This window comes from Arthrobacter sp. Soil782 (genome assembly GCF_001428435.1).
Lineage (GTDB): Bacteria > Actinomycetota > Actinomycetes > Actinomycetales > Micrococcaceae > Arthrobacter_D > Arthrobacter_D parietis.
The window spans coordinates 170,302-227,972 of the sequence record NZ_LMSO01000001.1; the positions used below are offsets into that span (position 1 = coordinate 170,302).

Genomic DNA, 57,671 nt, shown 5'->3' on the forward strand with positions numbered 1-57,671 from the left:
TCGGCTACTGTGACGGACTCTTCCGGGTGGGCCTCGAGGGCAGCGAACGCGGCCGGGTGGACCAGTTCCTCGCGGTTCCGCGCGACGGCGAGACCTGCGGACCGATCATCCACGACGATGAGCGCAACGTCTTCGTTGCCGTTCAGCACCCGGGAGAGGACGGTGCCTGGGGCGCCCAGAACTCCCTGTTCCCCGACTACGTCGAGGGAGGCACTGCTCCGAAGCGCGGCGAAGGCGCCCTGCCGCGCCCGTCGGTCATTCAGGTCTTCCCGGCTGAGCGCGCAGGCAAGGGCGATGACAAGCCTGGCCGCGGACACGGCAAGGGGAAGCCGCGGACGGACGACAACCGCGGGGGCCGCGACGCCAAGTAGCGCCACAACTCTTCGGAACTTTTGTGCAGGTCCGGTGGGTCGACCGGTCGTCGACCCACCGGATCTGCGCAAAAGTTCCCTGAGGTGGTGCGTAGGGATGTGAGGATGGGGGAGTGGACTCCATCGAATCAGCCCGCCGCGTGACTGCAGCCCTCGCTGCCGCCGGAATCACCGACGTCGTTCTCGCTCCCGGATCGCGCAGCGCACCTCTGGCCTACGCGCTCGCCGAGGCAGAGGAGCGCGGGGAGCTCCGCATCCACGTGCGCATTGATGAACGGGTGGGTGCCTTCACCGCGCTGGGCCTCGCGCTCGGTGCGCAGCGGCCGGCTGCCGTCGTCACCACCTCCGGAACCGCTGTGGGGGAACTGCTTCCGGCGGTCATGGAAGCCAATCATGCCGCTGTACCCCTTGTGGTTCTCTCCGCTGACCGGCCGGAGGAGTTGCGCGGAACCGGCGCCAACCAGACCACCCGGCAGCCGGGACTGTTCGGTGTCCACGTGCGCGCCGCCGTGGACGTCCCCGCCGGAACCGATCCTGCCCCCTACCTCGCCCGGGCGCTCGCCGAAGCGCGCGGAGCCAGCGGTCCGGCCGGTCCGGTGCACGTGAACCTGGCCTTCCGGGACCCGCTGGTGCCGAGGATTGACGGCGCCGCGGGCTCGGCCGGCGCGGCGCCCAACGAGGCGGGAACGGAGCCCGGATCGGCCACAACAACAAGCACAGTCACAGCAGCAGAAATAACAACTGCATCAACAAGGACGACGACGACGCCTGCACCTTCCGGTGACCACAACGGCGCGCGCACCGTTGTGGTCGCCGGGCACAGTGCGGGGGAGCTGGCGGCGGTGTTCGCGCAGCATCTGGGCCTGCCGCTGCTGGCGGAGCCCTCGTCGAACGCCCGGTTCGGTTCGTCGGTGATCGGCGCGTACCGGCTGCTTCTTGAGCGGTTCGGCCCACGGATCGAGCGGGCTGTTGTCTTTGGCCGGCCCACCCTGTCCCGGCCGGTCGCGGCGCTGCTGGCCAGGACAGACGTGGAACGTGCACTGTATCTGCCGGAGCCGCAGGCGTGGTTCGAGGAGGGCAGGCGCCCCGAACGGCTGATCAGCACAATCGATGAGCTGCTGTCCTTCGCCGGTCGCGGCGCAGACGGCTGGCTCAGCGAATGGCGGAAAGCCGGGGCCCGCGCCGAGGCCGCTCTGCAACTGCATCTCGCGGACGAGCCGGTCCTGTCGGGACTGCACGTGGCGGATGCAGTGTGGGAGAACACGACGGACAACCTCGTGCTCGGGTCCTCCAACCCCATTCGCGATGTGGACCTGATGGCCACGGGTGACTGGCACCCGCTTGAGGTGTACGCCAACCGGGGTCTCGCCGGGATCGACGGCAGCATCTCTACTGCAGCCGGAATCGCGCTCGCAGCCGGAATCCCGACCCGACTGCTTGTCGGTGACCTGACCTTCCTCCATGACGCCGGCGGCCTTCTGCTGGGGACGGGCGAAGAGGAACCGGACCTGCAGGTGGTAGTGCTCAATGATTCAGGCGGCGGCATCTTCGGGCTGCTTGAGCATGGGAACCCGGCAACGCTGGAGCGCTATGGATCCGCCGTCGAACGCTTGTTCGGCACGCCGCACTCCGCGAACCTCGCCGCTCTGGCGGAGGGGTACGGCGTGCCGCATCGTCTGATCAGCACAGTCGACGAGCTGGACGCAGCGCTGGAGGAACCGATCAGCGGCCGGTCGGTCCTGGAGGTGCGGACCGACCGCGCCGCGCTGCGTGCCATGCACGCGCGGGTGAAGCAGGCGGTGCTGGACGCCGTCGGGCGCTGACTCCAGATCAGCCCCATCCAGCGGAGCAGGGCGCCGAACCTGCCCCGCTCAACGGAACAGTCGGTAGCTTTGCCAGCCGTGGCCGATGGTCGCGGCAGCTCCCCACCGGTTGCCCGGCATCGGGTAGTACCTCAGCTCGCCGGTCGTCGTAGAGCGCGCACGAAGCCCATACGAACCGGGGCCCTGGAAACCGGAGATGGCTTTCAGGCTGTCCATCGTTGACCAGCCGTTCCCGATCACGCGCCGGGTTTCTGCGACGAACGCACCGGCTCCTGTGGAACGGTACAGCGCGAGCTGTCCGTCGGCCCGGATGGCGAGGATGTCCTGGTTGCCGTCGCGGTCCCAGTCGGCCTGAGTCAGGCGCAGGTCCTGCCAGCCGTGGCCTATCCTGGCGGGCGCTGACAAACCGGCGCCGGCGGTGTTCGCGTAGTGCCACAGCACGCCTGCACCGTCCTTCGCCACCACGGAGGGGAACCGGCTGCCGCGGAGCCAGACTCCCACGGTGATGTCGTAACTTCCCCAACCTTGACCTATGCTGATTGGCGCCTGGAATCCGCCGCCGAACTGACCGCGGTACAGGGTCAACCGGCCGTCATTCCATTGCGCGAGGATGTCCTGAAGCCCGTCTGCATTCCAGTCGGTGCTGAAGCCCGCCTTGAGCGTGGACCACCCGGCGCCGAGCCGCGCACGCGGACGAAACCCGTTGAGGAAGTTTGACGGATATGTCCACGACGTTCCTGTCGAGTCGACTGCCACCACGTCGGAGGAGTGCTTGATGGGCGGGTTGGAGCCGTTGTAGTAGTGCTCCATGGTGGGGATGCCTCGGGTCCGCATCTCGGTGGCCACGGACCGGCCGACATAGCGCAGGTGCCACGGCTCGAAGGTGTAGCCGGTGGTGGGCTGGTACCCGTCCGGGTAGCGGATGATGAACCCGTAGCGGTGGGCGTTCGCTGCCACCCAGCGGCCGCCGGCTGTGGTGGCGAAGCAGGCGTTGAGGCCGCATGAGCCGCTGAGGTTTCCGACGTCGACAGCCAGCCCGGTCTGGTGCTCGCTGTGGCCGGGACGGGCGGAAATGGTGTCCGCGACCGCCTGTCCGTACTGGGCCACGTACGAGTTGTACAGCGCAGCCTGCTGGTCGTAGGAGCGGTACGCGCTGACCACGGCAAGCGGGGCGCCGGCGCTCCTGGCACCCGCGAAGAGGTTCTGCAGATTCGCCGACACTTCACGCCGGAGCACATAGTTGGTCCCGGGGAAGAACACGAGATCCGGCGCAATGTACCGGAGGGGATTGAGCGGCCGGGACTTGGTCACCAGCACCTGGATGTTGCCGGGGTCATTCACCGGGAGTGCGGCAACGGCCGGCGGTGCGGTAAGCAGCCCGGTGAGCAGCGCGAAACAAACAACGACGACGGCGGCGAACCGCGCTCTCAGGCGCGGCCGTCCGACCGTGGGAAGCTCGGACATGGGATTCCTGGGGTAGGGGAGACCAGGCGGGTCGGTGCGTATATTTTTGCACGCACCAACCCGTTTGGAAACGGCACTCAAATCACAATTAGAGAACCTTCGAGAGGAAGCTCTGCGTGCGCTCGTGCTGCGGGTTGCCGAGGACATCGTCCGGCTTGCCCTGCTCCACCACAATCCCGCCGTCCATGAAGACAACGCGGTCGCCGACCTCGCGAGCGAACCCCATTTCATGGGTCACTACCATCATGGTCATGCCGTCACGCGCAAGCTGCTTCATGACATCGAGAACGTCCCCGACCAGCTCCGGGTCGAGTGCGCTGGTCGGTTCATCGAAGAGCATCATGTCCGGGTCCATCGAAAGCGCCCGGGCGATGGCGACGCGCTGCTGCTGGCCGCCGGAAAGCTGGGCCGGGAACGCATCAACCTTGTCCGCCAGGCCCACCTTGTCCAGGTTGCGGCGGGCGATTTCCTCAGCTTCCGCCTTGCCCCGCTTCTTCGCGCGGATCTGGGCGAGCGTCAGGTTCCGCAGGACCGTGAGGTGGGGAAACAGGTTGAACTGCTGGAACACCATGCCAATGCGGGTACGCACCTTGTCCAGGTCAGTGTCCTCATCGGTGATGTCGACGCCCTCAACGATGATGGTTCCCGAGGTGGGCTCTTCCAACCGGTTGACGCAGCGCAGCAATGTGGATTTGCCCGATCCGGACGGGCCGATGACGCAGACCACCTCGCCCTGATCAACGTGAAAGTCGATGCCCTTGAGCACCTCGTTGTCCCCGAAGGACTTGCACAGCTTGCGTACTTCAATGGCGGGTACGCCCGTCGTTTGCAGTTCGGCCATGACCTACCGCCCTCTCTTGTTATGGCGTTCCAGTTTGGCAACCAGCTGGGTCAGCGGGAGGGTGATGATCAGGTACAACAGCGCGGCAAGAACGAGAGGCGTCGAGTTTGCCTGCGAAGACACTGTGTCGCGGGCGAAAGTGGTCAGTTCCCTGTCACCGAGCGCCATGCCGGCGATGAACAGCAGCGAGGTGTCCTTGATCAGAATGACCAACTCGTTGGTCAGCGGGGGAGTGATAATGCGGAATGCCTGCGGCAGCACCACGGACACCAGTGTCCACGAGGGCCGCATACCGAGTGAACGGGCCGCTTCAACCTGACCTTTGGGCACAGCCTCGATGCCCGCGCGGATTGTTTCAGCGATGTAGGCCGAGGAGACAACGATCAACGCAATCAAACCGGCGCCGGTCGAACCTCCCGGCGGACGCCACTCGAAGGCGATCGGCACGGCGAACGCGAAACCGAAGATGACGAGGAGCGCCGGGAGGCCCCGGAAAAGTTCGATGTAGGCAGTGGCAACCCAGCGGTAGGGACCCACCGGAGAAAGCTTCATCAGCGCCAGGATCAGGCCGCCGATCATTCCACCGATGAAGGCAATGACCGTGTAGACGACGGTGTTTTTCGCGGCCTCGGTGACGACCGTGGGAAAGGCTTCAGCCGCAACATCGAGGTTGAAGAAGTTGGTGCGGATTGCTTCCCAGTCGGCAACGAAGATGACGGCAGCGACGGCAAGGATGAAAATTGCGTACAGGACTCCGCGGAACAAGCGTTTGCGGGTAGATGGTCTCACGTGTTTTACCTATCTTTCAGGAGGTGAACACGGCTGCGGCAGTCCCAGAATCTGGAACTGCCGCAAATCCGTGGAAGCTTACTGCTCCTCGAAGTAGGTGTTGTAGATTTCGTCGTAGGTGCCGTTGTCACGCAGCTCCGCGAGCTCGGTGTTCACAGCCTCGACGAGCGCTTCGCTGCCCTCCTTGGGGAATGCGAAACCGTACTGCTCATCAGTCTCGAACTCCGCAGCGATGGTGTACTCGCCTTCCTGCGTGTGGTTCAGGTTCACCGGCAGGTCCTGGAGGATCGCGGCAACGTTGCCGGCCTGCAGCGCCGCGTAAAGCTCGGCGTCGCTCGGGAAGGCCACTACCTCGGTGTCCGCAGGAACATTGTCGCGGGCGTACTGCTCGCCCGTGGTGCCCTGCTGGACGCCCACGGATTTGCCGGCGAGGTCTTCAAGAGTGGCGACGTCAGAGTCAGCAGGAACCAGCAGCGACTGCAGGGAGTCGTAGTACGGGTCGGCGAAGGTCAGATTCTCTTCCCGATCAGGAGTGATGGTCATGGCGCTGGCACCGACGTCGCACTGCCCTGCGGCAAGCACGGCACCGGACTGCAGGCCGTCAAAGCCGACATCCTGCACAGAGAGCTCAAGGTCAAGGCCCGTGGCGATCTCACGCATCAGGTCCATATCGAACCCGACATACTCACCGTTTTCCTCGTACTCGAACGGCTCGTAGGGGATGTCGGAGCAGACGGTCAGGGTACCGGGAGAGACGAGGTTCAGTTCGGAACCACCTGCTGCCTCGCCGCCCTCTTCGGACTCGGAACCGCCGCCACACGCGGTTAGTGCCAGGGTGCCGATTGCCATAACGGCGAGCGACTTGGAAATCTTGGAAAACATGCAGTACCTCAGCTCGGGACGGAGTAAAGAACGGAGTAAAGAAACGTCATGGACGATTCTAGCTGTATAGAGATGTGCATCACAGGCTACAGGTATTGCCTATTGGTAACCAACAGGCAGAATCGATCTGATTCAGGACCGTAATGGTGCCCGCAGGCCCAGCGCCTCGATCATCGGCCGGAACTTGCTCCACGTTTCCGCCAGCTCAGCGACCGGCTGGGAAGCCTCGACAATGCCGCACCCGGCGTACATCCGGACCCGCGTCGGGGTCTCGACGACGGCGCCCCGCAGGGCGATGCCCCACTCACCGTTTCCTGTCGCATCCATCCAGCCCACCGGCCCGGCATACGGTCCGCGTTCCAAATGTTCCAGCTCGCGAATCAGTTCGCCCGCCACCGTAGTGGGCGTCCCGCACACGGCGGCGGTGGGGTGGAGCGCCTCCACCAGAGCCAACGACGACGGCACGTTGCCCTCGCTGTCCACCGCGAGCTCCGCACTTACATCGGACGCCAGGTGCCACACGTTGGGAAGTTCAAGGACAAACGGTTCGCTGTGCGAGGTCATGGTCCGGGTGAAGGGCTCCAACTGCCGTGTAAGGGAGTCGATCGCAATCTCATGCTCGTGCTGCTGCTTCTCGGAACCGGCCAGAACCCGGTTCGCGTATCCGCTGTCACCGGCGGGGGCGGTTGAGCGGTCGAGGGTTCCTGCCAGCACCCGGGCGCGGGCTGTCTGGTCCTCGACCTTGATGAGCATCTCCGGCGTAGAGCCGATCAGCCCGTCCACCGAATACGTCCAGCAATCGGAGTACCGGACAGCGAGCTCGCGGAGCACCTGCGACGTCGAGATGGGCGATCCGAGTTCCGCGACGACATCGCGTGCCAGCACGAGCTTACTCAGCTCACCTTCCCTGATGTGCGCGACCCCGCGGCTGACGGCCGTCATCCATTGCTCTTCGGTCAGGATTCCCGGGGCAATCCGGTCTCCCGAACAGGGTTCGCGTTCGGGCTCCACCTCGTCGAGGTAGGCGGCGAGTTCCGCTTCGGCGGCTGAGGCACTCAGCTCTGCGCCGCCGTCGTCCGTGATGTAGGTGATCCAGCTCTTGCCTTCCCGGCTGCCGACAAGAACGCGCGGCACTATCAGGCGCGACAGGTGACGGGACGTCTTTGAAAAGGCGAACGAGCCGAACGCCACCAGCCCGCTGCCCGGCTGGGCGAGGGGGTCAACGACGTCAGCCGCCGCAACAACCTCGCGCCACCAGGCCTGAGCCTCAGCGAAGCGGCCGGGTCCGGAGGTGGTGAAGCGCGCCGTCTCCCCGAAGGCAACGATGCCTCCGCCGCGCCGGATCCAGGTGTGGACATCACTGCGGACCACGAAGTCCAGGAGGCCGGTGTCGAGCTGGAGGTCGCCCCGCTCAAAGGTGATGCTGCGGAGGGCCGGCGCCTGATTCAGCGGCGTCGCCACTGCGGCAGGGGACGGATTGCTCATGATGCTCTAGCGTACTCCCGAGCGGCAGCCCGCCCGTTCCGCGCGGATCGGGGCCGCATTTTTCGGCACTGACAATGTTTGAGACAATGACGGGGTGAATCGAGCATCGCTGGATAAGCGTCCTGACGAAGTTGCTGCCATGTTTGACGACGTGGCGCCCAAGTATGACGTCGTCAATGACGTGCTGTCGCTGGGGCAAACCCACCGGTGGCGGCGGATCGTTGTTGATGCCGTAGACGCCAACGCCGGCGACCGGGTGCTTGATCTTGCAGCCGGTACGGGCACGTCGAGTGAGCCTTACGCGGACGCCGGCGTGCACGTGGTCGCGTGTGATTTCTCACTTGGAATGCTGCGGGTGGGCAAGCGCCGCCGGCCGGATATCGACTTCATCGCCGGAGATGCCACGGATCTTCCGTTCGCGGACAACTCCTTTGACGCCTGCACGATCTCCTTCGGCCTGCGCAATGTGGACCGGCCCACCAGGGCGCTCCAGGAAATGCTCCGCGTCACCAAACCTGGGGGCCGCCTCGTCATCGCCGAGTTCTCCCAGCCGGTCGTTCCGCTGTGGCGCACCCTGTACACCGAATACCTGATGCGGGCCCTCCCGGCAATTGCCACCAAGGTCAGTTCCAACCCCGCCGCCTACGTCTACCTCGCCGAGTCCATCCGCGCCTGGCCCAACCAGGACGAGCTCGCAGGCTGGATCACGCAGAGCGGCTGGGAATCGGTCGCGTACCGCAACCTCAACGGCGGCATCGTCGCGGTGCACCGCGCCACCAAACCGGAGGGCACCATCACGACGACGGCGGCCGCCTCACAGACGCGCGGTCGGCGCCGCAGCAGCAGGGCTGCCAACTAGGTGTCAGTCCTCATCATCGGAGCGGGGCCTGCCGGGTCTACTGCCGCCTACTACCTGGCCGCCGCAGGGATCGAAACCACGGTTGTCGAGAAGACCTTCTTTCCCCGGGAGAAGGTATGCGGCGACGGCTTCACGCCGCGCGCCGTCCGGGAGATCCAGCTGCTTGGGTTGCCGCATGGCGAGGAGCTCGGCTGGCGACGGAACAAGGGCCTGCGGCTACTGGCCGGCGGCCGCACGGTGGAGCTCCCGTGGCCCGAACTGTCCGATTTCCCTTCCTACGGGCTCGTCCGCACGCGCCTCGGCTTCGATGAGCAGCTCGCCTCGCACGCCCTGTCCGCCGGAGCGCAGATTCTCGAGGGCCACTCCGTCACCGAAGCAGTACGGGATGAATCCGGGCGGGTGACCGGCGTCGTCGTCAATGTTCTGGGTCCCAACGGGCGCCGGACCGGCGAGCAAAAGACACTCAGCGCGGACGTCGTGCTGGCTGCGGACGGCAACTCGACGCGGACCGCCGTGAGTCTCGGCATGGCCAAGCGGGATGACCGGCCGCTCGGCGTCGCTGTACGGACGTACTTCACCAGCCCCCGGCATCAGGATCCGTGGATGGAGGGCTGGCTCGAGCTGCCTGACGCCTCCGGAAAGCCGCTGCCCGGATACGGCTGGGTGTTCGGTGTGGGCGACGGCACGTCGAATGTGGGTCTGGGGATTCTGAACTCCTCGGCGTCGTTCGGGAAGCTCGACTACAAGCAGGTGTTGCGTGACTGGACCGCCGGGATGCCCGCCGGGTGGGGGTTCACCGAGGAGAACCAGGTCGGCGAAATCCGCGGTGCGGCGTTGCCGATGGGGTTCAACCGCACTCCGCACTATTCACCGGGACTGTTGCTGCTGGGGGATGCCGGTGGCATGGTGTCGCCGTTCAACGGTGAGGGCATCTCCTATGCGATGGAGTCGGCCCGGTATGCGGCCGAGTTCATCGAGCGGTCGTTCACCGCTCCGCCGGGGCCTGGACGGGACACCGTGCTTGCCGGCTACGCGCCGTACATCCGGGACCAGTGGGGGAGCCACTTCACCCTGGGGCGGATCTTCGCGGGGCTCATCGGTAAACCGGCCATCCTTCGCCTCGCGTTGCGCACCGGCATGCCGATCCCGGTGCTGATGCGGTTCGTTGTGCGGATGCTGGCCAATCTGACTGACTCCTCACCGAAGGGCTTCGAGGATCGGCTGATCCATGTGCTCGAGAAGCTGGTCCCGTCAACCAGCAACCAGTAGTTTGCCCGAATCCGGGAAATTTTGCGCACGTCCGGTGGGTTCGACGGCCGTGGAACCCACCGAAACTGCACAAAACTTCCCGGGTTGTGCGCCTCATCCTCGCTGCGCTCGCATCGGGTCCCTCGCCCGATAGGCTTAGACCCATGACGGATTCCCCCCACACCAGCTGGACCCGCGCTGGCCATCCGCGTCCGCTCATCGACGAGCTGGACCCGAGTACCGGTGTGATTGCTACCGGGATGCGCCTGCCGGCGGGTTTCGCCCTGATCGCTGAGGACCCGGAGCTTGGTCCGGCGGTCTCGACGTGCCTGGCGAAGGTTGAGAAGCAGCTGCGGGAGGCGATCTCCAGTTCCGACCCGCTGGCCGATGCCACCTCCCGGCACCTGGTGGAAGCCGGCGGCAAGCGGATCCGTCCACTGTTGACGATCCTTGCCTCCCACCTCGGGGACGCAAGCAAGGCGGAGGTGGTGGTTGCCGCCGTCGTCGTCGAACTGACTCATCTGGCAACGCTCTATCACGACGACGTCATGGACTCCGCGCCCTACCGCCGCGGTGCGCCTACGGCCCACGAGGTGTGGGGCAATTCCGTAGCCATCCTGACGGGGGACCTGATCTTCGCCCGTGCGTCGATCCTTGTTTCGGAATTGGGATCGCGTGCGCTTGGCATCCAGGCGCGCACCTTTGAGCGGCTGTGCCTGGGCCAGTTGCATGAGACCGTCGGTCCGCGGGACGGCGAGGATCCGGTGGAGCACTACCTGTCGGTGATTGCGGACAAGACCGGTTCGCTGGTTGCTGCGTCCGGGCAGCTCGGCGCGATTTTCGCGGATGCACCGGCGTCCGCCGTGGATGTCATGGTGTCCTATGGAGAGAAGGTCGGAGTGGCGTTCCAGCTTGCTGACGACGTCATCGATGTCACCGGGCTGAAGGACAAATCGGGTAAATCCCCGGGTACCGATCTGCGCGAGGGCGTGCCCACGCTGCCGGTGCTGCTCCTGCGGCAGGCGGCGGCGTCCGGTGATGACTCCGCGCAGCGGGTGCTCGAGCTGGTCGACGGCGATCTGACGTCCGATGAAGCCCTGGCTGAAGCCGTGTCAGCTCTTCGCGGGCACTCCGCCACCCGGCAGGCGTGGGCTGTTGCGCAGCAGTGGGCGGAAGACGCGGTGACGGCGCTCGACCCGCTGCCTGACAGCATGGTCAAGACGGCCCTGGCGAGTTTTGCGCAGGCGGTCGTCAGCCGAGACGTCTGATTCCCGGACCGGATTCCCCACCTCCCGGCAGTGATGGGCTCACATAAGGGCGTGTCGGGACGCGACACGCCCTTATGGCTCGAGAACCTGGGGAAAGCGGACCGCCGAAGAGGAGCTAGAGGCTCAGCGCAGCGCGGAGCTCGCCAGCCTTGCGGGCCCGGATGGCGGGGTCCACGATAGGGCGCTTCGGCGTGAAGTAGAAGCCGTCGTCGTGCCAGCGGGGAAGCACGTGCTGGTGGTAGTGCCACACGTGCTGGCTTCCGGCCGGCTCGTTGTGCTGGCGGGTTGAAACGCCGTCAGGGTTCCACGCGCGCTTGATGGCGATGGACATGTCCCGGGTGACGGTCATGATGCGGCCGGCGACGTCGTCGGGCAGTTCATATAGCAGCTCATAGTGGGCGCGAGGTGTCACCAGGACGTGCCCGGGGTTCGGCTCGAAGCCGTGGGAGGCGATGAACGCCAGCACCAGATCATCCGAGTAGATCAGGTCCCCGGGCCTGCAGAGATTGGTCGGGAACCGAAACTCGCCGGACGCCAGATCGCAGAAGGGGCACTCATACCCCGCAGGAGCGTGCGTGGTCCAGGTCATTCTGCCTCGTCGTCGAACACCCAGTCGAACATGTCAAGCATAAACTCGCTAAACGTTCCTTCCTCGTTTTTCCAGGAAGCACGGGCGTTGTTACGCCGCCAGACAATCGGATCCGGAACGTTCAGCTGGTCTGCCTTGATGCCCCAGACAAACTTCTCATCCACGTCTTCCATGAAGAGCAGGAACCCGTCTTCGATCTCCAGCTCGTCCGGATCCCACACATAGTGGAACGCCTCCATGAGATCTTCGGAAGCACCGACCGCAAGGTAGAACTCGTGCACGGCCATCGGAAGCGGGAAATCCTGGCCTTCGCGCAGCTCCGCCAGCTCGTCTTCCGAAAGGCCGTCTTCCGGCACCCAGGGTTCCTCGAAATAGGCAGGTACGAGGGCGCGGAATTTATCCAGGAACAGCTCGGTCACAGTGGCTCCAGGTGGTGTCAGGGGGATGCCCTCATCCTATCCCGTGGACGGGGGGTCGGCGCGACGCGCGTCCTGGGCTGCGAGGGGTGCATGCCAGCCCGATCGCCACGCCATCACCCGCAGCGTGAACACCAACACAGCGACGACGATCCCCGTCACCACGTTGAACAGGCCCAGCTCTGCCAGCGCAACAGTGAGCGTTGCACCGAGGAAGGCCGGTAGGGCATACAGGTCACCGGTGAACAGCTGCGGCACCTCATTTGCGACGACGTCGCGCAGCAGCCCTCCGCCGACTGCGGTTGTCACTCCCAGCAGCACTGCCGCTACGGGATTGGTGCCCTCGTTGATGGCTTTGAGCGCACCGACGATGCAGAACAGGGCAAGGCCTCCTGCATCGAAGAGCACCAGCGGCCGGCTTGCCTTCTCAATCCCGGAATACAGGAAGTAGACGAGGCCAGTGGCAAGCAGCGGCGGCACCAGATAGAGGGGGTTGTAGAACGCTACGGGCTCGACGTCGATGATCAGGTCCCGTGCCACTCCTCCTCCCAACGAGGCGAGGGAAGCCAGCAGCAGCGAGCCGATCAGATCGAACCCCTTGCGCGCCGCCAGCAGAGCTCCGGACATGGCGAAGAAGAAGACGCCGAACAGGTCCAGGACCAGTGGCGCGTTCATGAGGTCTCTGCGTTACGGGACACAACTGTCAATAGTCGCAGGCGGGTGCTTCAATGGCCAACATGCAGACGCCCAAACACCCCGTCCTGATTGCTTGTTCGCACGGCACCAGCAGCGCCGAGGGGCAGGCCGCCGTCAATCAGCTGCGGCATGAGATGCGTGCCCTGCGCCCCGAGCTGGACATCCGGGAAGCCTATGTCGACGTCCAGGAGCCCGATCTTCCCGGGGTGGTGGCCTCGCTTCCGGATGGCCCGGCCGTCATCGTGCCGCTGCTGCTGTCCGTGGGCTATCACGTGAAGGTGGACATTGCCGAAGCGGTGCAAAGCCGCCCGAACACCTTCGCCGCCGCTCCGCTGGGCCCCGACCCGAGGCTGGCGGAGCTGCTGCAGCAGCGGCTGGAGGATGCGGGCGTGCAGGTGAGTGACGCCGTCGTGCTTGCTGCAGCGGGTTCCTCGGACGCATGCGCGGCTGTGGACGTCGAGGAGCTGGCAGGGCAGCTCAACGGACTGCGGACCGGGCGGATTGTCGTCGGGTACGGAGCAAGCGCAAGCCCATCCGTTCCCGAGGCGGTCGCGGAGGCGCACCAGGACGGCGCCGCTCCGGCAATCGCCTCCTATCTGTTGGCTCCCGGCTACTTCCATGACCAGCTCGCCAAAGCCGGCGGAGCCGTGGTGAGTGCGCCGCTGCTTCCGTCGACGGCGCTCGCGGAGATTGCGCTTGCCCGGTACGACGACGCCGCCAGCCGTCTTCAGGCGCCTGACCCCACCAGGGACTGCGGCAGGGCCTGCCGGCCCCTCGTCCAGGCATGCGCCAGGCCCTGAGTAACACTGGTTCCGCGAGCGCGCCAGTCCTGTCAAGACCCTGCTGGCATTGTGACGCGCTGTGTCCCCACGTGAACGGGTGTTTCCGGACCTTTGAAGGGCTTCCGAGGCCGGTCCTACTGTCTTTACATGACGAGTTCACTCGCGACCGAAGCAGCCCCTGAAGCCGGGCGAAAGCCGCGCGCGGCCAGGCCCGCGGCCAAGCCTCACGGCCAGTGGAAGGTTGACGGCACCACGCCCCTGAACCCCAATGAAACCTGGAAGCAGGAGGACAACGGGCTCAACGTCCGCGAGCGGATCGAGCAGATCTACGCGAAGGACGGCTTCGACTCCATCGACGGGACGGACCTTCACGGACGCTTCCGCTGGTGGGGCCTCTACACGCAACGCCGACAGGGTATCGACGGCGGCAAGACGGCCACGCTCGAACCGCACGAACTCGAAGACAAGTACTTCATGCTGCGTGTGCGCATTGACGGCGGCGCGCTCAGCACCCACCAGCTGCGGGTCATCGGAGGTATTTCCACCGAGTTCGCCCGCGACTCCGCTGACATCACGGACCGGCAGAACATCCAGCTGCACTGGATCCGGGTCGAAGACGTCCCGGAAATCTGGAACCGCCTTGAGTCCGTCGGTCTCTCCACGACCGAGGCCTGCGGCGACGTTCCCCGCGTGATCCTCGGTTCTCCCGTGGCGGGCATCGCGAAGGACGAAATCCTCGACCCGACGCCGCTGATCCGCGAACTGAGCGACCGGTTCATCGGCGACCCTGAACTGGCGAACCTCCCGCGCAAGTACAAAACCGCGATCACCGGCCACCCCAGCCAGGATGTGGTGCATGAGATCAACGACTTCGCCCTGGTGGGCGTGGTCCACCCAGAGCTCGGCGCCGGATACGACCTCTGGGTGGGCGGCGGGCTCTCCACCAACGCGCGGCTTGCCGAGCGGCTGGGCGTGTTCGTCACGCCCGAGGTCGCCGCCGAGGTCTGGCTTGGCGTGACCAGCATCTTCCGCGACTACGGCTACCGCCGCATGCGCACCAAGGCCCGCCTCAAGTTCCTCCTTAATGACTGGGGCACCGAGAAATTCCGGCAGGTCCTTCAGGACGAGTACCTCGGCTTCGAGCTGCCGGACGGCCCCGCGGCTCCCAAGCCCGATACTCCGGGGGATCACGTCGGCGTCCACGAGCAGAAGGACGGCAAGTTCTTCATCGGCGTGACGCCGACGGTCGGCCGGGTCTCCGGAACCACCCTGACCTCACTCGCCGACACCCTCGAAGCACACGGCTCCACCCGGCTGCGCACCACCCCGCACCAGAAACTCGTGGTCCTTGACGTCGCGAAAGACCAGGTGGAACCGCTCATCTCGAAGCTGGACGCGCTGGGCCTCTCCGCCCGGCCGTCACTGTTCCGCCGCTCCACTATCGCTTGCACCGGCATCGAGTTCTGCAAGCTCGCCATCGTGGAAACCAAGGTCACCGCGGCTACCGCCATCGCGGAACTTGAACGCCGGCTTTCCGACCTCGTTGACAGCGGCACGCTCATCCAACCGATCGCGCTGAACATCAACGGCTGCCCTAACTCCTGCGCCCGCATCCAGACCGCGGACATCGGGCTCAAGGGCATGATGCTCCCAACGCCCGACGGCGACCCTACGCCCGGTTTCCAGGTGCACCTCGGAGGCGGGCTGGCTGATTCCAACCGCGCTGAAGCCGGGCTGGGCCGAACCATCCGTGGCTTGAAGGTCACCGTCGAAAACCTGCCCGACTACGTCGAACGCGTGGTCCGCCGCTATGTCGAGGGACGCCAGGAGAACGAGACCTTCGCCCAGTGGGCGCACCGTGTCGAGGAAGGAGAGCTGCAGTGAACCTGTCATCCGAAAGCGTTTCTCTAGCTGCCACTACGCAGGCCCGCCGCCCCGAAGCCGAGTTGAAGGCGCTCGCTGCCATGGGCGCCGAGGAGCTTGGCTGGGACTCGTCCGCTGAGCAGGTCATCGCCTGGGTAGCCCGGAACTTCGACCTGTCCCAGGCCTCCGTCGCCTGCTCCATGGCCGACGCCGTCCTCCCGCACCTGGTCTCGCAGCAGTTCCCCGGCATCGACGTGCTCTTCCTCGACACCGGCTACCACTTCACCGAAACGCGCATCACCCGGGACGAAGTCGCCGATCAGCTCAAGGTCACGATCGTCGATGTCCTGCCCGAGCAGACCGTCGCCGAACAGGACGCCGCCTACGGGCAAGACCTGTTCAGCCGGGATCCCGCCCAGTGCTGCGCCCTGCGCAAAATGGACCCCCTCAAGAAGGCACTCGCCAACTATGAGGTCTGGTTCACCGGCGTCCGTCGCGACGAGGCACCCACTCGGACCAACACGCCGCTCGTTACCTGGGACCACGTCCACAACCTGGTCAAGATCAACCCGCTCGCGGCCTGGACGTTCGACGAGCTCCTCGACTACGCCGGCGAACACCAGGTGCCCGTGAACATGCTCCTATCCAATGGCTACCCATCGATCGGCTGCAAGCCCTGTACCCGACCGGTGGCCCCAGGAGAAGACCCGAGAGCCGGTCGTTGGGCCGGCCTAGCGAAGACAGAGTGCGGAATCCACCAATGAGCATTTCAATCAGCGAAGACGCGATCGTGAAGACGGCGAAGCGGCTCAGCTCCCTCGACGCCCTCGAATCCGAAGCTATTCACATTATTCGGGAGGTTGTCGCCGAGTTTGAACGGCCTGCTCTGCTGTTCTCCGGCGGCAAGGACTCCGTGGTCATGCTGCACCTTGCCACCAAGGCGTTCTGGCCCGGCAGGGTTCCGTTTCCGGTGCTGCACGTCGATACCGGCCACAACTTTCCCGAGGTTCTCGAGTTCCGGGACCGCACGGTTGAGCGGCTCGGGATCCGCCTCGTGGTTGGGTCCGTCCAGGAGTACATCGACCGCGGCGAGCTGAACGAACGAGCTGACGGAACCCGGAATCCGCTGCAGACCGTCCCGCTGCTCGACACCATCAATGCCAAGAAGTTTGACGCAGTCTTCGGCGGCGGCCGCCGCGATGAGGACAAGGCCCGCGCCAAAGAGCGGATCCTGAGCCTCCGCGACGAGTTTGGGCAGTGGGATCCGCGTAACCAGCGGCCGGAGCTGTGGAACCTGTACAACGGCCGGCACACCGTCGGCCAGCACGTCCGGGCATTCCCCATCAGCAACTGGACTGAACTGGACGTCTGGCGCTACATCGAGCGCGAGAACATCGAACTCCCAGGCCTTTACTATGCCCACCAGCGCGAGGTCTTCCGCCGTGACGGCATGTGGCGCGCCGTCGGCGAGGTCTCACAGCCAACCGAAAAGGAGACCGTTGAGACGCGCACGGTCCGCTACCGCACGGTCGGTGACATGTCCTGCACCGGGGCCGTCGAATCAGATGCGGCGGACGTGTCGGCAGTCGTCAGGGAAGTCGCCCTCAGCACACTCACCGAACGCGGTGCCACCCGCGCGGACGACCGGATCTCGGAAGCCGCCATGGAAGACCGCAAGAAAGACGGGTACTTCTAATGAGCACAGCAGTCGAGACAGCACTTGAGCACTCCACCCTGTTCCGTTTTGCCACCGCCGGTTCCGTCGACGACGGCAAATCAACCCTCGTGGGCCGGCTCCTGCATGACAGCAAGTCGGTCCTGGCGGACCAGCTCGACGCCGTTGCCCGCACCTCCGCCGAGCGCGGTTTCGGTGGGGAGCGCGGGGGACTGGACCTCGCCCTCCTGACCGACGGCCTGCGTGCCGAACGGGAGCAGGGCATCACGATCGACGTCGCCTATCGTTACTTCGCCACCGCCAACCGCACCTTCATCCTCGCGGACACCCCGGGGCATGTGCAGTACACGAAGAACACGGTGACGGGCGCTTCCACGGCCGACGCCGTCGTCGTACTCATTGACGCACGCAAGGGTGTGCTGGAGCAGACCCGCCGCCACCTCGCGGTGGCGCGGCTGCTGCGTGTGGCGCACATCATCGTCGCGGTGAACAAGATTGACCTCGTGGACTACAGCGAGGCCGTGTTCCGCGACGTCGAGTTCCAGCTCAAGCAGGCCGCCCGCGAACTGAAGGTCGATGAACCGGCGATCATCCCGGTCTCCGCCCTTGAGGGCGACAACGTGGTGGACCGCTCGGAGAAGACCCCCTGGTACGGCGGCCCGTCCTTGCTGGAGACCCTTGAGCAGCTGCCGGCGCTCGCCGACCTCGAAACGGACCTCGAAGCCTTCCGCTTCCCGGTCCAGACGGTCATCCGGCCCCAGGGTGCAGTGGCTCCGGACCTCGACGCCGACGCGTACCGCGATTACCGCGGCTACGCCGGCCAGGTCGCGGCCGGGTCCATCCGGGTGGGGGAGGCTGTTACGGTGCAGCCGTCAGGGCGTACGACGACGGTCACCGGCATCGACTTCGCCGGGCAAGAGCTCGAGGAAGCGTTCGCGCCGCAGTCAGTGGTGCTGCGGCTCGCCGATGACATCGACATCGCCCGCGGCGACCTCATCGCGGAAGCCGGTGCAGCCGGATCAAACGCTCAGCTCCCACAACCCACTCAGGACCTCTACGCCGCCCTGTGTTGGCTCTCGCCGAAGCCGCTGAAGGAGGGCTCACGGCTCCTCATCAAGCACGGCAGCAAGACGGTCCAGGGACTGGTTCGCCAGGTCATCAGCAAGTTGGATCTGTCTACGTTCGCCGATCAACCGGCGTCGGGCCTTGAGCTCAACGACATCGGGACCGTCCACATCCGGCTCGCGGCAGCGCTGCCGGTGGACAACTACGTGAACTTCCGCCGCACCGGAGCCTTCCTGGTCATCGACCCCTCCGACGGCAACACCCTGGCCGCAGGCCTGGTGGAATCCGACCACCTCGAACTGTCGGCCCGCGAGGACGAACGTTATGACATATGACCCCAACACCCCAGTCAACGAAAACCTGACCCGCCCAGCACAGCGCGGAATCCTGCTGAAGAGCCGCACCGCCGAGATCGCGATCGCCGGCACCGCGATCGTTGCCGTGGCATCCGGCGCCGCGATCGCCGCCTACGCGTCGTCACAATCCGCACCGCAAACAACGACGACGGCGGCGGCACCCGTTTCCGACGCGCCTGAACTCCGCCTGGGCTACTTCGGCAACCTCACCCACGCCCCCGCCCTGGCCGGGCTCGAGAACGGCTACTTCGCCGAGGAACTGGGCGACACCGAACTCAGCACTCAGGTCTTCAACGCCGGCCCGTCGGCGATCGAGGCCCTGAATGCGGGCGCTATCGACGCCGCGTTCATCGGTCCCAACCCGGCCATCAACTCCTATGTCCAGAGCAAGGGTGAGTCGCTGCGCATGGTGGCCGGTGCCACCGCGGGTGGTGCGCAACTGGTGGTGAAGCCGGGGATCGACTCGGTGGAAGACCTCGAAGGGGCCACCCTTGCCACTCCGCAGCTCGGCAATACGCAGGATGTTGCGCTGCGTGTCTGGCTTGGCGAACAAGGCTACGAAACGACGACCGAGGGTGGCGGAGACGTGGCTATCGTGCCCACAGAGAACGCCACGACACTCCAGTTGTTCCAGAACGGCGACATCGACGGCGCCTGGCTGCCTGAACCCTGGGCTTCCCGGCTCGTGATCGACGCCGGCGCCGAGGTCCTGGTGGACGAGGCGGAGCTGTGGCCGGAGGGCAAGTTCGCTACGACCGTGCTGGTGGTGAGCAAGCAGTTCCTCGCCGCTCACCCCGACCAGGTCGAAGCGCTCCTGCGCGGCGAACAGCGTGCCATCGATTGGTTGAACGACAACCCGGAGGAAACGCCGGCGCTCATCAACGACGGTCTTGAGGCGGCGAACGCCAAGCCGCTCGCCGAGCCGGTTCTTGAGCGGGCGCTGGAGAACGTCACCTTCTCACAGGAGCCGCTGGCTGACGCGCTGGCGCAGCTTCTTGCAGATGGCGTCTCTGCAGGCACCACGGAGGACGCCGACATTGCGGGCATTCTGGACCTCACCCTGCTCAACTCGCTTCAGGAAGAAGCCGGCGGCACAGCGTACGACGACGCCGGGCTGGGCGCCGGGGCAGCCTCGCCATGAGCACGGCGCAGATAGAGATCACGGGCCTGTCGAAGCGGTTTTCCGCCGATGCGCCGCTGGTGCTCGAGGACGTGAACCTCCGGGTCAGGCCGGGCGAGTTTGTTGCCCTGCTGGGAGCGTCGGGCTGCGGCAAGTCCACCCTCCTGAATTTGATCGCAGGACTGGAAGAGCCGTCGTCGGGCACTATTGCGTCGCCGAAAGCGGCGTTCATGTTCCAGGACGCCTCGCTGTTTCCCTGGCTTTCCGCGCAGGCCAACGTGGAGCTCGCGCTGCAGTTGCGCGGTGCCTCCAAGACTGATCGCCGCTCCGAAGCCGCCCGGCTCCTGGAACTGGTCCACCTGTCCGACGCCGCGCACAAGCGGCCGCACGAACTGTCCGGCGGCATGCGGCAACGTGTGGCTCTGGCGCGGTCGCTCGCACAGAACCGGGATGTCCTGCTGATGGACGAGCCGTTTGCGGCACTCGATGCAATCACCCGCGACCTGCTGCACGATGAGCTGCAGCGGGTCTGGCGGGAAACCGGGCGGACCATCGTGTTCATCACGCACAACGTCCGCGAGGCGGTCCGGTTGGGTCAGCGTGTGCTGCTCATGTCATCGCGTCCCGGCCGCGTGGTTGCCGAATGGGCAGCGGAAAAGCAGGATCCCGTGGCGCTGACCGCGGAGATCACCACGGAGTTGCGCAAGGAGATCCGCCGCCATGCAGCATGAATCAACCCTCACGAAGGCGGAGTCGCCCTCGAGACCGCCTGCGCAGCTTCGGCCTGAGGACGACCGCGCCCTTGAAAAAGGGCTCGACAACCTCCAGCAGGAAACCCGCGTCCAGTCCTCCTGGAAATCGAGCATCACCAAGGCGCTGCTGCCCGTCGCGGCACTGGTTGCAGTGATCTACGTCTGGCAGATGTACGTGTGGATTGTCCGTCCACGGCCCGACCAGCTGCCGGGTCCGCTCGACGTTTTCGGCACCCTCGGTACGCTGTGGCAGAGCGGTGAAGCGGTGGAAACGGTGCTGACCAGCCTCCAGCGCGGCGTCGTCGGGTTCATCATCGCCGTCGTCATTGCCACGCCGCTCGGACTGGTGCTCGCACAGAGCCGGATCCTGCGCGGCGCCTTCGGTCCCCTGATTTCCGGCCTGCAGGTGCTGCCCTCCGTTGCATGGGTTCCTGCCGCCGTGATCTGGTTTGGCCTCAGCGATGCCACCATCTATTTTGTGGTGCTGATGGGGGCTATCCCATCGATCACCAACGGACTCATCGCCGGCGTCGATCATGTTCCTGACCAGCACCGCCGTGTGGGGCACGTTCTGGGCGCAAGCCGGTGGGAACTCGCTACCCGCATCGTCCTCCCCGCCGCCCTCCCGAGCTATGTGTCGGGCCTGAAGCAGGGCTGGGCGTTCTCCTGGCGCTCCCTCATGGCAGCGGAGATCATCGCCACCGGGGGAACCCTCGGGTTTGGCCTTGGCGCGCTGCTGGACCAGGGCCGCCAGTTCTCCTCGATGTCCACCGTGATCGCCGCGATCCTGCTCATCCTGTTCATCGGGATCGTGGTGGAACTGCTGATCTTCGGTCCGTTGGAGCGGCGACTCCTGCGCCGCCGCGGCCTGTTGACCGGAGGTTCCCGATGACCTACCCTCTTGGACTGCAGTTGCGCGGTCGCCGCGTGCTCGTGGTGGGCGGCGGCCCGGTGGCCGCACGCCGGCTGCAGGCACTGCTCGACGACGGCGCACGAGTCACGGTCGTTGCCCCCTTTGCCTGTGAAGACATCACCGACGCGGCTGCCGCCGGCCGGGTGGACTGGCAGCAGCGCGAATACCGCACCGCCGACCTCGACGGCGCGTGGCTGGTCCTGGCCCACTCCGGTTCCGCCGAGGCGCAGGACCGGATAGCCGCTGAGGCCGAAGCGCTGCGCATCTGGTGCGTCAAGGGCGGCGACTCAGCGGCGTCCGCAGCGTGGGTTCCCGCCGTGGCGCGTATCGATGACGTAACCGTTGCCGTCAACACCAACGGCGACCCAAAACGCGCGGCGGCCCTGCGCGACGGCGTTGCTGCAGCCCTCGAATCCGGTGAGCTGCCGCTGCGGCGGCATCGCACGGCCGAGGGGATGGGAACAGTCGCGCTGGTGGGCGGGGGACCGGCCGACGCCGGCCTCATCACCACCCGCGGCCGGCGCCTCCTGGCGGAGGCCGACGTCGTCGTGGCCGACCGGCTGGGACCGCGCTCGCTGATTGCAGGGCTCTCCGCGGACGTTCAGGTGATCGAGGTGGGCAAACTTCCCGGCCACCACCCCGTGCCGCAAAATGAGATCAACCGGATTTTGGTGGAGCAGGCGCTGCTGGGCAACCGCGTTGTGCGGCTGAAGGGCGGCGACCCCTACGTCCTGGGCCGCGGCGGTGAAGAGGAAGCCTACTGCCGCGATCACGGCGTGCCCGTCGAGGTGGTGCCCGGCGTCACATCCGCCATCTCCGTGCCGGCCGCCGCCGGCATTCCCGTGACGCACAGGGGAGTGGCGAAGGGCTTCAGCGTCATCACCGGTCACGAGGACATCCGGCAGCAGACAGGGCTCATCCCGCCGGGCAGCGACCACACACTGATCCTCCTGATGGGAGTGTCGCTGCTGCGTTCCTCCGCGGCGTCGCTCATCACCGGCGGCCGGAAGGCGTCCACGCCCGTCGCCATCATCGAGAACGGGTGGATGGAGTCGCAGCGCGTGAGCACCGGCACTCTTGAAACCATCGCGGACCTCGCCGAGCTGCGCGACGTGAAGTCTCCCGCCGTGATTGTGGTGGGGAACGTCGTCGCGCTTTCACCCCACTGGCAACCCGCCTAGCCGCTCCCGCACTACACCCGCACACCTCATCACAGCAAAGGAACACAGCCGTGTCGCAACCGTCCACCTTCGCCCACCAGCGTCCACTGCGCGTCGCCGTCATCGGATCCGGCCCGGCAGGCGTCTACGCTGCCGACATCCTGACCAAGTCAGCGCCCGTTGCCTCGGGTGAGCTGAAGGTCAGTATCGACCTCTACGACCGCTACCCGGCGCCGTACGGCCTCATCCGCTACGGCGTTGCACCTGACCACCCGCGCATCAAGGGAATCGTCAATGCCCTGCACAAGGTCCTGGACCGCGGTGACATCCGCTTCTTCGGCAACGTTGAATACGGTACGGACCTCACGCTGGAGGACCTGCAAACCCATTACGACGCCGTCATTTTCGCCACCGGCGCGATCAAGGACGCAGACCTCAACATTCCCGGCATTGAACTTGAGGGCTCCTTCGGCGGAGCGGACTTCGTTTCCTGGTACGACGGGCACCCGGACGTGCCGCGCCAGTGGCCGCTTGAAGCCACGGAGATTGCTGTTCTGGGCAACGGCAACGTGGCCCTCGACGTAGCGCGTGTGCTCTCCAAGCACGCCGATGACCTCCTTGTCACTGAAATCCCGGACAACGTCTACGCCGGTCTGAAGAACTCACCGGTGACGGACGTGCACGTCTTCGGCCGCCGCGGCCCGGCCCAGGTGAAGTTCACTCCGCTGGAGCTACGGGAACTCTCGCACTCCCGGGACGTGGACATTGTGCTCTACCCCGAGGACTTCGAGTTCGACGCCGAATCCGATCGCCAGATCCAGACCAACAACCAGATCAAGACCATGGTCGGCACACTGACCAACTGGATTGCAGAACAACCTGAGGACCCGGCCGGGTTCACCGCCTCACGACGCCTCCACCTGCACTTCCTCCACAACCCGGTGGAGGTCCTGGGTGAGGACGGCAGGGTCACCGGCATCAGGTTTGAGCGCACCGCCCTCGATGGAACCGGCACTGCCGTGGGCACCGGCGAGTTCATCAACTACCCCGTTCAGGCTGTCTACCGCGCGGTGGGTTACTTCGGCTCAGCGCTGCCGGAAGTGGAATTCGATCACCGCCGCGGTGTCATTCCGAACGACGGCGGCCGCGTGCTGGATGGCTCCGGCATCTTTGTGCCGGGCGTGTACGCCACGGGCTGGATCAAGCGCGGACCTGTCGGACTCATCGGGCACACCAAGGGTGATGCCCTCGAGACCGTCACCTATCTGCTGGAAGATCTTGAGAACCTCCCGGCGGCCGCAGCACCGGCCGATGACGCCGTCGTCGAGCTTTTGAACGGGCGCGGCGTGCAGTTCACGACGTGGGAGGGCTGGCTCGCGCTCGATGCGCACGAGCGTGCTCTCGGCGATGCCGCAACCGAAATCGACGGCGTGGTCCGTGAGCGGATCAAGGTTGTGCCCCGCGAAGACATGGTCTCCGTTTCCCGAACGGCGCTGGTCGACGCACCGGCCGACGCATAGCATTAGCGGCGCGCAGGCGATCCGCGCCCCGAGGTCCTACCGCCGGGGCGCGGACTCTTTGGAGAGCACCCAGACGTTGGTGTTCCCCTGGCGTTCAACCGTGACGGTCGTGACCAGGGCGTTGATCAGGAACAGGCCGCGCCCGGATTCCAGCTCCTCGGGATCACCTGTTGCCGGCGTCAAGGGATCCGGATGCGCTGCCGCGTTGATTTCCAGGACGCGAGCCTGTAGCCGGGTGGCGCTGGCACTCAACTCGACACCGAGGCGCACGCCGCCGCGGTCGAGCGGGACGCCGTGCTCAACGACGTTGGAGGCGGCCTCGATGACGGCGGTGGTGAAGGCCATCTGGTCCTCGAATGGGACATCATCAAGGTCACTCCAGAACCGGTCAAGCTCATCGTGGAGATCGTTGATGGCCGCCGGAACTGCCTCGGCCTCGAACCGTCGCTGTGAGTCGCGGTCAGTCACGGGCGAATGCCTCTTCGACTGTCGCGTACGGAGCGAGCACCCGGTTCATATTGGTGAGCTCCAGGACCATCTGCACCTGCTTCTGCGCGCAGGCAATCCGGAGGTCCCCGCCCGCCTGCCGAGCTACCTTGAGGCAGCCGATCAGGGCTCCGAGTCCGGATGAGTCCATGAAATCGGTGGACGCCAGGTTCACCACGATGTGCCGGCTGCCTGCCCCGACGGCCTCGTCAACGGTGCTGCGCAGCGTAGGCGCTGAGACCATATTGAGCCGGCCGTTGGCCACCACCTCGGTGTACGTGCCCCTGTCCTCAATCGTGAACTGCATCAGCTTTCCTTTCCTCGATGACGTATCCCTCGTATTTCACTGCCTTGATGAGCACACTCAACACAATCAGGTCGAACACGACCCAGAAGACGTTGACGAACGTACCGAGTGGTTCGTTGAGTCCGGTGGCCAGCCGGACTATGCCAACCACCGCGGCAAGGACAAGCAGCACCATGACAATCAGCTGCGGCCGGATCAGGCTCCAACTGGGTCCGCCGTCCTGCCGTGCCTTCGGCGTGACCGCAAAGCCCAGCGGACGGCCAAACCAGACGTTACGCGCCGCCGTCGTGCAGGCTTTGATCCAGGTCGGGAACAACGCCAGGCTGTACTGTTGGCCGCGCCAGGTGCTGACCCCTCGGCCCACCACCGCGAAGAGCAACTGGTTGACAATCATGAACGGCAGGAAGCGGATGAAGAAATCGAAGCTGATGCTGTTCACCGGAAGGATACCGAGCGTCAGGTAAATGATCGGTGCTGCGAAGTAGACGACGGCGGCGAAACCGCTCAGGTAGCTCCACATCGTTGCGAAGTACATCAGCCGTTGAACCAGGCTCATACCCTTCTTCAGCAACGGATTCTCGCGCAGGAGTACCTGGATGGTTCCCTGCGCCCAGCGGAGCCGTTGCGTCAGCATGGTCTTCAGGTCCTCGGGCGCCAGTCCGTGGGCAAGGATCTCGTGGTGGTAGACGCTCTGCCAGCCCATCGCGTGCATGCGCATGGACGTAGCCATGTCCTCTGTCACGGAGATGGTGGCCAGCGGCATGACCGGTTGAGCCTCATCATCGCGGTCCACCGAGATGGCATCGAGGACGGCCTGCACCGATTCGAGCGCACCCAGGGGTGACCACGCTCGGTCCGACAGCTGCTCGACCGCCTGATCCAGGTTGTCCGGAACGGCAACCCCCGGCTCGCTACCGAAATCCATGGCCGCAATCTCGGCAAGGTCCGCTTCCATCGCCGACATGTCAGCGGCGACCATCTGCTGTACGGCGTTGTCCACCGAGCGGCGGACACGGTAGGTCACCTCAGCGAGGGGTGCGCCGGCCGCTTTCTCCGCCCGCGCCGCAGTGACCGCCTTCTCGACATCGTCCAACAGACGGGTGACCAGAGGATTCGAAGCCTCCGGAGACTTGCGTGCGCGGCGCACAGCGGCTCCCGCTGACTTGAGGGCGGCTGTGACAGCGCGCTCCACTTCCTTGACGTAGCCGGCCAGTCCGAGCTGCATGAGTGCCTCGCGGCGCAGGATGGCGTTGGAGCCGCAGAAGAATGCGGCGTTCCAGCCGTCCTTGCCCTGCTGGATCGGACCGTAGAAAAGAGGGGCCTGGCTTCCGAGGGGATCATCGTCGGGAACGTTCACGAAATACTGCGGCGTCTGCACGAGGCTCACGCGCCGATTGTTGAAATAACCCAGGGTTCGGTCCAGAATGCGCGGGTCCGGTACCTGGTCAGTATCGAGAATAAGCAGGAACTCGCCGGAGGTGCTCATCAGGGCATTGTTGAGGTTTCCGGCCTTGGCGTGCCGGGGCCGGTTCGCCCATTCCGGCCCGCGCGTGATGTATCCGACCCCGATTTTTTCGGCAGCCTCCTGCAATTCGGGACGGGAGCCGTCGTCCAGGATCCAGGTGTTGTGCGGATAGGTGATCCGCTTCGCCGCCTCCGCGGTCTCAAGCACCATCTCGACGGGCTCGTTGTAGGTGGTGATGAAGACGTCCACCGTGGCGCCGACCGGCGGCTCGGGAGCGGTGCGGCGCTTCACCCGCCATACCGTGAGCCCAAAAAGAGCAACATCGATGAGGCTGTAGGTTTCCGCCGCGACCAGCGGCACGGCAATCCACCACGCCTCCCAGTTCAGCGACTCCAGCCAACGCCACGCGATGTAATTGATCCCCAGGATGACAGTGAGCACAACCAGCAGCCGCACCCAGAACGCGTTCACGCGCCGGCCCCAGTGCTCCGGCGAACCACAACAGCCGTGACGTCGTCTTCCACGCGTGGATCTTCCGCGAGGATCAACAGTTTCCCGCAGGCGTCCGCAGAAGAGGCTGACGCGGCAACAACTCCCGCGGCGGCGGCAGCAAACTCGTCCAGTGTGTCGTAGATGTCCAGTAAGCCGTCACTGATGATGGCGAGGGCATCACCGGGAGCCAGTGTCACGGACATGACCTCCCAGTCCCAGCCGGGGACGGTGCCCAGCGGCACCCCGCCGGAGGCGAGGCGTCTCCATGAGCCGTCGGGGCTGACATGCAGCGCAAGGCCGTGGCCGGCGTCGATGAGGTCCACGGCGCCGTCGGAAGCGGTAAGCCGGCCGTGGAGAAGCGTGACGAAGGACGACGCGCGCTCAAGGTCGGCGTCGAGGGATGCCGCCGCCGAGGTGAAGGCCCGCGCGAGGTCCGGTTCCTCGGCAGTTGAGCGCAGCACTGCGCGGACCGTGGCGGCAACCAGGGCGGCCCCCATACCCTTGCCCATCGCATCGGCGACGGTGAAATGCATGCCCTCAGGTGTCGGGTACCAGTCGAAGAAGTCTCCGCCAACGGCCCGCGAGGGGCGGAATTCTCCCGCAATGTCGTAATCGGGCAGTTCAACGCCGTGCCGTGGGAGCAGGCTCTGCTGTACCTGCGCGGCGCGTTGCCGCTCATTGGTGTCCGCTTCAGTGGCCGCGGTGCTGGCAGCGAGCTGGCGATTCTGGCGACGGAAAAGAGAGTTGATGCGCGCTACGAGTTCGCGGGGGCTGAAGGGTTTGACGATGTAGTCGTCCGCACCGGTATCCAGTCCCTGTAAGCGGTCTATCTCACTGCCGCGGGCAGTGATCATGAGGATGTAGGCGTCTGAGATGGGCCGGATCTGCGAGCAGGCGTCCAGGCCGTCGCCGTCGGGCAGGTTGAGGTCAAGGGTGATGATGTCCACGCCACGGCGGGCGGCTTCGACCCCCTCACGGACCGTCCCGGCCTCCGTCACGAGGAAACCCTCGCGTTTCAGCAGGGACGTCAGGAGCATCCGGATGTCGGGGTCGTCCTCGATGACAAGGGCGCGGCGTTCCGGAGGTGAGACTGTCATGCTCCATTTAACCCACAATTCCCGGCCAAGGGCACACGCTGCGTCACATCCCTGCGAAGCTGCGGTTCGCCGGTTGCGCCGATCTATAGAGTTGGCAGTGTCGGAACAGCACCGAGCGTTAGGAGCACCAGTCACCATGGACAACGTTCTGTCCTATCTGACGTTCAATACCCGGCAGTTCCACGAGATGTCGATGCGCTCACGAGTGGTGCTCAGCCAGGCGCCGCTCTCAATTACGACGGCGCTGCTGGCAGCCGGGAGCGTCGTTTTCCATCCAATTGTCTGGACGAGTTCCGCGTTCCAGTGGGGGATGGTCCTCAGCGTCGTCATCCTCGTACTGTGTGCGCTCATTCCCTGGGACAGGCTGCCGTACGGGTTGTTCCTCATCATTCCGTTGCTCGATTTCATTCCAATCGCGCTCCTGCGCTTCGGTTCAGGCGTCGAAGTGCTCGGAATCGGGCTGATGGCTGTCTTCCCGGTCCTGTGGCTGGTGGCCTCCGGGCTGTACCCGCGGCTGTGTCTAGCGCTGAGCCTCATCGGCCCGTTCGCGATGATCTGGGTTCCACTGTTCATGACAAGTGACGGCGTCAGCGTATCTGACCTGACGCAGTCGGCCCTGACTCCAACCATCATCTTCGGAATCGCCGTGACCATCCGGGTTATGACCGCCAGCATGATGGACCAGCAAAAAGCCATGGAGGAGAAAGATCACGCCCTGCAGCAGGTGCTCCAGCGCAGCGCCCAGCGGGAGCGGTTGCTCAATGCCACGGTCAACACGGTCGACGTCGGTCTGCTCGCCATCGACGCGGACGGCCATGACATCCTGTTCAACCGGCGCCAGCACGAGATACACCGGATAGGGCTGCCCGAGGGCGTGGATGACGCAGCTGAGAAGGACCTCCTGCTGTTCCGACCCGACGGCGTCACACCGATTCCGGCAGAGCAGCGTCCCGCGCACCGGGCGGTTGCGGGTGAAACATTCTCCGACTACCTCATCCGGATCGGCGAGGGCGGGAACCAGCGCGTTCTGTCCGCCTCTGCCCGCATGATGCTGGACGAGGGCGGAAACCGTGAGGGCGCCGTCGTCGCCTTCAACGATGTCACTGAGCTGGTCAATGCGCTGAACGCGAAGGAGGAGTTCGTCGCAATGGTCTCCCACGAATTGCGCACGCCGCTGACGGTGATCGTCGGGTATCTGGAGATGATGCTCGACGACGAGCCGCCGCCGGAGACGTTGGCCGGCCTGAACGTCATTGGCCGCAACGTGACGCGACTTCGCCGGCTCGTGGATGATCTGCTCACCGCAGCCTCCGGACCGCCGGAAGTCTCCCCGATACGTGCGGACCTGGCAGAAATATCGCGTGAATCGGTGGATGCCATCACGGCGCGCGGCAAGGAAGCCGGCGTCGACATTGTTGACGAGGTTCCCGTGGGCACCATCGCCCGGTGTGATCCCGCGCGGATCGGTCAGGTTCTGGATAACCTGCTCTCCAATGCGGTCAAATATTCGCCGGCGGGCGGAACCGTTACGGTGCGTGCGCAGAAAATGCCGGGCTCCGTGGTCTGCGAGGTGGAGGATCAGGGAATGGGCATGAGCCCGGAGGACAGCGCCGAGGTGTTCTCGAAGTTCTTCCGGACTTCCAGCGTGCGGCAGGCGGCGATCCCCGGCGTGGGGCTGGGCCTGGCCATCGTCCGTTCGATCGTCGAGGAACACGGCGGCCGCATCCATTGCCGCAGCGAGCTGGGCCGCGGGACCACGTTCACGTTCGAGCTGCCGGATAGTCCTCGCGAAGCTGAAGCCGGCGCCGCGGCGTCAACAAGCGAAGCCACCCACTAATCTGCGGGGTTGCCTGCGCGGTGTCCAGACGATGACGCTCCCACAGCCTGAGGCTGCGGGAGCGTCGTCGTCGTATCAGGGAAGTTGCTGCTTACCGTGCAGCGGCTTCCTCAGCCGTGCCGAGGTCTTCCTCCTGACGCTCCGGCTCAGGAGCCGGTGCAGACGGAGTCCGACGGCGTTTGGCGCCGACAATAGCCGGATCCTTTGAAAGGTCCATCATGAGAGCCACGCAGAGGCCCACCATGATGAGGACAAAGGGCGCTGCGGCGATGATCGTCAGCGTCTGCAGCGCACCGAGACTGCCGATGAACAGCAGGACTGCTGCTACCGCGCCGGTCATGGTTCCCCACAGAATGGTGAGCCACTTCTTCGGGTTCTCGGAACCGAAGGAGGAGAGCGAGCCCAGCACGATCGAGGCGGCGTCCGCGCCGGAGATGAAGAACACCGCAACGAGCAGGACGACGAGGATCGCCGTCACTGAGGCCAGCGGGTACTCAGCCAGCAGCGCGAACATCGCTGACTCCTGACTCTCCGCGTTGGCTGCGGCGATGTCCACGCCGTTATTCTGCGCGGTGATCGCGGTGCCTCCCCAGACACCGAACCACACGAGGCTGACAAGGCTCGGCACAGCGACAACGCCGAGAATGAACTCACGGATGGTGCGTCCGCGCGAGATTTTGGCGAGGAAGGAACCGACGAACGGCGTCCATGAAACCCACCAGGCCCAGTAGAAGATGGTCCAGGCCGAGAGCCAGTCCTGGCCGCCGAAGGCTCCGGTGCGAGTTGCCATCTGGGGGAGGGCAAACAGGTAGTTGCCTGCGGCGGAAGGGATCAGCTCGAGGATGAAGACCGTCGGGCCCACGATGAACAGGAAGGCGAGGAGCACCAGCGCGGCAATCATGTTGCCGTTGGAGAGCCATTTGATGCCGCGGGAAATACCGCTGACGGCGGAGACGACGAAGCACACGGTCAAGAGCCCGATGAGGCCTACCTGGACCCAGATGTTGCTTTCGATCCCGAAGACTTCGGTGAGCCCGCCGTTGATCTGGACAACTCCGAGACCCAGGGAGGTAGCGGAGCCGAACAGGGTTGCGAAGATAGCGAACACGTCGATTGCGCGCAGGGCCTTGATATTGGTGCGCCCGCGGAACAGCGGAGCGAATGCGGCGCTGAATCCGATGCCGCGTCCCTTGCGGAACGCGGAGTAGGCCAGGGCCAGTCCGACGACGGCGTAGATCGCCCACGGATGCAGAGACCAGTGGAAGAGCGTGTAGTTCATAGCCTGCCGGGCGGCGGCGTCGGTACCGGGCTCCACACCTGCAAGCGGCGGCGTCAGGTAGTGGGAGATGGGTTCGGTGACGCCATAGAACATCAGGCCGATCCCCATGCCCGCGCTGAACATCATTGCAATCCAGGAGGCGCGGGAGAAGGCTGGCTTCTCATCGTCGGCTCCGAGGCGGATGCGGCCGTACTTGCTGAAGGCGAGGAATGCCGCGAAGACAACAAAGCCGGTTGCGGTGAGGACAAAGGCCCAGGAGAAATTGGTTACCAATCCATCGAGGACGCTGCTGGTGACATCGGCGAAACCGGTGGGGAAAGCGACACCGAGGATGACCAGCGCCAGCACGACCACCAGGGACGTGTAGAAGACGGGACGATCAAGAACACCCTTGCTGGGTGCTTGTGCGGAGGCCGTTCCTGGCGGCCCTGACTGTATTTGGGCAGGATTATGTGCGGAATCAGACATGATTCCACCGTACGCTCTGTACACAAGCGCATCCGGTGTGTTAGGTGCAATGGCCCATCAGGGGTTGGATCGTGAGAAAAGTTACCGAAACTTAGCGGATTCGGGTTGCCAGCCCGGGATATTCGATAACCACGCCCTCCCGGTCGATCTGCAACTCCGCCGTGAACCCATGGTTGTCGGAGCTGTAGAGAACTACGCCGTTCCGCTCGTTGTTCGCTGAACGCAGTTGGCTGTACATCTGGCTGCTGCGCATCACCCGAAGGCTCGGAACCTCCACCCATGCCATGACCATTGAGGTCTCATCCGCCGGCGCCAACTCCTCGGAGTGCAGGTTCAACCGCAGGATGGGCATCGTGTTGGTCAGCGGGCACAGCCCCAGATCACAGTCGAGGGCACCGATCAGCAGGGAGGGGTCTTCGATGCCTGGTGCGGGGAGGTCGCATTCGCCGGAACTTGAGCCGGTGCCGGTCCACACGCCGTCGCTGTCGCGCTCCAGCTCGAGGTGCCGGCTCCAGCCGTGGCCATGCACCGTCGCGGTCAGGCGGCGGGTTACCCAGCCCTCCGCCGTCGTGAGCGCCCAGCTCATGGCATACGAGTCTGTCCTGGATGTGCCGTGTGCACTCAGCCGACCCGGCTCCAGATTGATCGTGGCGGAATCCAGGCGACCCGGATCGTCGATGCCCTGCCAGGTGTGGAGCAGACTCGTATGCAGTTGGTTAGCCATTCGATTACCTTAGGGAGCGTTGGGGGCGGCGCGCCAGAGAGATCGCTCGTCGGGCACCGGATTCCCCTGTTTCCGTACCAAATTCAGAAGCAGGGGCGCGGCTCACCGGAGGCCGCGCACATTCAACGCCAGGTACAGGTGTACGCGGTCTGCGGTGATGGCGGGATCATAGCCCGTGAGGTCGACGATCTGCTGCAGACGGTAGCGAACGGTGTTGCGGTGCAACTGCAGCACGTCCGCAACGGCGGCCACCGACCCGTTATGAGCCAGGTACTTCTCGAGCGTGAGCATCAACTCTGCGCCGTGGCGGTCGTCGAACGCCACGACCGGATCGAGCGCTTCGGCGGCCAGATCCGCCAGCGGCACGTCCTCACTTGCCATGAGGAGGGACGTGAGGCTGAGCCGGTCCGGTTGGTTGACCGCCTGACCCCGGGTCAGCGACTCCCGCGCCTCGAAGTAGCTCCAGCGCAACCCGCTGGGCTCGGCATAGCCGCCCCCGAAGCCTACCTTCGCTGTGAAACCGGCGCCGTGAAGGTAGGCGCTCAGCGCCCGGCTGAAAGACTCCCCGTCACTTTCCGGCACCGCGATGACCAGGCGGTCGTCCACAACGGCCGTGACGGCGTCGTCGTAAGCGCCCGGCAGTGGAAGCGTCCGCAGGGCGCGGCGCTGACCGGTTGCCACATCAGCAAGCACAACGCACTGCCTCCGCGCGGTGTCGATGCCGGCGCTGCCCAGGCGCGCTGCAGCATCGCTGCCGGTGAGCGAGCCGCGCACCACGTCCTGCAGCAACTGCCCGACGACGGCGCGCTCACTCGCCCTGCGCCTGGCCTGGTTGCTCAATTCCACGCTGATCAGACTCTGTGCGTAGTCCGTGATGGCGTCGCGCTGGTACGGTTCGCCGATGGCCAGGGTGCAGCGGTCCTTCAGGCCCGTCGCCACGGGCATACGGTGCCACGCGCGGTTCTGCTCAGCGGCCTGCTCAGCTGCCTGCTCAACTGCACGCTCAGCTGCCCCGAAACCCGGGGCGCTGGCACTGGTTGCGAACAGCACCGTTCCATATTGGGACAGCGCGACGTCGGTGCGCAGCATCGCGGCAAGCTCACTCAGGAGCTGGGGGAGCCCCCCGCCGCCCAGCAGTGCAGCGGCCAGCACCTGGTGGCCCTTGAGCAGGTTTTCGAGCCGAGCGTAGTGTTCGGCGGACAGGGAATCAGCAACGATTTTTCCGATTGCGATGAATGGCGTCTCGTACGGAACGCGGAACACCGGGAGTCCGAGCTCGTCCGCCTGATCCAGGAACGCGGCGGGTACCTTCTCGTGGCTGAGACCCGTTGCAAAGCCGATCGCGAGTGCGCCGGAGGCCTGGACGTGCCGGACGAAGTTCCGCTGTGAGGTGGCTGATTTCTGCCGGAGGCCGGTGGTGAGCACCACTTCGCCGCCGCTGAGGAATGGCTTCGGGTCTTCCAGCTCGGTCACTGCAACCCACTGGACCGGAACGTCCGCCACAGCACTGGTACCCACCTGCTGAAGCTTTAATGCGGGCGTGGCAAGGAGGGCCGACAGTGTGATCGCCATAACGTCCACTATAGGCTGACGTGCTTGTGCGGATGCATCACGCTTTTGCGGAAGCGCTGTGCGTTTAAACCTAGGCGGCGTGGCGTGGACCACGTAGGGTCGGCAGTGAATTTGGGCACTCCTGTCCGGGAATGAAAGGAAATACGCCGTGGTCGCAACCCTGCAGAACTTCATCAACGGCAAGTTCGTCACGCCGAGCGGCAGCGAACTGCTGGACATCGTCAACCCGACCAACGGCGAAGTGGTCGCACAGTCACCCGTGTCAGTCCAGGCTGACATCGACGCCGCGATGAGCGCCGCCAAGACGGCCTTCGCCTCCTGGAAGCGGGAGACTCCCGCGCAGCGCCAGCTCATGCTGCTCAAGCTTGCGGACGCCATCGAGGCACACAGCGAGGAACTCGTTGAAGCCCAACACCGCAACACCGGGCAGGTCCGCGAAATGATCGCCTCGGAGGAAGTCGCAGCCGGAGCTGACCAGATGCGCTTCTTCGCCGGCGCCGCCCGCATCCTTGAGGGCAAGTCCGCCGGAGAGTACTTCGAGGGCCACACCTCGTATGTCCGTCGCGAACCCGTTGGGGTCATCGCCCAGGTTGCACCGTGGAACTACCCGTTCCTCATGGCCATCTGGAAGATCGGACCGGCGCTCGCCGCAGGCAACACGATTGTGCTGAAGCCCAGCGACACCACTCCGGAATCCACGCTGGTCCTCGCCCGCCTGACGCAGGGCATCCTGCCCGACGGCGTCCTGAACGTTGTGCTGGGCACCGGAGCCACCGGTGCGGCCATGGTTGAGCACAAGACGCCGGCCATGGTCTCGATCACCGGCTCGGTGCGGGCGGGCATCGCCGTCGCCACCGGAGCCGCGAAAGGCCTCAAGCGTGCCCATCTCGAGCTCGGAGGCAAGGCTCCCGCCGTGGTCTTCGGGGACGCTGATGTGAAGAAGAGCGCGGCGGCCATCGCCGAGGCGGCCTTCTTCAATGCAGGTCAGGACTGCACCGCCGTGACCCGGGTGCTGGTACAGGATTCGGCCCACGATGACCTCGTGGCTGCCATGGTTGAACACACCAAAACCCTTACGACGGGCGACGCCGATGACTCGAAGAACTACTTCGGTCCGCTCAACAACATCAACCACTTCAACGCCGTCAACGCCGTCATGGATGCACTGCCCTCGCACTGCTCCGTAGCGGTCGGCGGCAAGCGCTCCGGTGACAAGGGCTACTTCTACGAAGCCACCATCATCACCGGCGCCCGGCAGACTGACGACATCGTGCAGAAGGAAACCTTCGGACCGGTCATCACCGTGCAGAAGTTCTCCAGCGAGGATGAAGCAATCGAGATGGCTAATGACGTCGACTACGCCCTGGCCTCCAGTATCTGGACCACCGACCACGGAACAGCCATGCGCGTCTCCCGCGACCTGGATTTCGGGGCTGTGTGGATCAACACCCATATCCTCCTCACTGCCGAAATGCCCCATGGCGGATTCAAGAGCTCCGGCTACGGCAAGGACCTCTCCATGTACGGCGTTGAGGACTACACCCGCATCAAGCACGTCATGAGCGCGCTGGACGCCTGAGAGATTCTTAGTCCAGATTCCTAGTCCAGAAAGGACTTCCTATGACCACCCAGGCACTCCAGCCGCACTTCCGGCTCGAGCAAAAGCGCCGCATCATCGGCGACTTCCCCGGCCCCAAATCCACCGCTCTCAACGCACGCCGCTCCGCCGTCGTTGCCAAGGGTGTTGCCTCCGGCGTTCCCGTGTATGTTGCGGACGCCGACGGCGGGATCCTCCACGACGTCGACGGTAACTCGTTCATAGACTTCGGCTCCGGTATCGCGGTGACAAGCGTCGGCGCGTCCGATCCCGCCGTCGTCGGCGCCGTGAAGGAACAAGTGGAGCACTTCACCCACACCTGCTTCATGGTGACCCCGTATGAGGGGTACATCGCCGTCGCAGAGAAGCTCGCCGAGCTGACTCCGGGCGATTTCGAGAAGCGGACGGTGCTGTTCAACTCCGGCGCTGAAGCGGTGGAGAACGCCGTCAAGATTGCACGGATGGCCACCGGCCGGCCAGCGGTAGCCGCGTTTGACCACGCCTACCACGGCCGCACCAACCTGACTATGGCGCTAACCGCGAAGTCGCTGCCCTACAAGGCCGGCCCCGACGGCACCTTTGGTCCGTTCGCTTCCGAGGTGTACCGCCTGCCCATGAGCTACCCGTTCCGCGAGGAAAACCCGTCAATCACGGGTGAGGAAGCGGCGCAGCGGGCCATCTCCGTGATGGAGAAGCAGATCGGTGCGGAGTCACTCGCCGCGATCATCATCGAGCCGGTGCAGGGCGAGGGCGGCTTCATTGTTCCTGCTGACGGCTTCATGCCCACCCTCGCAGCGTGGGCGAAGGAAAAGGGCGTCGTTTTCATTGCCGACGAGGTGCAGTCCGGATTCTGCCGCACCGGCGAATGGTTCGCAGTGAACCATGAGGGAGTTGTTCCTGACCTCATCACCATGGCCAAGGGCATCGCAGGGGGCATGCCCCTCTCGGCGGTCACCGGCCGGGCAGACCTGCTCGACGCCGTGCACCCGGGTGGTCTGGGCGGCACCTACGGCGGCAACCCCGTTGCCTGCGCTGCGGCGCTCGCCGCGATCGACACCATGACGGAGCTGGACCTGTCCGCGCGTGCGCGGCGGATCGAGGAGATCGTGGTGCCCCGGCTGCGCGCCCTGCAGGAGCAGACGGACATTATCGGTGAAGTCCGCGGCCGCGGCGCCATGCTCGCCGTCGAATTCGTTCTGCCGGGCACCAGAGAGCCCAACCCGGTGGCCACGAAGGCCATAGCGGCGGCATGCCTGGAGGAAGGGGTCATCATCCTCACGTGCGGAACCTACGGCAATATCATCCGGCTGCTGCCCCCGCTGGTCATTGGCGAGGAGCTCCTGAACGACGGACTGGACGTCCTCGAGAAGGCAATCCGAGCGGTCAAGTAGAGCTGAGCGCATAAACGACGACGACGGCGGTCGGCTGGGCGGTTCCCTCGAGGGACTGACTCGGCCGGCCGCCGTCGTTCTTGTGCGTTGATTCGGCAGGAAACGCCTCGAATGGAGGGTGATCAGGGGCATGTCCTGCCAACTCATGGGTGATGTCTCTTGCACACTGGCGTCGGAGCCTGCATACTAAACGAACGCAATTCGTTTATGTGATCCAGGTGACAGTGGAGAACCCGCTGGCGCGCATCGCGGGCTCACCTGAGAGAACCAGACTCCAAGACAATTCTTAACGAAGAATTCCTAACAAAGAGGTAAGGAACCCATGAGCACTATGAAAGTGCGCACCGGCGCTCCAGACGGCACACCCACGTACTCCGGCAAGGGGCTCAAAACGGGGCAGCTCGGCCTCCTCGCCATCGTCGTCATCGGTATTTCCACCATTGCACCGGCGTATGTCCTCACCAGCACACTGGGCCCCACGGTGCAGAGTATCGGCGTGCACCTTCCGGCGATCTTCCTGGTCGGGTTCATCCCGATGTTCCTGGTGGCGCTGGGATACCGCGAGCTCAACGCGGACAGCCCGGACAGCGGAACAACGTTCACCTGGGTGACCAAGGCATTCGGTCCGTACATCGGCTGGATCGGCGGGTGGGGGCTGCTGGCGGCGAACATCATTGTGCTCTCCAACCTGGCCGGCGTCGCTGTCGACTTCTTCTATCTGTTCCTCGCCCAGCTCACCGGGCAGGAGGCCATCGCGGACCTCACCGGTATCCGCTGGCTGAACATCCTGACCTGCCTGGTGTTTGTCGGCGCTGCCGTGTGGGTTTCCTGCCGCGGCGTCAAGACCACCAAGGCTGTGCAGTACGCGCTCGTAGGACTGCAGGTCGGTGTGCTGGCGTGGTTCGTGATTGCAGCGTTCAGCCGCATCCAGCAGGGTGCAGCCGCTGACACTGTGGCGTTCAGCTGGGACTGGTTCAACCCGTTCGCCATCGAAAGCTTCTCCGCCTTTGCGCTGGGGCTTTCGCTGTCCATTTTCGCGTTCTGGGGCTGGGACGTCTGCCTCACGGTGAGCGAGGAAGCACGTAACGGCAAGCGCACCGCCGGCCAGGCCGCAACCTGGACTGCCGTCGTCGTACTGGGTATCTACCTGCTCGGCGCCATTGCGACGGTCATGTTCGCGGGCATCGGCACTGAGGGACTGGGCCTCAACAACGCGGACATCTCCGAGAACGTCTTCGCGGCGCTCGCAGCGCCGGTCATGGGACCGTTCGCCATCCTGCTTTCGCTCGCGGTGCTGTCCAGCTGTGCGGCGTCGCTGCAGTCAACCTTCCTCTCCCCGGCCCGCAGTCTGCTGGCCATGGGCTACTACCAGGCGCTGCCGCAGAAGTTCGCAACGGTGCACCCGACGTACCGCTCGCCGGTCTTCGCAACCGTTGTAGCGGGCGTCATCTCCGCCGGGTTCTACTCGCTCATGCGCATCATCAGCGACAACGTCCTGAACGACACCATCATGGCCCTCGGCCTGATGATCTGCTTCTACTACGGCCTGACCGCACTGGCCTGCGTCTGGTACTTCCGCCGGACGGCGTTTACCTCGACGCGGAACTTCGTGTTCCGGCTCCTGGCTCCGCTGCTCGGCGGAATCGGCCTCGTGATCGTGTTCCTGCAGACCGCCGTGGACAGCTGGGACCCGGCCTTCGGCAGCGGCTCGGAGATCTTCGGGGTGGGCCTGGTGTTCGTGATCGGAGTAGGGATCATCGCACTCGGCGTCGTGGTGATGCTCGTCGTCCGCCGCACGCATCCAGGGTTTTTCCGCGGCGAGACGCTGCGCCGGGATACTCCGGCGCTTGAAGTGGCCGAGTAGTCAGACGCTCGCGGGCTGCTGTTGCTGCCCGCTCTTGCGGGGCCTCGCGTTCTTCCGGACCGTTCGGATCATGTCCACGGTGAGGAGCGCGAGGCCTATCCATACCAGCCCAAAGCCGATCCACCGCTCCAGCGGCATCTCCTCACGGAAAACCGTGAGGGCCAGGATGAACTGGAGGACCGGCGCCAGGTACTGCAGCATCCCGATGGTGGTCAGGGGCAGCCGTCTGGCAGCTGCCCCGAAGAAAATCAGTGGAACGGCGGTGATAATTCCGGACGCCGCCATGATCCAGAAGTGGCCAGGACCCTCCGTGGTCAGCGTTGCGCCGCCGGAGAGCGCCAGCCAGATCATGACCGCCGCGGCGATCGGCGTCAGCACCGCTGTTTCGATGCTGAGGCTGGTCACGGCGTCGACACTCGGCCCCACCCGCTTCTTCACAAACCCGTAGAAACCGAACGAAAACGCCAGCGCCAGGGCAATCCACGGAACATTCCCGTAGCCAATCGCCAGGACGACGACGGCGACAAGCCCCATTCCCACGGCTGCCCACTGCAGCGGGCGCAGCTTTTCCCGCAGCACGAGGACACCGAGAAGTACGGACACGATCGGGTTGATGAAGTAGCCCAGCGAAGCTTCGATGGCGTGACCGTTGGTAACCCCGTAGGTATAGACGAGCCAGTTCACCGCAATCAGGAGAGCCGCAACGGTAAGGGTTCCGAGCACCCGCGGGGTGGTGAAAGCGGTGCGGACTGTGGTCCAGGACCGCAGAACGGTCAGCAGCAGTGCGCAGAAAATCAGAGACCAGAGCACGCGGTTGGCGACGATCTCCACGGCGGTAGCCGGCAGCAGGATGAGGAAATAGACGGGGAGCAAGCCCCACAGTCCGTAGGCGCCGATACCAAAAAGCACGCCAGTGGCGCTTTCGCTACGGGCAGGACGCGTACTGGTGCGGGTGCGGCTCACATGCGTGCCAACCGCCGTCGTGCCGTTCCTATTCCGGAAGCAACGCGGGTGGGGGAGCGGGTGATCCGCGCCACTGGTTTCGACGCGCATCGGATGGGGGATTTAGAATAGGAAACTGTGCGCTAATGTGCGTCCGTTCATTCCCTCAGGGGAAGTCCTCAGGGAGCCCCCAGGTCATCCACCAGGAAGAAGGCATCAGTGTCCAGCACGACGTCGGTCCGTCCACTTCGGGTCGCCATCATCGGCGCAGGCCCGGCCGGTGTGTATGCCGCAGACATCCTGACAAAGTCGCAGGAGGTCAAGGGCGGAGACTTCGAAGTTTCCATCGACCTTTTTGACCAGTACCCGGCGCCGTACGGCCTGATCCGGTACGGTGTGGCCCCTGATCACCCGCGTATCAAGGGAATTGTCACCGCGCTGCATAAAGTGCTGGACCGCGGGGACATCCGCTTCCTCGGTAACGTCAACTACGGCCGCGACCTCACACTGAAAGACTTCCGCACCTTCTACGATGCCGTCATTTTTGCGACTGGAGCGGTGAAGGACGCGGACCTCAACATCCCGGGGGTCGACCTCGAAGGCTCCTTCGGCGGAGCGGACTTCGTCTCCTGGTATGACGGGCACCCTGACGTTGACCGGGACTGGCCGCTGGACGCCAAGGAGATCGCTGTTATCGGCAACGGCAACGTGGCCCTGGACATCGCCCGAGTCCTCTCCAAGCACGCCGATGACCTCCTGGTCACGGAGATTCCATCCAACGTCTACGCCGCGCTGAAGAAGTCGCCGGTGACGGACGTTCACGTCTTCGGCCGCCGCGGTCCCGCACAGGTAAAGTTCACGCCGCTGGAACTGCGCGAGCTGTCCCACTCACGGGACGTCGACATTGTGCTGTACCCGGAGGATTTCGACTTCGACGAGGCCTCGGAACAGCAGATCGCCAGCAACAACCAGACGAAGACGATGGTCAAGACGCTGACCAACTGGCTGGTTGAGCAGCCGGAAGACCCCGCGGAGTTCACGGCGTCGCGCCGCCTTCACCTGCACTTCCTGCACAGTCCTGTGGAGATCACTGACTCGCCGGAGACTCCGGGCAAGGTTGCGAACATCCGCTTCGAACGCACCCGCCTCAACGGCAGCGGCTCAGTCGAGGGTACGGGCGAGTATCTCGACTACCCGGTCCAGGCGCTCTACCGGGCTATCGGCTACTTCGGCTCCGAACTTCCGGAGGTGGGCTACGACGAGCGGGCCGGCGTCATTCCCAACGAGGGCGGCCGGGTCATCGACGAGTCAGGCAACGCGGTGCCCGGCATCTACTGCACGGGTTGGATCAAGCGTGGGCCCGTGGGGCTGATCGGCCACACCAAGGGTGACGCCCTGGAGACCATCGGCTACCTACTGGAGGACCGCCTCAACCTGCCCCCGGCAGAGCATCCGTCGGAAGACGCCATTATCAACCTCCTTGAGGAGCGCGGCGTCCGGTACACCACCTGGGAGGGCTGGCTGAAGCTCGATTCCCACGAAATGAAGCTGGGCGCCAACTACATGCACGACGACGGCAGCCTGCCTGAGCTGGTCCGCGAGCGTGTGAAGCTGGTTCCGCGCGAGGACATGATCGCGATTTCCCGCGGGGAGTAAATCCCAAGCCGGTGCTGCTGAGGACGGTCGGAAAGGACTGATCATGAAGGTCATCGTCATCGGCGCAGGGATTGCGGGCCTGGCAACGGCGAAGAACCTTGCGGATTCCGGCTGGCAGGTGGAGGTACTGGAGAAGTTCCGGGGGCCGAGGGCAAGCGGCTACATGGTGGACTTCTTCGGTCCCGGGTATGACGCCGCGGAGAAAATGGGCGTTCTGCCGGAGCTGCAGGCGCGGGCGTACTCGGTCCAGGAAGTGGCCTATGTCAACAGGAAGGGGCATACAACCGGACGCCTCAGCTACGCACGCTTCGCAGACGCAGTCGACGGAAGGTTGATGAGCATCATGCGGCCGGACCTTGAAGAGGCCTTACGGGAAAGCCTTCCTGCGTCGGTCCGCCTCCGCTACGGAGTGACCTTCGAGCAGATCGAGAACAACGACAACGGCGTGTGCGTCCATACCTCTGACGGACGCCGTGTTGACGCTGACCTTGTCATTGGCGCGGACGGAATTCACTCGGCAGTGCGGGAAGCCGTCTTCGGGCCGGAATCCCGGTACATCGACTACCTCGGATTCCATACTGCTGCATTCACCTTCGAGGATCCGGTCATGAAGGACCGCGTCAGCGGCAGGTTCGCCCTCAGTGACACCAAGAACAGACAGATCGGACTGTATGGGCTGAGGGATTCGAGGGTCGCGGCGTTCCTGATTCATCGGAATGCTTCTCCCGCACTGCCGGCGAATCGAAGAGAGTCGCTGCGCAACGAGTTTTCGGGCGTCGGCTGGCTCGCTCCACGGGCTCTCGACCAGGCGCCTGCTGACCTGTATTACGACGTCGTCGCGCAGATTCACATGGAACAGTGGCATTCCGGCCGGGTGGTCCTGGTGGGTGATGCGTGCCAGGCGGTTTCGCTGCTCGCCGGCCAAGGGGCGTCGCTGGCGGTTGCGGGAGCCCGCATCCTCTCAAACCACCTTGCGGAGTCCGCATCGATTGCGGAAGGGCTTGCCGCCTATGAGGAGCAATGGATGCCTGTTGCCCGCGAAAAGCAGGAGGCGGGGCGCCGCGCAGCGCGCTGGTTCCTGCCGTCGTCGGGCCCGGAACTGTTGTTGCGCCGGTTGATGCTGAAGCTCTCGGGGCTGCCATTGATCAACCGGTTCATCGGTACTTCACTGGCCGGCAAAGCGGTGCCGGTGTCCTGAGCCAATACAGGCCCACTTCCCAGGCGCGACGGCGGGAACGCCAGTTTGCACTCTGTGCAAAGTTGCACCTAGTGTAAGTATGTGACAGAACAGCAAATCAGCCGCCGCGAGCAGAACAAGCTCGAAACGCGGAGGGCCATTGCCCAGGCGGCTCTGGACCTCGCACGCACCCACGGCATGGGCGGGTTCACGGCTGAGCAAATAGCCGATCAGGCGAACGTCTCCCGCCGCACCTTCTTCAACTACTTTCACAGCCCGGAAGAGGCACTGATCGTCTCCACGGAGTCGTTTCTCGACCGCGCGGAAGCCGAACTCGCGGCCCGTCCCGGGGATGAGCCCATCCTCGACGCGATGATTGCCGCGCTCGCCGCCACCACCAAGGTGGAAAACCTGAAGGACTGCGGCGACCTCTTCCGCATGGCTGCAGGCAACCCGGACCTCCTCGGCACCCACCTCCTCGCCTGGGAGCGGGCTGAAGCCCGCATCATCAGCGCAGTCGAGGACCGGCTGCGCGGCCAGGCGTCAACCCTCTACGTGCACGCGCTGGTCGGCTCACTGCTCTCCTGTGCCAAGGCCGCAATGCGGGAGTGGGCATCGAGTGAGAACCCGGACCATAATGCGGCGCAAACCCTCGAGGACTCCATCGTCGCGACGCTGACCATGCTGCGCGACGGCTTCTCCCGTCCTTCCTCCTAATCCAGACATCTAACCCAGGACGCACAACACCATGGCATTCCTCCTGTACCGACTCGGTTCCTTCGCCTACCGCCGCCGCTGGTGGGTGGTCTCCGCCTGGCTGGCCATCATGGTCGCGGTAGGTGGTTCTGCCGTCGCCTTCTCCGGCACCCTGAGCAACAACTTCACCATCCCGGGTACTGAATCCCAACGCGTCCTCAATCAGCTCAAGGAGGAGATGCCTGAGGCCGTCGGCGGCATGGGGACCATCGTTTTCCAGAGCACTGACAGCGAGTTCACCTCCGAGCAGCAGGACGCAGTCTCCTCTGCGCTCACGGAGGTGGAAGGGCTCGACGGCGTCGAATCAGTCATTGACCCGTTTGAGACTGCACAGCAGCTCGCTGACAGCCGCGAGGAGATCGCGAACGGCAGGGCGGAACTCGAAGCCGGAGCCCAGGAGCTCGCCGACGGCGCCGCCCAGCTCGATGCCGCCCAGGCACAGCTCGATGACCAGCGCGCCCAATTTGAAGCGGGGAAGGCGTTCCTGCCCGCTGAGCAGATCGACGCAACCGTGGCGCAGCTTGACGCCGCCCAGGCCGAGATCGACGCCCAGCGCGCCCAGCTCGACGAGGGCCAGGCAGAACTCGACGCCGCCCGAGTGGAGCTCGAGCGCGGGGAACGCCTCCTCGAGGCCACCTCAGGCATTCAGTTCGTGTCCGACGACGACACCACAGCGGTTGCCAGTGTCCAGTTCACCACCGCGGTAGACGCCATCACACCCGAGACCCGTGAAGCGGTCCAGGAGGCAGCGGGCGCCGCGACTGAAGCCGGGCTGAACGTCGAATACAGCAAGGAGATCGTCCAGGACATCTCCGAGATTTTCGGGCCGGCCGAGGTCATCGGCCTCCTGGTCGCCGCCATTGTCCTGATCGTCATGCTCGGGACGCTGGTAGCAGCCGGCCTGCCGCTGCTCATGGCCATTGTCGGCGTAGGAGTCGGCGTCGGAATAACCTTCGCCCTCACCGGAGTCATCCAGATGAGCTCCATCTCGCCGGTGCTCGCGCTGATGCTCGGACTCGCCGTCGGGATCGACTATTCGCTCTTCATCGTGAACCGCCACCGCACACAGCTGCTGCGTGGCATGCCGCTGCAGGAATCCATCGCACGCGCCACCGGAACCGCCGGCAACGCTGTGCTTTTCGCGGGCATCACGGTCATCATCGCGCTGGCTGCGCTCGCCGTCCCCGGCCTGCCGTTCCTCACTATCCTCGGCCTGTCCGCTGCCGGAACAGTCGCCGTCGCCGTGTTGGTTGCGCTCACCCTGACGCCCGCGCTGCTTGGTTTCATGGGCCGCAAGGTCATCTCGAAACGCCGCTGGAAGACCGCGCACTCCGCCAGCGAGGCAGAGGCTGACGAGCACTCTGTTGACAATTCCTATGCCGCAGGCCGCGGCTGGGGAGGTTTCGTCACCCGCAAACCCATCCTCACGGTACTGGCTGGCGTCGTCGCGCTCTGTGTGCTCGCGTTGCCGGCGCTGGAACTGCGCGTCGGCCTGCCCGACGGCGGCTCGGAGCCGACCGATTCCACCGCCTACCAGGCCTACACACTGGTGGGGGAGAAGTTCGGCGAAGGCACCAACGGACCTCTCCTCGCCGTCGGTGAACTGCCCCCGATCGAAGACGAGGGCGAGCGCACCGACCTCCAGCTCGACGTCGCCGACCGCCTCGCCGCCATTGACGACGTCGTCACCGCTGTCCCTGCCGGAATCAGTGATGACGGACGCACCGCGATCTACCAGGTCATCCCGGAAGAGGGCCCGGCGAGCGAGAGCACCGAGCAACTGGTGCGTGACCTCCGTGCCGAAGCCGCCAGCATTGAGGACGCGACGGGCGTCACCGTCTCCGTCACCGGGCAGACCGCCGCAAACATCGACGTATCCGCGAAACTCATGGAGGCCATGCCGCTCTACCTGGGCATCGTCGTCGGGCTGTCCCTGGTGTTGCTGCTCCTGGTGTTCCGGTCCATCCTGGTGCCGCTCATAGCCACCGCCGGCTTCCTGCTCTCGCTACTGGCCAGCTTCGGCGCCACCGTCGCGATCTACCAGTGGGGCTGGCTGGGTGACTTCTTCGGCGTCACTAATCCCGGCCCGATCCTGAGCTTCCTCCCCATCATCCTGATCGGCGTGCTCTTCGGTCTGGCCATGGATTACCAGATGTTCCTCGTCTCCGGGATGCGCGAGTCCTTCGTCCATGGCCGGCCCGCCAAGGAAGCCGTGCGGGTCGGATTCAGCCACGGCGCCAGGGTGGTCACGGCTGCGGCCATCATCATGGTCTCGGTGTTCGCAGGCTTTGTCTTCTCGCATCTGACCATGGTTCGTCCCATCGGTTTTGGCCTGGCGTTCGGTGTGCTGCTCGACGCGTTCGTTGTCCGGATGACCCTCATCCCGGCCGCAATGCACCTGCTGGGCCGCTCAGCCTGGTGGCTGCCGAAGTGGCTGGACCGCATCCTGCCCGATGTTGACGTTGAAGGCGCCCGCCTGGTTGAACACACGGACGACGACGGCGCCCGCCGGCTTCCGGCGTCGAACCCTGTGCCAACAGGCCGCTAGCCCTGTCCGAAATGCGGACCTCCTTCACTCCTCAGCCAGATATCGATTCGAAAGTAGGTACAAGAGGAACCCTGCAGCGAGTGCGTTGAATGCTGAGCCCCCTGCCTGCCTCCACCGCCAGTCACAGCTCACGGCGGAGGCGGGTAGTCGGTGGGCGTTCCTGGCTGCGTACAGCACTCAACAGCCCCTTCAGTCCCGGCTCCGACAACGTCCCGGAGATCTGGGCCGGCCGCACCGAACAGCTCAGCGACTGGCGCGACATTGTGCGTCCGCGCAGGCTGGCGGGCCTGCCTGAACGGGGCAGAACCATCCTCGGGGAAGCCGGTCTTGGCAAATCCGCCCTCGTCCGCCGCATCGCACGCGACGCTGCTGCCAATGGAGACTGGGTGACCTCGCAGTTGCGCATCCCCTCCGGCGCGGACCCACTGAAGCTGGTCGCCAGCGCAATACTCAAGCTTGCCGGGGAAGCAGGTCTCGCCTCTTCCCGCAAGCAGAAGATCAGGGACGCGCTGAGCCGCGTGCAAGCAGTGGCTGTGTCCGGCATGTCGCTGACACTGCACCAGCAGTCAGGCCCTGAGCCTTACGTTGTGCTCACGGAGCTGCTGGTCGAGGTCGGCCGTGCTGCGATGGCTCGGGGCGATGTCATGGTGCTGATCCACGTCAAGGTCCAGAACATCACCGGCGACAAGGCGCTCTCGCAGCTGCTGATCGCGTTGGGTGATGCCCTTGTGCACGAGGAGACAATTACAGCCCCCGGAGGCATCGCTGTATTACGTTCTTTGCCGATTGCTGTGTATCTAACCGGTCCGCCTGACTTCGCCGACGTGGCCGGTGCCCGCACAGGCGCAACCTTCGCGCGCCGCTTCAAGACAACCCTGCTGTCTGCGATCGACGACGAGGACCTGGCATCAGCTCTTCAGCCGTTCGTGATCCGAGGCTGGGCAGTGCCTGATGACCTGGGCGGTACGAACCAGGTCCATATGGAACCGGATGCCGTCACGGCGATCATAGACCTATGCCGTGGTGAACCATTTCTCTTTCAGCTGGCCGGAGAGCAGGCCTGGTACGCCGGGAGCACTGATCTCATTACCCGGTCCCAGGTCTTAGCCGGCTGGAGGGCCGCCCGTTCTGAAGCAGTCACCCACGTTGAGCGGATCCTTGACCGGCTGCCCGGGCGCGAGCGCGAGTTCCTCCAGGTGATGGCTGAGCTTCCCTCCAAAGAGCGCACACTTTCTCGTATTGCTCAGGAGATGGGTCACAGTAAACCCACAGCCGCCGGGCCCACATCGCAGCGCCTCGACACAGTGCGCGGCATCATCGAACGCGGCAAGCCCTACACCTTCCGCCACCGCGCGGTGGAGGCCTTCCTCACCAGCGACTGGCCTGACGTCGTCTAATGCCCCTGGTCCACCTGTACAGAGACTGGGCAACGTCGTCGCCCGACGACGCGACTACTCAGATGTGCTGAGTGAGGCGATCCTGGAGCAGCGGCCGGCGACGAAGGGGTCTTAAGTTGCTAGAAGGATCGCTTCCCCCGCGTCAGCGAGCATCTGATGGCAACGCGTTGTTGCTCGCCGTCCGACAGTGTGTGACACGCCCTAACCCTTACAGAAGCCAAGTGGTCCCACTCGCCGGGCCGCCGGCACGCAGCACTGGGGCGCGCTTGATCGGCTGTACTATTCAGCAATGGCGCGCCCCCCGAAACCGGAACGGAAGAACGAGCTCCTCGAGCAGATTGTCGATCATCTCCTCGACAAGACGTTCGCGAGCCTGAGCTTCCGCACCCTGGCGGACGGCCTGGGTATCAGCAGCTACGTACTCGTGTACCACTTCGGCAACCGCGAGGAACTCATCAATGAGATTGTGCGGCACATCGAGGCGCGTCATGATGCGTTGAAGCCTGAGAATCCCAAAGGATTTGCCCGGGAAGATTTCCGCAGGTGGATACTCGATTCCTGGAACTGGCTCCTGATTGAGCGAAACCGCCAGCTGCAGCGCCTTGAATTCGAAGCGGCTCTTCAGGATGCAGTGAGCCTCAATCCACGAGGCAGTGCCATGAGGAAGTTCGCTTACTGGCATTCCTTGTCGGCAGACTGGCTGGTCAATCAGGGTATGCAGCGTGCGGAGGCCGACTCCTCGGCGCGGTTGTTCACATCAAGTCTGTACGGCCTGCAGTATGACTACGTCCTGAACCAGGACCGGGATTCCGTCGAACAGGCACTGCACCTGCTGATGGACCGCTTCTTCACCGGAATGGACCAGGCTCTCTCCGAGGCGAACAGGTAAAAACGCAGGAAGGGCGGGCCCGCTATGGGCCCGCCCTTCCTGCGTTGCGTGGTCAAACGCTACGGACTAGAACTTGTTCGCAGCCTCGGCGTCAGAGTTCTGTGCAGCACCGGACGCGCTGCCAAGGTTGGCGCGGAGCTTCGCACCGAGATCGGCATCAACATTGGTCCAGTACTGGATGGCGCGTTCGCGGATATCCGCAATGGTCACGCCGCTCACCGCACCGGTGATGTTCTCCAGGAAACGGGCCTTCTCGGCGTCGTTGTAGACCTCCCGGTACAGCGTTCCGGCCTGACCGAAGTCGTCGTCCTCAGCGTGGAGGCTGTGGGCGGCACGCACCAGATCGCCGTCGTTCTCCCAGCCGCCCTCGGGGCCTGTCAGCGACGGATCTGCAGCAGGGCCGCCCATCGAGTTCGGTGCGTAGACCGGGGTCTGCGGCGAGTTGAAGAAGAAGCGTGCGCCGCCGTCCTTCGAATAGTTGCGCACCTCGCTCTTCGGGGCATTGACGGGCAGTTGCGCGTGGTTGGTGCCCACGCGGTAGCGGTGCGCGTCTGCGTAGGAGAAGATGCGTGCCTGCAGCATGCGGTCCGGCGATGCGGCGATGCCCGGAACGAAGTTCGACGGCGCGAAGGTCGCCTGCTCGATCTGCGCGAAGTAGTTCTCCGGGTTGCGGTTCAGGGTCAGCCTGCCGACCGGAATCAGCGGGTAGTCTGCGTGCGGCCACACCTTGGTGAGGTCGAACGGGTTGAACCGGTAGTTCTTCGCATCCTCATACGGCATCACCTGGACCTTGAGATCCCAGCTGGGGAAGTTGCCCTGCTCGATGTTCTCGTAGAGATCGCGGATGTGGTGGTCGGCGTCGGAGCCGGCCAGAGCCTCGGCCTCGTCGCCGGTCAGCGCCTCGTGGCCCTGGGCAGACTTGAAGTGGTACTTGACCCAGAACTTTTCTCCGGCCTCGTTGATCCACTGGTAGGTGTGCGAGCCGTAGCCGTTCATGGTGCGCCACGAGGCGGGGAGGCCACGGTCACCCATCAGCCAGGTCACCTGATGTGCAGACTCGGGGGAGAGGGTCCAGAAGTCCCACTGCATATCCGCGTCACGCAGGTTGGAGCCGGGAAGGCGCTTCTGGGAGTGGATGAAGTCGGGGAACTTGATGCCGTCACGGATGAAGAACACCGGGGTGTTGTTGCCCACGAGGTCGTAGTTGCCCTCAGAGGTGTAGAACTTCAGGGCGAAACCGCGGGGGTCGCGCCAGGTATCAGGAGAACCCTGTTCCCCTGCGACGGAGGAGAAGCGCAGAAGCGTCTCCGTCTGTGCTCCCTGCTGGAAGAGAGCTGCCTTGGTGTACTTGCTGACGTCCTCGGTGGCCTCGAATACGCCGAATGCGCCGCCGCCCTTGGCGTGCACAACGCGCTCGGGAACACGCTCGCGGTTGAACTGGGCAAGCTTCTCGATCAGGTAGTGGTCAGTCAGCGGGATGACGCCGTCGCGTCCCAGCGCTGAGGAATTGCTGTCGTCAACAACGGGGGCACCCGATTGGGTGGTGCTGTAGTTGGCAGTCATGGATTCTCCTTCTTTCAGTGTTTTTCAGTTAGTTCAGGAAGTACTGGTGAATTTTCGGCGGAGGACTCGCGGCAGTCCGTGCACACGCCCTGATAAACGACGTCGGCGATCTGGATGGTCATCTGGCGTGACCCCGGCGACCATGCGGGCGTCAGGCAGGGTGCATGCCCGACGGCGCAGTCCACATCCTCGATCCGGCCGCACCCCGTGCACACAGCGTGGTGGTGGTTGTCATTGACCCGGGTCTCATACCGTGCGGGCGAGTTCGGTGTTTCTATCCTGCGCAGCAGTCCGCTGACGGTGAGGTCGGAGAGCACTACATAGATAGACTGCACGGTGATGTCGGCGAGTTCGGCGCGGACCGCAGTGACGACGTCGTCGGCGGTTGAATGCGGGAACTGCTCAACAGCGGCGAGTACCGCGAGGCGCTGCTTCGTGACCCGGCGTCCCGCTGAACGCAGGGACGCAGCCCAGGTGTTCGCGGGCGCGATATGTTCGGTCATGGGACCAGTCAAACATCTATTGTGAGTAATTCATAATAAGCCGCGGCTAACGGGCTACGCTGAATGAAGATACCGGCGATGAAGGGTTGAAGTATGGGCCGCGGGCTATGGGATGAAGTACGTCAGGAGCGCGTTGCGGACTGCGTGGTGACCGTGCGGAGAGTGGGTCGGGGAGACCCGGTGGTGCTGGTCCACGGGATCGGCGTCTCTGCCCGCTACTTCGAGCCGCTCGCCCAGGAACTCGCACGCAACAATGCGGTGTACGCGATCGAGCTTCCCGGTTTCGGGTCGTCTCCGGGGCCACGCCGGGCACTCCCCGTCCCGGAGTTGGGGAAAATCGTTCTGGCCGTCCTGCACAAACTGATGCTTACCGGCGTCGTACTCGTTGGGCACTCGATGGGCTGCCAGGTCGCTACGGAGACGGCGCTTCGCGCGCCGGAGCGGGTGTCGAAGCTCGTCCTGCTCGGTCCTACGACGAATGACCGCGAGCGTTCCATTCCCAGGCAGGCGCTTCGCCTGGCTCAGGACACAATGCGGGAGTCGCCAGTGGTGAACTTCGTGGTGTTCACGGACTACCTGCGCTCCCTGATCCCGTACGTGAAGACGCTCCCGGCAATGGTGAACCATCGGCTCGAGGACGCCATAGCAGATGTCACCTGTCCGGTGGTTCTCATGCGGGGTGGCCGGGACCCCATCGTTCCGGCGGATTGGCTGCAACGCCTCGCGGCAGCCAACGGAAGCGCTGCAATTGTCGAGGTTGAGGGTGCCCCGCACGTCCTGATGTACCACCGCGCGGCAGAGACCGCTGATGGGCTCCTTACCGGAAAATCTCGTGCGATCACTTAAGCAAGGCTGGGCCTGGGCGCTCGACTACGCTTACGTGGCCTTCTGGCAGGTCCGCGGCCATATCCTCCGCGGCGATGCCGCCCGTCAGCTGTCCGGGGACAAGGTGCCCGTGATTCTGCTGCCCGGTATCTACGAGCCCTGGCAGTTCATGCACCCGGTGGCGTCCCACCTGCACGCAGCGGGGCATCCCGTACACGCCGTCACGGCACTGGGCTACAACCGTGGATCCGTGTCGGCGATGGCGGAGCTGGTGGCGCAGTACCTGCGTGAGCGCAACCTGACGGATGTGGTCCTCGTGGCCCACAGCAAGGGCGGCCTGATCGGGAAGTACGTCATGACCCTGCCCGAATCCGCACCGCGCGTCCGTCAGCTCATCGCGGTGAACTCTCCGTTTTCTGGCTCGGTCTACGCGATGTTCGCGCTGCTGCCGAGTCTGCGGGCCTTCTCGCCACGGAACCGGACCCTGAATGCGCTGCGCGCCAATCTCGCGGTGAATTCGCGTATCACCTCGATCTACGGGACGTTCGACCCTCATATTCCGGGCGGCAGCGAGCTGGTCGGGGCCACCAACGTGCAGTTGGACGTCATGGGGCACTTCCGAATTCTCGGCGACAAACGCCTGCTGGAGGCGATCGACGCCGCCATAGCGGTCCATGGCTCGGACTGAGCCGTCAGGACGGCCCACTCAACCCAGCGATGGCGACGGCGTCTGCCGGAGTTGAGAGCCATGGCTCGCCGTGCTCGGTCAGCACACTGTCGGCGGGCAGCGCCGCGATCCGGTCGAGCGATTCGAGCGCCTGCGGTGAGTTGGCCGTTGCCGCTCCGGAGACTCCCGCTGGATGATCGGCGACGCACCGCACTGTGAGGGCAACCCTAGCCACCGCAGGAAGGAAAATCAGCAGGCTGATGAAACGGTAGGAGGAAGCGTGAGTCGTTGCCGGAGGTAACCGCTCCGCCGGTAGACTTGCCCGGTGCCCAGACTCCTTGCCGATATCACTCCGCTGAAGGAAAGTCCGGCGTTCCGCAGACTGTACTTCGGCACGGCGCTGTCCGCGATCGGCACCAACCTCACCCTCGTTGCGGTCAGCCTGCAGGTTTACGACATCACGGGATCAAGCCTGAACGTCGGTCTCATCGGGTTGTTTGCACTGGTGCCGTTGATCTTCGCCGGCCTGTATGGCGGCGCCGTGGCGGACGCGCATGATCGCCGCAAGGTGGCGCTGTTGTCCGGCCTGGGACTGTGGGCGTCAACCATTGGCATCGCCTTGCAGGCCTGGATGGGTGCCGACAACATCTGGCTGCTGTACCTCCTGATCGCCGTCCACAGCGGATTTGCAGGCATCAACCAGCCAACGAGAACAGCCATCATTCCGCGGCTGGTGCGCCCTGAACTGCTTCCCGCAGCCAACGCCCTCTCCATGATCACGTTTGGGCTCGCCTTCACCGTCGGTCCCATGCTGGCCGGTGTGCTCATTGCCCAGGTGGGCTATGGCTGGACCTACACCATCGACGTCGTTACCTTCACCGCCGCGCTGTGGGCGCTGTTCCGCCTGCCAGCCATGCCGCCGGAAGGGCCGGTGCGCCGAGCTGGCCTTGCCACCGTCATCGAAGGATTCCGCTACCTCGGCACGCGGCCGAATATCCGGATGACGTTCCTCATTGACCTTGCGGCAATGGTCATGGCCCAGCCGCGCGTGCTCCTGCCGGCGGTGGGTGCCGTGTTCATCGGCGGCGGTGAGCTGACCGTCGGCATCCTGCTGGGAGCAAGCGCATTCGGGGCAGTCCTATCCGGACTGTTCTCGGGTCCGTTGGGGCACATCCACCGGCAGGGGCGGGCGGTCCAGTGGTCCGTCGTCGGCTGGGGCGCGTCGATCAGCGCCTTCGGGCTGGTCGTCATCCTCGCCGGGCGCTCGCCCGACGGCGGGATGACTCCGTGGATCATTCCCGCCGCCGTCTGCCTGCTGCTGGCGGGCGTTTCGGATTCGGTCAGCGGCGTCTTCCGCAGCACCATTCTGCAGTCAGCCACTCCGGATGCCATGAGGGGACGCCTGCAGGGAGTGTTCATCGTCGTCGTCGCTGGCGGCCCCAGGCTGGGGGAGCTGTTGGGCGGCGGGTTCGCCGAGTGGATCGGCGAGGGATGGACGGCGCTGTGGGGCGGGGTCGTGTGCATCCTGCTAGTGGTGCTGCTGGCCCGCCTCCAACCGCGCTTCGGCCAGTACGATTCCCGGAACCCCGAACCCTGACCGGCGCTGCCCTGACTGACGCTGCCCTGGCCGGTGCTACCGGCCCAGCAGCTTGTCGTTCAGTTCCTGGGCCCTGCGGTAGTAGTCAATCAGCTGCAGCTCCGAGGCGGCCTCCGGATCCAGCACGACGACGGCGCGAGGGTGCAGCTGCAGGACCGAGGCAGGGCAGAACGCACTCACCGGTCCCTCAACCATTGCGCGGACGGCGCCGGCCTTGTTGGCGCCCAGCGCCACCAGCACCGTCTGGTGCGCCTCGCGGATGGTTCCGAGCCCCTGGGTCAGGCAGAGCTGGGGAACCTCCCCGCCGGGGAAAAACCGTGCGTTATCTGACCGAGTGGCTCCGGCGAGGGTCTTGACCCTGGTCCGGGAATTAAGCGACGACGTCGGCTCGTTGAAGCCGATGTGCCCATTCGCTCCGATGCCGAGGATCTGGACGTCGACGCCGCCGGCTTCACGAATGGCCTCGTCGTACCGGACGGCTTCGGCCCGCAGGTCTTCCGCGTCCCCGTGAGGAGTCAGCAGTCGGGATAGCGGGAGGTCCACGTGATCCACGAACTCGCGGCGAATGGTTGAGTGGTAGGACTGGTCGTGATCCAGTGGGAGCCCCGCGTACTCATCAAGCGTGAACGCCGTGGCGTCGCTGAAACTCAGCTGTTCTTCCCGATGGCGACGGATCAGCTCGCGGTAGGTTCCCGACGGCGAACTGCCCGTCGCAAGGCCCAGCACTGCCGGCCCTTGCCGTACGCGTGCCTCGATGATGTCTGCGGCGCGCGAACCGACCTGTTCCGGTGACTCGCAGATGATGACCTGCACAGTTAAGACCTTTCCTTTGGTGCTGGCTGTCGCAGGGCACCTGAGCGGTACACCTGCAGTACTTCGAGCTCGTCCGAGGCGACCACTACATCTGCCCGCCGTCCGGGGCTGAGCATTCCGACGTCGTCGTTCCCGATGAGCCGTGCCGGAGTGGAGGATGCGGCCGCAACCGCATCGGCGAGGCTTATGCCCCAGTCGCGGCAGCGCCGCACGTTCTCCAGCAGGCGGCTGGTGCCTCCAGCGATGGCGCCGGCGGTCCCGTCCGGGGAAGCGAGCCGCGCGGTTCCGTTGCGCACCTCGACGTCCAGTGTGCCGAGCGTGTAGTCGCCGTCGCTCATGCCGGCGGCGGCCATGGCATCCGTGATAAGAGCGATACCGTCCGCGCCGACGAGGCCGAAGACCATCCGGACGGTGTCCGGGTGCAGGTGCGCGCCGTCGGCGATCAGTTCCAGGACCATGGAGTCCGGCGCACGGCGGGCTGTTTCGAGCAGCACTGCGATCGGTCCTGGGCGGCGATGGTCCAGCGGAGGCATGCGGTTGAACAGGTGCGTGGCCGACCACGTCCCGCCCGGATTGTGCTCAAGGGCCGCACGCATCTGCGCCGCAGTCGCTGCCGTATGCCCGACCGACGGGACGACGCCGTGTTGCCGGCAGAGGGACACCAGCTCGTCGAAGTGGGCGGTTTCCGGGGCCAGTGTGAGGGACCGTATGGTTCCACGCCCGGTTTCGAGCCACTGACGAAGCAGGGCCGGATCGCCGTCGATGATTGCCGCGGGGTTCTGTGCCCCGCACATATCGGCGGCGATGAACGGGCCTTCGAGGTGCAGGCCGGCGAGTGTTCCGTCATCGACCAGGTCCCGAAGCACCTCAATTTGTGCCAGCAGTTCCTCAGCCGGTGCGGAAACCAGCGAGGCGACCAGCGACGTCGTTCCGTTCGCCGCGTGGTGGACCGCGGCAGCGCGTGCGCCGTCGGGGTCAGCCGAGAAGGTGTGCCCCGCCCCGCCGTGGCAGTGCAGGTCCACCAGTCCCGGCAGAATCACCGGGACCTCCTCGACATCCTGCGGACTCCAGGCTGGCAACTCCGACGCCGGTCCGCACCATTCGATGCGGTCCCCGGCGAGCCAGATGGCGCCGCCGTCAAGAATGTCCGCGGCCGGCTGGCCGGTGACCAGCCGGCCGCGGAGTACCCGGTCCTGGCCGCTGTTCATCTGGCCCGGGCATCCGGTCGGGGATGGAAATTTTGTGCAGATTCGGTGGCATCGAGGCCGGCGGAGTCACTGAAGCTGCACAAAATTTCCTGGCGGTGGGTGGGCTGCCTGCCATAGGGCGTCATGCGGGTCCTTACCTCTTCAAGGGCGAATTCATACTGGCCGGTTCTTCCGATGACACAGGTCGAATTCTTGACGCGGTCACTGGTTATAACCAGTTGTTCTGATATTACAGATGCATGGAGAAAACGCACAGCGACGGTTCGGCCTCGGCCTCAGGCGAGCTCAAACATCTCCGGCTGCGGCGCCAGCTCCAGGAGCTCGCGCAAGAATTGAAGCCGGGCGAAGCGCTGCCCGGTGAGCGCCAGCTTGAGGAGATGTTCGGGGTTTCGCGCATCACGGTGCGCAGGGCCATCTCCGACCTCGTCCGGGACGGGGAGCTGGTGAGGGAAAAGGGCAAGGGCACCTTTGTGTCCCATGGCATGGTCCGCTCGGTGCTGCACCTGGCGTCCTTCAATGACGACATGCGCGCTGCAGGGTTTCAACCCAGCACCCGCGTGATCACAGCCGAGCTCTCTGAGCCGCCGGAGGCCGCTGCGTCGCATCTTCGCCTGACCGGGGATGCACCGGCATACCGGCTGAGGCGCCTCAGGCTCGCCAACAATGCGCCCGTCAGCGTTGACGAGTCCTGGCTTTCGCCGGAGCTGCTGCCCAACCTGCTGGCCGAAGACCTGACCGGCTCCCTCTACCGAGTGCTCTCGGCGTCCGGGCACCCGGTGCGGCGGGTGCAACAAACCGTCCAGGCAAGTGCTGCGTCAGCGGACATTGCGCGGCTGCTTGAGATCGCGCCGGGCGCCCCCGTGCTTCTCTTTCACCGGCGCTCGTTCACGGGACCGGAAGAACCCGGCACGCCGATCGAGTATTCGATCTCCACCTACCGATCCGACCGCTACCAGATCTCGATGACCCTCGCGCAATGAGGCGCTCTCAAAGGGTCACAGCTGCCCCGTGCCGCGACATACTGGGGTCATGGACAAGCTCACCAGCACGCAGATTCTCGACGCCGGGCTCAACGACTGGCGCCAGCTCGCACAGGGCATTCACGCCCGTTTCCGCACCGGCAGCTTCACCGCAGGGCTGCGGTTCCTGACCGCCGTCACCGAGGCCGCAGAAGCAGCCAACCACCATCCCGATGTCACCCTCACCTACCCGCACGTGGACCTGAAACTGATCAGTCACGACGTCGGTGCACTGACACAGCGCGATGTGGACCTCGCGCGGGCCATCAGTTCCGTTGCGAACGAGCAGGGCCTGACGCCGCAGCCCGGGGCGCTCGCCGAGATCGAACTCGCGCTCGACACGGCGGCGCTCACCGCTGCCGGACCGTTCTGGGCCGCGCTGCTCACCGGCGACGCCGGCAATGTGGACGGGAACGACATCGTCGACCCTTCCGGCCGCGTTCCGCTGCTCTGGTTCCAGGGCACAGATGCGCACGAGACCCCACGGCAGCGGTTCCACCTCGATGTATGGGTGCCGCACGACGTCGCTGACGCGCGCATCGCCGCGGCCGTCGCCGCAGGAGGCACCGTCGTCGACGATGCGCAGGCGCCGTCTTTCACTGTGCTGGCCGACGGTGAGGGCAACCGCGCCTGCGTGTGCACCGTCCTTTCACGCTGAAGGGCTGCGGAATCGGCGGCGGAACAGGTCGCGGCGCAGCGCCGTTGTACCGGTAGGTAAGTCAACAAGGAGAACAGGTGCACAACCACTTCAACGGGGCCAAAACCGCCCTGCTTTTCGGATCTCTCATGGGGATCTTCCTGCTGTTCGGTGCGGTGATCGCTTCGGCAACGCGCAGTTCGGCGTTCCTGTGGATCTTCGCGCTGATCGGTGTCGGCTCCATCGCGTATAGCTACTGGAACAGCGACAAGCTCGCCATCCGCAGCATGAAAGCCGTTCCGGTGACGGAGCACCAGGCGCCGGCGATGTACCGCATCGTGCGCGAGCTCAGCACCAAGGCCGGGAAGCCGATGCCCCGCCTGTACGTTTCGCCGACCATGGCCCCCAACGCGTTTGCCACCGGGCGGAACCCGGAGAACGCGGCGGTCTGCTGCACCCAGGGCATCCTGCAAATCCTCAGCGAGCGCGAGCTGCGCGGTGTGCTTGGGCACGAGCTGATGCACGTCTATAACCGCGACATCCTGACCGGCTCAGTTGCCGCCGCTGTTGCCGGCGTCATCACCTCGGTTGCGCAGATGTTCGCCTTCACCGGGTTGATGGGCGGCAACCGGAACTCGGGCGGAAACCCGATCGCCGCGCTGCTGTTGGCGTTCCTTGCACCGCTTGCTGCGGCGCTCATCCAGATGGCCATCGGTCGAACCCGCGAGTACGACGCCGACGAGGACGGCGCCCGCCTCACGGAAGACCCACTGGCTCTCGCCTCCGCCCTGCGGAAACTCGAGCGCGGAACGCAGCAGGCGCCGTTGCCGCAGAGCCAGCAGCTGGTCAACACATCGCACCTCATGATCGCGAACCCGTTCCGCGGCGGCGGGGTGAAGAAGCTGTTCGCCTCCCACCCGCCAATGGCGCAGCGTATTGCCCGTCTCGAGGGTATGGC

At 64.9% G+C, this 57,671-nt stretch carries 53 protein-coding genes (2 of these 53 only partly in view); 31 read left to right on the top strand and 22 right to left on the bottom strand.

Translation table 11 applies throughout. From position 1 onward, the window contains the following. Together ASH00_RS00805 and menD are read left to right on the top strand one after the other, a co-directional pair. Positions 1–371, top strand: the 3' portion of a protein-coding gene (locus ASH00_RS00805) for a PhoX family protein (protein ID WP_442854339.1). It extends 1,768 nt beyond the left edge of the window; the window shows 371 of its 2,139 coding nt (coding positions 1,769–2,139); the start codon falls outside the window, past its left edge; it ends in the stop codon at positions 369–371. A 113-nt stretch (positions 372–484) separates the two neighbouring features. Next, on the top strand, positions 485–2,194 hold the full coding sequence (gene menD, locus ASH00_RS00810; RefSeq protein ID WP_056543707.1) for a 2-succinyl-5-enolpyruvyl-6-hydroxy-3-cyclohexene-1-carboxylic-acid synthase: 1,710 nt from the start codon (positions 485–487) through the stop codon (positions 2,192–2,194). Between the two features lie 48 nt (positions 2,195–2,242). Here menD and ASH00_RS00815 read toward each other — a convergent pair whose 3' ends face one another. The 5 genes from ASH00_RS00815 to ASH00_RS00835 all read right to left on the bottom strand — a co-directional run bounded on the left by ASH00_RS00815 (position 2,243) and on the right by ASH00_RS00835 (position 7,655). Beyond that, entirely contained in the window at positions 2,243–3,658 is a 1,416-nt protein-coding gene (locus ASH00_RS00815; protein WP_235563100.1) for a D-alanyl-D-alanine carboxypeptidase family protein, read from the bottom strand. Positions 3,659–3,746: 88 nt separating this feature from the next. Beyond that, complete coding sequence (locus ASH00_RS00820) at positions 3,747–4,499, bottom strand: amino acid ABC transporter ATP-binding protein (RefSeq protein ID WP_056543710.1); 753 nt, start codon at positions 4,497–4,499, stop codon at positions 3,747–3,749. Between the two features lie 3 nt (positions 4,500–4,502). Further along, on the bottom strand, positions 4,503–5,288 hold the full coding sequence (locus ASH00_RS00825; RefSeq protein WP_056543712.1) for an amino acid ABC transporter permease: 786 nt from the start codon (positions 5,286–5,288) through the stop codon (positions 4,503–4,505). 78 nt (positions 5,289–5,366) lie between these two features. Then, on the bottom strand, positions 5,367–6,170 hold the full coding sequence (locus tag ASH00_RS00830; protein ID WP_056543715.1) for a transporter substrate-binding domain-containing protein: 804 nt from the start codon (positions 6,168–6,170) through the stop codon (positions 5,367–5,369). Between the two features lie 132 nt (positions 6,171–6,302). Beyond that, positions 6,303–7,655: an isochorismate synthase gene (locus tag ASH00_RS00835; protein WP_082565814.1), complete on the bottom strand. Its 1,353-nt coding sequence runs from the start codon at positions 7,653–7,655 to the stop codon at positions 6,303–6,305. 94 nt (positions 7,656–7,749) lie between these two features. On the opposite strand from ASH00_RS00835, the gene ASH00_RS00840 reads away from it, so the two are divergent. The 3 genes from ASH00_RS00840 (at position 7,750) to ASH00_RS00850 (ending at position 11,030) form a co-directional block, all read left to right on the top strand. Then, positions 7,750–8,514 carry a demethylmenaquinone methyltransferase gene (locus tag ASH00_RS00840; protein ID WP_056543718.1) on the top strand — a complete coding sequence of 255 codons (765 nt, stop codon included), beginning with the start codon at positions 7,750–7,752 and terminating at the stop codon, positions 8,512–8,514. Beyond that, positions 8,515–9,783, top strand: a complete 1,269-nt coding sequence (locus ASH00_RS00845; protein WP_056543723.1) for a geranylgeranyl reductase family protein — start codon at positions 8,515–8,517, stop codon at positions 9,781–9,783. Between the two features lie 143 nt (positions 9,784–9,926). Then, positions 9,927–11,030: a polyprenyl synthetase family protein gene (locus ASH00_RS00850; protein ID WP_056543726.1), complete on the top strand. Its 1,104-nt coding sequence runs from the start codon at positions 9,927–9,929 to the stop codon at positions 11,028–11,030. A 115-nt stretch (positions 11,031–11,145) separates the two neighbouring features. Here ASH00_RS00850 and ASH00_RS00855 read toward each other — a convergent pair whose 3' ends face one another. Genes ASH00_RS00855 through ASH00_RS00865 form a run of 3 tightly spaced genes read right to left on the bottom strand, consistent with a single transcriptional unit; the run spans position 11,146 to position 12,710 of the window. Continuing rightward, positions 11,146–11,619, bottom strand: a complete 474-nt coding sequence (locus tag ASH00_RS00855) for an HIT family protein (protein ID WP_056543730.1) — start codon at positions 11,617–11,619, stop codon at positions 11,146–11,148. Beyond that, entirely contained in the window at positions 11,616–12,038 is a 423-nt protein-coding gene (locus ASH00_RS00860; protein ID WP_056543734.1) for a hypothetical protein, read from the bottom strand. Before ASH00_RS00860 ends, ASH00_RS00855 begins: the two co-directional genes overlap by 4 nt. 36 nt (positions 12,039–12,074) lie before the next feature. After that, positions 12,075–12,710, bottom strand: coding sequence for a trimeric intracellular cation channel family protein (locus ASH00_RS00865; RefSeq protein WP_056543737.1), 636 nt, complete (start codon positions 12,708–12,710; stop codon positions 12,075–12,077). Between the two features lie 62 nt (positions 12,711–12,772). Here ASH00_RS00865 and ASH00_RS00870 point away from each other — a divergent pair, with 62 nt between their 5' ends. The 10 genes from ASH00_RS00870 to ASH00_RS00915 all read left to right on the top strand — a co-directional run bounded on the left by ASH00_RS00870 (position 12,773) and on the right by ASH00_RS00915 (position 23,937). Then, positions 12,773–13,531: a sirohydrochlorin chelatase gene (locus ASH00_RS00870; protein WP_082565928.1), complete on the top strand. Its 759-nt coding sequence runs from the start codon at positions 12,773–12,775 to the stop codon at positions 13,529–13,531. 129 nt (positions 13,532–13,660) lie between these two features. Continuing rightward, entirely contained in the window at positions 13,661–15,397 is a 1,737-nt protein-coding gene (locus ASH00_RS00875; RefSeq protein WP_056543740.1) for a nitrite/sulfite reductase, read from the top strand. A 2-nt stretch (positions 15,398–15,399) separates the two neighbouring features. Beyond that, entirely contained in the window at positions 15,400–16,140 is a 741-nt protein-coding gene (locus ASH00_RS00880) for a phosphoadenylyl-sulfate reductase (RefSeq protein ID WP_056546437.1), read from the top strand. After that, complete coding sequence (gene cysD / locus ASH00_RS00885; protein ID WP_056543744.1) at positions 16,137–17,072, top strand: sulfate adenylyltransferase subunit CysD; 936 nt, start codon at positions 16,137–16,139, stop codon at positions 17,070–17,072. The genes ASH00_RS00880 and cysD overlap by 4 nt, the downstream gene beginning before the upstream one ends. Beyond that, positions 17,072–18,451 (top strand): sulfate adenylyltransferase subunit 1, encoded by a 1,380-nt coding sequence (locus ASH00_RS00890; RefSeq protein ID WP_056543746.1) that lies wholly within the window; start codon positions 17,072–17,074, stop codon positions 18,449–18,451. Before cysD ends, ASH00_RS00890 begins: the two co-directional genes overlap by 1 nt. After that, complete coding sequence (locus ASH00_RS00895; protein ID WP_082565815.1) at positions 18,441–19,613, top strand: ABC transporter substrate-binding protein; 1,173 nt, start codon at positions 18,441–18,443, stop codon at positions 19,611–19,613. Before ASH00_RS00890 ends, ASH00_RS00895 begins: the two co-directional genes overlap by 11 nt. Next, positions 19,610–20,323, top strand: coding sequence for an ABC transporter ATP-binding protein (locus tag ASH00_RS00900; RefSeq protein WP_056543749.1), 714 nt, complete (start codon positions 19,610–19,612; stop codon positions 20,321–20,323). The genes ASH00_RS00895 and ASH00_RS00900 overlap by 4 nt, the downstream gene beginning before the upstream one ends. After that, positions 20,313–21,236 (top strand): ABC transporter permease, encoded by a 924-nt coding sequence (locus ASH00_RS00905; protein ID WP_056543750.1) that lies wholly within the window; start codon positions 20,313–20,315, stop codon positions 21,234–21,236. Before ASH00_RS00900 ends, ASH00_RS00905 begins: the two co-directional genes overlap by 11 nt. After that, positions 21,233–22,438, top strand: coding sequence for a uroporphyrinogen-III C-methyltransferase (gene cobA / locus ASH00_RS00910; protein ID WP_056543753.1), 1,206 nt, complete (start codon positions 21,233–21,235; stop codon positions 22,436–22,438). The genes ASH00_RS00905 and cobA overlap by 4 nt, the downstream gene beginning before the upstream one ends. 50 nt (positions 22,439–22,488) lie before the next feature. Then, the gene (locus ASH00_RS00915; RefSeq protein WP_056543756.1) at positions 22,489–23,937 is read left to right on the top strand and encodes an FAD-dependent oxidoreductase; all 1,449 of its coding nucleotides are present in this window, start codon (positions 22,489–22,491) and stop codon (positions 23,935–23,937) included. Positions 23,938–23,973: 36 nt separating this feature from the next. Here the strand turns inward: ASH00_RS00915 and ASH00_RS00920 are convergent, their stop codons facing one another. The 4 genes from ASH00_RS00920 to ASH00_RS00935 are packed head-to-tail and all read right to left on the bottom strand — an operon-like array spanning position 23,974 to position 27,784. Next, on the bottom strand, positions 23,974–24,405 hold the full coding sequence (locus ASH00_RS00920) for an ATP-binding protein (RefSeq protein WP_056543759.1): 432 nt from the start codon (positions 24,403–24,405) through the stop codon (positions 23,974–23,976). Then, a complete protein-coding gene (locus ASH00_RS00925; RefSeq protein WP_056543762.1) occupies positions 24,398–24,730 on the bottom strand; it encodes an STAS domain-containing protein in 333 nt (110 codons plus the stop codon). The genes ASH00_RS00920 and ASH00_RS00925 overlap by 8 nt, the downstream gene beginning before the upstream one ends. Then, positions 24,714–26,666, bottom strand: a complete 1,953-nt coding sequence (locus ASH00_RS00930; protein WP_056543765.1) for a glycosyltransferase — start codon at positions 26,664–26,666, stop codon at positions 24,714–24,716. The genes ASH00_RS00925 and ASH00_RS00930 overlap by 17 nt, the downstream gene beginning before the upstream one ends. Then, positions 26,663–27,784 (bottom strand): PP2C family protein-serine/threonine phosphatase, encoded by a 1,122-nt coding sequence (locus ASH00_RS00935; RefSeq protein WP_056543769.1) that lies wholly within the window; start codon positions 27,782–27,784, stop codon positions 26,663–26,665. The genes ASH00_RS00930 and ASH00_RS00935 overlap by 4 nt, the downstream gene beginning before the upstream one ends. A gap of 136 nt (positions 27,785–27,920) precedes the next feature. Between ASH00_RS00935 and ASH00_RS00940 the strand changes: the two genes are divergently transcribed. Next, positions 27,921–29,621: a sensor histidine kinase gene (locus ASH00_RS00940; RefSeq protein WP_056543770.1), complete on the top strand. Its 1,701-nt coding sequence runs from the start codon at positions 27,921–27,923 to the stop codon at positions 29,619–29,621. 91 nt (positions 29,622–29,712) lie between these two features. On the opposite strand, the gene ASH00_RS00945 is transcribed toward ASH00_RS00940, so the two are convergent. From ASH00_RS00945 to ASH00_RS00955, 3 genes are all read right to left on the bottom strand, one after another. Further along, entirely contained in the window at positions 29,713–31,368 is a 1,656-nt protein-coding gene (locus ASH00_RS00945) for a BCCT family transporter (protein WP_056543773.1), read from the bottom strand. Between the two features lie 91 nt (positions 31,369–31,459). Continuing rightward, a complete protein-coding gene (locus ASH00_RS00950; RefSeq protein ID WP_056543776.1) occupies positions 31,460–32,092 on the bottom strand; it encodes a putative glycolipid-binding domain-containing protein in 633 nt (210 codons plus the stop codon). A gap of 102 nt (positions 32,093–32,194) precedes the next feature. Further along, complete coding sequence (locus ASH00_RS00955) at positions 32,195–33,664, bottom strand: PucR family transcriptional regulator (protein WP_056543779.1); 1,470 nt, start codon at positions 33,662–33,664, stop codon at positions 32,195–32,197. 148 nt (positions 33,665–33,812) lie between these two features. Between ASH00_RS00955 and ASH00_RS00960 the strand changes: the two genes are divergently transcribed. Together ASH00_RS00960 and gabT are read left to right on the top strand one after the other, a co-directional pair. Then, complete coding sequence (locus ASH00_RS00960) at positions 33,813–35,243, top strand: gamma-aminobutyraldehyde dehydrogenase (RefSeq protein WP_056543782.1); 1,431 nt, start codon at positions 33,813–33,815, stop codon at positions 35,241–35,243. Positions 35,244–35,284: 41 nt separating this feature from the next. Further along, a complete protein-coding gene (gabT, locus tag ASH00_RS00965; RefSeq protein WP_056543785.1) occupies positions 35,285–36,652 on the top strand; it encodes a 4-aminobutyrate--2-oxoglutarate transaminase in 1,368 nt (455 codons plus the stop codon). Here the strand turns inward: gabT and ASH00_RS16545 are convergent. Next, positions 36,645–36,794 (bottom strand): hypothetical protein, encoded by a 150-nt coding sequence (locus tag ASH00_RS16545; protein ID WP_157358956.1) that lies wholly within the window; start codon positions 36,792–36,794, stop codon positions 36,645–36,647. The genes gabT and ASH00_RS16545 overlap by 8 nt on opposite strands. A 180-nt stretch (positions 36,795–36,974) precedes the next feature. Here ASH00_RS16545 and ASH00_RS00970 point away from each other — a divergent pair, with 180 nt between their 5' ends. After that, positions 36,975–38,516 (top strand): APC family permease, encoded by a 1,542-nt coding sequence (locus tag ASH00_RS00970; RefSeq protein WP_082565816.1) that lies wholly within the window; start codon positions 36,975–36,977, stop codon positions 38,514–38,516. On the opposite strand, the gene rarD is transcribed toward ASH00_RS00970, so the two are convergent. Continuing rightward, positions 38,517–39,569 (bottom strand): EamA family transporter RarD, encoded by a 1,053-nt coding sequence (gene rarD, locus ASH00_RS00975; RefSeq protein WP_082565817.1) that lies wholly within the window; start codon positions 39,567–39,569, stop codon positions 38,517–38,519. It lies immediately after the preceding gene. Positions 39,570–39,677: 108 nt separating this feature from the next. Between rarD and ASH00_RS00980 the strand changes: the two genes are divergently transcribed. From ASH00_RS00980 to ASH00_RS01005, 6 genes are all read left to right on the top strand, one after another. Beyond that, complete coding sequence (locus tag ASH00_RS00980) at positions 39,678–41,114, top strand: FAD-dependent oxidoreductase (RefSeq protein ID WP_056543793.1); 1,437 nt, start codon at positions 39,678–39,680, stop codon at positions 41,112–41,114. Between the two features lie 43 nt (positions 41,115–41,157). Then, the gene (locus tag ASH00_RS00985) at positions 41,158–42,312 is read left to right on the top strand and encodes an FAD-dependent oxidoreductase (RefSeq protein WP_056543796.1); all 1,155 of its coding nucleotides are present in this window, start codon (positions 41,158–41,160) and stop codon (positions 42,310–42,312) included. An 81-nt stretch (positions 42,313–42,393) separates the two neighbouring features. Beyond that, the gene (locus tag ASH00_RS00990) at positions 42,394–43,008 is read left to right on the top strand and encodes a TetR/AcrR family transcriptional regulator (protein WP_056543798.1); all 615 of its coding nucleotides are present in this window, start codon (positions 42,394–42,396) and stop codon (positions 43,006–43,008) included. 31 nt (positions 43,009–43,039) lie between these two features. Beyond that, positions 43,040–45,595 (top strand): MMPL family transporter, encoded by a 2,556-nt coding sequence (locus ASH00_RS00995; protein ID WP_056543801.1) that lies wholly within the window; start codon positions 43,040–43,042, stop codon positions 45,593–45,595. Positions 45,596–45,684: 89 nt separating this feature from the next. Next, positions 45,685–46,992 carry an ATP-binding protein gene (locus tag ASH00_RS01000; RefSeq protein WP_235563101.1) on the top strand — a complete coding sequence of 436 codons (1,308 nt, stop codon included), beginning with the start codon at positions 45,685–45,687 and terminating at the stop codon, positions 46,990–46,992. A 289-nt stretch (positions 46,993–47,281) separates the two neighbouring features. After that, positions 47,282–47,881: a TetR/AcrR family transcriptional regulator gene (locus ASH00_RS01005; RefSeq protein ID WP_056543804.1), complete on the top strand. Its 600-nt coding sequence runs from the start codon at positions 47,282–47,284 to the stop codon at positions 47,879–47,881. A 66-nt stretch (positions 47,882–47,947) separates the two neighbouring features. Here ASH00_RS01005 and ASH00_RS01010 read toward each other — a convergent pair whose 3' ends face one another. Continuing rightward, the gene (locus tag ASH00_RS01010; protein WP_056543807.1) at positions 47,948–49,444 is read right to left on the bottom strand and encodes a catalase; all 1,497 of its coding nucleotides are present in this window, start codon (positions 49,442–49,444) and stop codon (positions 47,948–47,950) included. Between the two features lie 14 nt (positions 49,445–49,458). After that, entirely contained in the window at positions 49,459–49,947 is a 489-nt protein-coding gene (locus ASH00_RS01015; RefSeq protein WP_056543810.1) for a Fur family transcriptional regulator, read from the bottom strand. A 93-nt stretch (positions 49,948–50,040) separates the two neighbouring features. On the opposite strand from ASH00_RS01015, the gene ASH00_RS01020 reads away from it, so the two are divergent. Next, the gene (locus ASH00_RS01020; RefSeq protein WP_056543813.1) at positions 50,041–50,793 is read left to right on the top strand and encodes an alpha/beta fold hydrolase; all 753 of its coding nucleotides are present in this window, start codon (positions 50,041–50,043) and stop codon (positions 50,791–50,793) included. Then, complete coding sequence (locus ASH00_RS01025) at positions 50,780–51,460, top strand: esterase/lipase family protein (RefSeq protein ID WP_235563102.1); 681 nt, start codon at positions 50,780–50,782, stop codon at positions 51,458–51,460. Before ASH00_RS01020 ends, ASH00_RS01025 begins: the two co-directional genes overlap by 14 nt. A 4-nt stretch (positions 51,461–51,464) precedes the next feature. Here the strand turns inward: ASH00_RS01025 and ASH00_RS01030 are convergent, their stop codons facing one another. Beyond that, on the bottom strand, positions 51,465–51,674 hold the full coding sequence (locus tag ASH00_RS01030) for a hypothetical protein (RefSeq protein ID WP_157358957.1): 210 nt from the start codon (positions 51,672–51,674) through the stop codon (positions 51,465–51,467). 90 nt (positions 51,675–51,764) lie between these two features. On the opposite strand from ASH00_RS01030, the gene ASH00_RS01035 reads away from it, so the two are divergent. Further along, entirely contained in the window at positions 51,765–53,036 is a 1,272-nt protein-coding gene (locus ASH00_RS01035; RefSeq protein WP_056543822.1) for an MFS transporter, read from the top strand. A gap of 36 nt (positions 53,037–53,072) precedes the next feature. Here the strand turns inward: ASH00_RS01035 and nagB are convergent, their stop codons facing one another. After that, entirely contained in the window at positions 53,073–53,849 is a 777-nt protein-coding gene (gene nagB / locus ASH00_RS01040) for a glucosamine-6-phosphate deaminase (RefSeq protein WP_056543824.1), read from the bottom strand. A gap of 2 nt (positions 53,850–53,851) precedes the next feature. Next, positions 53,852–55,057 carry an N-acetylglucosamine-6-phosphate deacetylase gene (locus ASH00_RS01045; RefSeq protein ID WP_056543827.1) on the bottom strand — a complete coding sequence of 402 codons (1,206 nt, stop codon included), beginning with the start codon at positions 55,055–55,057 and terminating at the stop codon, positions 53,852–53,854. A 239-nt stretch (positions 55,058–55,296) separates the two neighbouring features. Here ASH00_RS01045 and ASH00_RS01050 point away from each other — a divergent pair, with 239 nt between their 5' ends. The 3 genes from ASH00_RS01050 to htpX form a co-directional block, all read left to right on the top strand. Beyond that, entirely contained in the window at positions 55,297–56,037 is a 741-nt protein-coding gene (locus ASH00_RS01050; RefSeq protein ID WP_056543831.1) for a GntR family transcriptional regulator, read from the top strand. 49 nt (positions 56,038–56,086) lie between these two features. Continuing rightward, positions 56,087–56,734, top strand: a complete 648-nt coding sequence (locus ASH00_RS01055) for a 4a-hydroxytetrahydrobiopterin dehydratase (protein ID WP_056543836.1) — start codon at positions 56,087–56,089, stop codon at positions 56,732–56,734. 77 nt (positions 56,735–56,811) lie between these two features. Beyond that, positions 56,812–57,671, top strand: partial view of a zinc metalloprotease HtpX gene (gene htpX / locus ASH00_RS01060; RefSeq protein ID WP_056543839.1) — the 5' portion only. Its footprint extends 19 nt past the window's final position; only the first 860 of its 879 coding nucleotides appear in the window; its start codon is at positions 56,812–56,814; its stop codon lies off the right edge, out of view.

Coding starts and splice junctions, on each gene's coding strand:
- ASH00_RS00895 (WP_082565815.1), top strand. CDS start 18,441: ATGACATATGACCCCAACACCCCAGTCAACGAAAACCTGACCCGCCCA.
- ASH00_RS00850 (WP_056543726.1), top strand. CDS start 9,927: ATGACGGATTCCCCCCACACCAGCTGGACCCGCGCTGGCCATCCGCGT.
- gabT (WP_056543785.1), top strand. CDS start 35,285: ATGACCACCCAGGCACTCCAGCCGCACTTCCGGCTCGAGCAAAAGCGC.
- ASH00_RS00875 (WP_056543740.1), top strand. CDS start 13,661: ATGACGAGTTCACTCGCGACCGAAGCAGCCCCTGAAGCCGGGCGAAAG.
- ASH00_RS00855 (WP_056543730.1), bottom strand. CDS start 11,619: ATGACCTGGACCACGCACGCTCCTGCGGGGTATGAGTGCCCCTTCTGC.
- ASH00_RS00995 (WP_056543801.1), top strand. CDS start 43,040: ATGGCATTCCTCCTGTACCGACTCGGTTCCTTCGCCTACCGCCGCCGC.
- rarD (WP_082565817.1), bottom strand. CDS start 39,569: ATGCGCGTCGAAACCAGTGGCGCGGATCACCCGCTCCCCCACCCGCGT.
- ASH00_RS01045 (WP_056543827.1), bottom strand. CDS start 55,057: ATGAACAGCGGCCAGGACCGGGTACTCCGCGGCCGGCTGGTCACCGGC.
- ASH00_RS00830 (WP_056543715.1), bottom strand. CDS start 6,170: ATGTTTTCCAAGATTTCCAAGTCGCTCGCCGTTATGGCAATCGGCACC.
- ASH00_RS01020 (WP_056543813.1), top strand. CDS start 50,041: ATGGGCCGCGGGCTATGGGATGAAGTACGTCAGGAGCGCGTTGCGGAC.
- ASH00_RS00935 (WP_056543769.1), bottom strand. CDS start 27,784: ATGACAGTCTCACCTCCGGAACGCCGCGCCCTTGTCATCGAGGACGAC.
- ASH00_RS00900 (WP_056543749.1), top strand. CDS start 19,610: ATGAGCACGGCGCAGATAGAGATCACGGGCCTGTCGAAGCGGTTTTCC.
- ASH00_RS00985 (WP_056543796.1), top strand. CDS start 41,158: ATGAAGGTCATCGTCATCGGCGCAGGGATTGCGGGCCTGGCAACGGCG.
- ASH00_RS00950 (WP_056543776.1), bottom strand. CDS start 32,092: ATGGCTAACCAACTGCATACGAGTCTGCTCCACACCTGGCAGGGCATC.
- cysD (WP_056543744.1), top strand. CDS start 16,137: ATGAGCATTTCAATCAGCGAAGACGCGATCGTGAAGACGGCGAAGCGG.
- ASH00_RS00940 (WP_056543770.1), top strand. CDS start 27,921: ATGGACAACGTTCTGTCCTATCTGACGTTCAATACCCGGCAGTTCCAC.
- ASH00_RS00925 (WP_056543762.1), bottom strand. CDS start 24,730: ATGCAGTTCACGATTGAGGACAGGGGCACGTACACCGAGGTGGTGGCC.
- ASH00_RS00815 (WP_235563100.1), bottom strand. CDS start 3,658: ATGTCCGAGCTTCCCACGGTCGGACGGCCGCGCCTGAGAGCGCGGTTC.
- ASH00_RS00945 (WP_056543773.1), bottom strand. CDS start 31,368: ATGTCTGATTCCGCACATAATCCTGCCCAAATACAGTCAGGGCCGCCA.
- ASH00_RS00905 (WP_056543750.1), top strand. CDS start 20,313: ATGCAGCATGAATCAACCCTCACGAAGGCGGAGTCGCCCTCGAGACCG.
- ASH00_RS00865 (WP_056543737.1), bottom strand. CDS start 12,710: ATGAACGCGCCACTGGTCCTGGACCTGTTCGGCGTCTTCTTCTTCGCC.
- ASH00_RS01015 (WP_056543810.1), bottom strand. CDS start 49,947: ATGACCGAACATATCGCGCCCGCGAACACCTGGGCTGCGTCCCTGCGT.
- ASH00_RS01000 (WP_235563101.1), top strand. CDS start 45,685: ATGCTGAGCCCCCTGCCTGCCTCCACCGCCAGTCACAGCTCACGGCGG.
- ASH00_RS01010 (WP_056543807.1), bottom strand. CDS start 49,444: ATGACTGCCAACTACAGCACCACCCAATCGGGTGCCCCCGTTGTTGAC.
- ASH00_RS00835 (WP_082565814.1), bottom strand. CDS start 7,655: ATGAGCAATCCGTCCCCTGCCGCAGTGGCGACGCCGCTGAATCAGGCG.
- ASH00_RS00970 (WP_082565816.1), top strand. CDS start 36,975: ATGAGCACTATGAAAGTGCGCACCGGCGCTCCAGACGGCACACCCACG.
- ASH00_RS00890 (WP_056543746.1), top strand. CDS start 17,072: ATGAGCACAGCAGTCGAGACAGCACTTGAGCACTCCACCCTGTTCCGT.
- ASH00_RS00870 (WP_082565928.1), top strand. CDS start 12,773: ATGCAGACGCCCAAACACCCCGTCCTGATTGCTTGTTCGCACGGCACC.
- ASH00_RS01050 (WP_056543831.1), top strand. CDS start 55,297: ATGGAGAAAACGCACAGCGACGGTTCGGCCTCGGCCTCAGGCGAGCTC.
- ASH00_RS00820 (WP_056543710.1), bottom strand. CDS start 4,499: ATGGCCGAACTGCAAACGACGGGCGTACCCGCCATTGAAGTACGCAAG.
- ASH00_RS01005 (WP_056543804.1), top strand. CDS start 47,282: ATGGCGCGCCCCCCGAAACCGGAACGGAAGAACGAGCTCCTCGAGCAG.
- ASH00_RS01055 (WP_056543836.1), top strand. CDS start 56,087: ATGGACAAGCTCACCAGCACGCAGATTCTCGACGCCGGGCTCAACGAC.
- cobA (WP_056543753.1), top strand. CDS start 21,233: ATGACCTACCCTCTTGGACTGCAGTTGCGCGGTCGCCGCGTGCTCGTG.
- ASH00_RS00955 (WP_056543779.1), bottom strand. CDS start 33,664: ATGGCGATCACACTGTCGGCCCTCCTTGCCACGCCCGCATTAAAGCTT.